This window comes from Gammaproteobacteria bacterium (assembly GCA_035546635.1).
GTDB lineage: Bacteria > Pseudomonadota > Gammaproteobacteria > JAURND01 > JAURND01 > DASZWJ01.
Genome location: DASZWJ010000044.1, coordinates 57,672 through 111,400, shown reverse-complemented (window position 1 = coordinate 111,400; position 53,729 = coordinate 57,672). Strand labels below are relative to the sequence as shown.

Here is a 53,729-nt window from a genome sequence, read left to right as displayed (position 1 = left end):
CGCCTGGGGTGATCCTACTTTAGCAACTCGAGAAAAAGGCAAAATTATTACTGAAGCTTATGTGGATTATATTCTTAAACAGATCAATGTTTTTATTGCGCAATAGAAAATTCGCGGAGATTATTCATTTCTTTCTGCCTTGAGAGAGAAGGTTTTGATTAATAATTTACACATATTTTTAGCGGTAATTTATGACTATAGATAAGAAAGTAACTACAGAAAATCATTTCGTCTTGACTTTATAAGCTCATCTACTAAACCTTTCTTACGTCAACTATCATTGCAGGTCAAAGAAAAATGCACGACACAGCTACCGCACAAATTCTCGGGAACAGTCTATCGCAGGGAATTGGTGCGGCTCAGCATCCTACAATAAAGCCTTAGAATTTAGAAGAAACTAACCGGAGAACTTTATTCGATTTTAGATAACCAATATTTATCGTGGTTATAAATCAGGTTCATTTGGAGCAAATATTGGGTACGTTCCGCCTGAGATCCCGCAACTTGATCGCGGGATCAGGCAGATGACACTCAGTACTTTATTTAAACTCAACTTGAAAACACCTAAATCAACTGCCTGCTTACCGCCAATAAAAATACCAAAGTAGCCAACAATCCCAATAAGCTGCGCACCGCATGGAGCCATCCCCAGCTTCTTATGAGTTTCCTAGTGTCGGGAGTAGTGGCATCGAGCGGTATCTGCATTAATTGCTTGTTGGTTGGCATGATGGCAAAAAAAGTAAAAGGCCAATTCAGAAAAATCAGCGCGGCACCTAATAAATACCACCAATTCCAAGTCAGGACTAAAGCCACTACGCCCAACACACCGGATACCAGCGCTAAAGTGGCTTGCATAAATAATCCGCGTTTGTAGCTGGCTTTCCATTGCGTCAGTAAGGCAGCATCAGATAATTTGAAACGAGCAGGCTGCTCAACTAGATTAATATAGATAGCTGCGCCAGTAAAAATAGCGGCTACAGCAGTTGCTAGTAAACCATATAGCATATTTAGGTCCTTTTTTGGAAGATCATCGTTCCAGCACAGAGGCTGGCTCCACAGTTAAAGTGTATTTTAAATTGTAAATAGTCGCAATGTAACTAGTCGTTGGCGTGAAATTAAAAAATCCCACATCATCTCGGCGGGCTACAATTTCTTGATATAAAACCCAAAACAGTTTATATTTTACTCATTTTTACCAAAAATTCTAATATAGCACTAAAATAAGCTTAAATGAAATATGAGTGATGTAGTGAGTGAAAGTAAATTAGCATCCATTAAACAAGAAATTAATTCCCCCGAAGAATTAATTGCGCTATTTGAACAGGATACACTTCGCAATTTTTCATTTGATTCAGGAAGAATGCAGTTACATATCATTTTTGAAATAGAAATCAGTCCTCGTAGTAAACGTGGCGCGCTGCAGATATGGACAGGGAATTGGTATGGTTTTTCGTCACAAGAAGATGGATATTTTCTCAGAAAACAACTTTTTAAAAGTTTTTTACGTAAAGCACTTTCTCATCCTGAAGTTAATCATGTACATCTATCTTTAGATATAGCTGATGTATATGATGCTGTTATCACATTGAAACATATTTGGAATTTAGAACTGAGTCAGCGTTTAAGAATTAATTACACTTTAGATTTTTGCAGTCCAAAATATCTTGTCTCAAAGAACATGTTTCCCCAAAGTTCCTCATTCACTGAAATTAATTCGATTGTTGCGCCTCACTTTATCAGAAACCTCTTTAGCGGCGGCCTTAATCTGCGGGATAGTTATTCGATTTACACTAATACACCTAGCACTCAACTCGAGTTGTTAAGAGCAATAGCACAAAAACCTTGTTATAAGCATAAAAAATCAATTACCACAGCAGCAGCTGCAAAACTCATATTTATATTAGCTGATTATTTGTTTTTTACTAGCTCTGATTACTTATCAAATTACGTTTTTTATCAGAACCTATTTCTAGCGAGCCATCGTGTTTTCTTGTGGACTGGCGATCCTCGAAAACTCGTGCACATTAAGAAACAAGAAGAGGTTTTCAGGCGACTGGAGTTGGTTGCACAACCTGAGAATAGTATAAATATAGAAGCCATCAGAACCAGTCTCAGCCATCTCATGCCTATGCATGATAAAAAAATAGTGGTCATGACCGCAGAAAAACGTATCGCTGCAATAAACTCTATATTGGATGCCATCCACAAAAAAGCTGACCATCCCCAAACACCTGCTACTCACAAAGAACGCTTAGCGTATTATGAACGTCCACAGGCTATTTTAACCATTAGCGAAAACGCTTGGCGTGGAAATCAATATATTTACGAAAATAATCTTAAAGATACCAGCTTTACCACATTAGAAATTGATTTCCCAGCGAGTGTTGCAAGAATGGAATGCTTATTTAAAGCTATCGGCAAGAATAACCTGATAAATCGTGTGCATTTTAAAAATAAGCCACTGGATTTTGAATTTTTCAATATCATATTGAAAAATTGTTTATCATTGCAGATGCTGCGGCTAGACCAGGCAGAAAACCAAATATATATGGGTCAATTATCGGATGAGGTCGCAGCAAAAGTAACTGAAATTTTGTTTAATGGCTATACAGGTAGTTATACCCTTAATCTCAGACCCAACCTATCGCTATTTAATCGTTTTAAGAATTTACGTGAATTAACTTTAGAAAGATGCACTCTTCCTTTTGAAGAATTTCCATTTTTACCCAATCTATTGAATTTGAATTTTATTAACTGTAGTTTTTATTCCGAAACTTTCGACAGCGGATTTGAAGCTTTTAAGAAAATCATGGAAAAACTTCATCCAAAATTACTTATAACAATCACAAATTTTACAGACAAACTAACCCAAACAGCTTCGCAATTATCTACAAGTGATTTTAGGAACAATTATCTTCCTGATTTTATCCCTTCAGAGACAACTGATGAAACTCCACCTTATAACCCATCAAGTTTATATCTACCCAAAACAACTGAGATCAATACCAATTCTATAGAACGAAAATGTCGTTTTTATACGAATGATCCCTCTCTAACCTTACCTCCTGCACGCATGGATCAAGATGAAATGATGCAACTTACTATTCAACCGGGAGGAAATAAATCTTTTATCGGTTTCATGACTTCAGCAATTGAATTTATAGCAGAACCTGAACAGAAGAAATTTCATCGTTATACTTATAATCAATATACTTCTTTAGAAAAATATCAAGCTCTGGAAAAGGACTTAAAATTACCTAAAGCCGTTTGCGGAAGAATCGATTCTGTCCAATTAGATTCTAAAAGTGTCTACGTATTACCTACACCACTGTCAACACCACAACAATCCTGGGCATTAGCAACTATCGCCTTTGAACTGCCGAAATTGGCTGATATGCTGGAAATCGGTCATTGCCCATCATTACAAAATGCCTATGCCTTGCGTTTAAAAGATACCACCACCACATCTCAAATCATTAAAGCTTATATGATTTTGTATCCTGCCATACCCAGTCCTTTACCTCTAAAGATCCCGGAAGTCTCTTCTTTTGGTTTTATTATTAAACGCATGTTACTTAGATTGGCAAGTAACATACAAATAAAAAAAGATTTTCCTAATTTTGTTCAGCTAATAGCTCAGCTGGAGGCTATAGAAAAAAATAAAATTGCCTTAAAGCAAGCAAAATCCAATCCAATGGCTGCCCAAATTTTTTGGCAATATTCACAAGAACAAATTGACTTAATAGTATCTTACTGCCGTATAAAATCTGGGGTTAAAGCCGATAATAAAACTATTACCTTTACAATTGAAGAGTTACAATCGATGGAAAAATTCCAAGGAATGAAGGAATTTATAATTAATCTGCTTTTACCTCCCGTTATTTGTGAAAGAGCCGCTCAATCTGCTGCCTTTTTGGCAACTGGCTACCATCTGCCAAATTGGGTGGTCAACAGCCAAGAACACGCTTATCTCAAAATTTTATCGGCTCAAGATGCAAAATCTCCCACACTGAGCTGGCAGCCAAAAGATTTAGGTGGTGCAGCAGTAACAGTGAAAGAGATACCTTTTTTTTCTGAGTCTCTATCCCTGCGACTTAATGATGCAAAAGAATTAAAATCTTTTGCCAAAAAACCGCGGATATTAAAAGAATTTGCCCCCATACATCACTGGTCATTCAAATATCAAGGCACTATTTTTGACTTTATCAACCAAGTTTTCTCGACGGATACACCCTCACTTATTTTTTATCCCGCGAATAATCTAAAAGCCTTAGAAGGTTTTTTAGCGCTGTTATGCGACCATTATCGGGAACAGCATGCCACCAGATCCACTCATGATATCCGTAGTAGTTACTCAGGAATCATGCAACCTTTAAACAACCGACGCAGGATAGCATTTTTACAGGAGGAAGAAAAACGTACTTGCTGGATTAAAATTGTCGAACATCCCGATGATTTAACGACACTGTGGGAGATGCCAAGCATACCTCCCAAAGCAATGAAAGCGACGCCATTGCAGAATAAAGTACCAACTTTATTAATTATAAATATTGATAAATTAGTCTCGCAGCTAGAAATACAATCAAAATTATTTAAGTACCCACCCTGCTTAAGCGTCAACTCCCAACTACTAATGTTACCGACCACTTGTCGGATAATTTATTTAGGTAGCCACTTGCCCAAGGAGTTGCAGAACTCTGGATTGCAATTCATCGACTGGCCTTCTACATTGGAAAGCGAATTTTTAAAAATTCGTCAGCAATTACCTTTAGCACAACAACTGGATGCAAATACCTCACTATCTACTGAAAAAACCACATCTAAATCCCCAACTACCGATAGCGTAATCTGCGATTTAAAAAAATCCGAGCCAGAAAATTTTTTATCAGAAAAATTACTCGTCCGCAAAGGACAAATCACCCTGCAGGAAAATTCGATTGTCTCCGCACTCAAGGCACATAAACCCGTTACGCTCGCACATTGTTTCACTGAGAGCAATTGGGAAAAATTTTGTCACTTGGCCTTGTGTCAAATATCAATAGAGCAACACGCCTTAGAAGATGGGCAATATAGTCCATTACCTATCGATCCTGCGATCTCCATTGTCCGACATCCTACCTTCTTTCCTACTCGCTTAACAGAAATTGATGACACACAGTGGGCAACGAGGCGCACTGACCAAACTGTGACATCTTATATCTTAACCCAGCATAGCTACCCTAGCTTTATCGCTAATTGGCAAGCTGATGTAAAAAAAGGCTCGCTATTATCTACAGAATTACCTGGCTTACTGCATGATTGCAAAACAGCCAAAGCTTTGATTCAAGTAACTGATTCTTTCTCTGAGGCAGACTGGATTACGCTTTATCAACATATCGCCGAAGTACCTGAACATATCACCTTGGAAATCTGGTTTCATCCCCGCTATCGAAATGCGCCTGGCTTACCAGCATTACCACCAGAAGAAAAAAGACTAAAGGATATCCCCAAAGAAAAATCTAGCCAAGTAAATACACCCAAAGTATTTTTCGCACCAAATGCCGATTTATTAGGTGCATTACAGCAACTTAAAATACTTAAACTGCTGCCGGCAGATATTCACTGTGTCCCTATCAATAGTGAAAGCACGCTTGAAGAATTATTAGAATCCATACAGACACGTGTGACTGAAAGTAGCGAGGACTGCTCTTTTACGATTAAGTATCAAAAAGGTCAGGTGATGACGCGATTAGAAAAATCCGAACCGGTCTTGCTGGTAGGCGAAATATCAAGAGAACTTTATTCACAATTAGAATCTCTACTCATCAGTGATTATCTATGGAGTAATGCGCAACGCCAAATGTTTAGCGCGCCCTTATTTTTACTTTCCCCCCCTAATCCGCAGTTAGCGCAGCATCTGGAAACCTTTTTTGATACCGAAACGCTGACAGTGGATTACTTGCAATGGCTGGAGCAAGATACTTTCATGAAATTAGAAGAAAGAGATAAAAGGCATCTGCAACAAATCTATCAGCAAACTAAAGGTATTTTACGTTGGAGTTGGCCACGATTGCAGGAAATTAGCGAATTTTTACAGAAATATCCGCCTGAAAAACGCGCAGAGCAGTTTGAACTCAGTCCATTTCAAACGAAACTATTAGAAGATTACAACCCACAAAGTGCCATCTACCAGCAGTATCGTGATTTATGGATAACGCTTTTCTGCTCAACATCCGAAATTAAAAAAAGCTCTACTAAAGAACCAGAAGAATTTAAACTGACTCCACCTTTGCTTCCAGATTCTTCACCTTTGTTATCGTGTGAAACAGAGCCAAGCAGTGATGATAAAAAGCAAAGTGTCGACAGCAAGGTGAAGCAAGCGTTGATGCTGCTGGAAAACCATGATTCATTGGCATTGTTAGGCAGCGCCGGCACAGGTAAAACCTTTACTGCCCGCGTATTGGTACCACAAGCATTGCAGAGGGTTAAAAAGCCTTATCGTTTATATATAGGTGATGCCAGCATACAACCCTGGCTAAAATCCGATGACCCTAAATTTATTCATATTTTATTATTGGATGAGATCAATGCCCTGCCATCTAGTTTATTACAACCTTTGTTATGGCCAGGTTCCAAACATTGGCAGGGTGAAGTTTATGCGCATAAAGCCCCACACTGGCTGATTGGCACTGCCAATCCGCGTTTAGCTTATTTAAATCGTTTTCCAGTACCTGAGGACATGCCGACACTTTGGTTTCAGCCATTTACACATGAAGATATCCGCGATCAACAAATTCTACCGTTTTTAACTAAAGTATTGCATATTGTCGATTCTGTTACGCAACAGGATTTAGCGGATACTTATTTAAAAGGCTACGAATTTCTGCGCAATGAGCCCTGCCATGCCGTTGTTTCGCCACGTAATTTAAATCGTATTTTGATGTATGTTTATGCCAAAGCCGCGCCTCACTTAGATAAAAATCTTGCCCCCACTGCTGAATCTTTACAACAATGGATGAAAGAAGGTTGTTATCTGGAGTTTAACTCGCTATTGCCAGCAGATGGATCCAAAACTAAATTACAGAGTGAACTATTAACCGCCTTAGGATTAACGACTCAGGTAAAATTACCTACTGTTACATTGTCTCAAGAAACACTCAATCAATACCCTAGTCTTGACACTTCACCATTACAAGAACTCATGGGCTCTTTAGTAACAACATTACAAATACGTGAGCTGACTATTCAGAATAAATTAGAACCCAGCGGCTATGGCATGTTGTTCCAAGGTTTTGATACAGAACAAATGCATCTCAGTGTGCGTACAATGCTGGAACATAAAAAATTGCCGTACGTTTTTTTATCAGTTAATCCTCTGGATGAGACCAACTTTAAAGATAGCATAAGAAAAGCTTTAGACACCCACTGTATTATTATCCTAGAAAATCCACATTTAATCACCGGGACATTGGAAAAGTGGCTTAACTCACTGCTCGAGGGCATGGATGTGGAACAACCTCTAGAGACATTCCCTGCCGAATTTTTTATGATCTTCCTACACAAAGACAACAAACCTTTATCGATCGCTATCAAGAATCGCTTGCAAGTCATTACGCTAAACGAATGTTATGTAGCTGATTGGAAAAAAATTCTGCAAAATTATACACAGAATCCCGCTTTGAGCGATTTGATTATTGCTAGTTTTACGATGCTGCTTGAGCAGAGTCAGACTGTGGGTAATATAAAGCTTCGCAATCCAGCTGACCTGATCCAATTATGTAACGGGTTACAGGCGCAAAAATGGTTTGAGAAAACTTCAACCGAAATACAAGTCGATCAATTATATGAAAATATCATTCGCACCTTTTATCTTTATGCGAATGAGTCACAACAACTAAATGTTTATAATAATATGCTTGATATTATTTCAATATGGTGTGAAAAATTTCCTGCAGATAAAAAACTCACTGCTCCTAATAAAAACATCAGCTTCAAATATCAAACAGATTTGACTAGAGTATATACTGAATGTCAATTCTGTCTTGAGACTGCTGCTAAACTATTAATGCATGAACAGAATTTGGAGTCTGCTACTGCACATCTTGATTTGGCAAAAAAACTTTTATTAGACAATAAAATTATTAATTTGGAAATTTTGCAAGCTTTGCGCGATAGTTATTATCAGTTAGCGATTTATCCCTCTAAAAATAATGCCGTATTAATCAAACAAAATTCACAGAGCGCATTATTAATTGATTCGATAATAGAAACTTATGCTGGTAAATCATCTAAGGTTCAGATTAAAGAAAAACTCAAAGAGTATAAGATTACTACTGCCGATGAGGATTCAAGGTGCTTGATTATGTGAAAGACCCTGAAGTGCCGGCTAAATTGGGAAAGACCCAAGACCCTACTACTCTCGATTGATTTAATTGGTCGGGGTGACAGGATTCGAACATGCGACCTCTGCTTCCCGAAAGCAGCGCTCTACCAAGCTGAGCTACACCCCGAATGTGAGAGAGCGAGTGTAATTCAAGCTTGGGTCGTCGTCAATTCGCCTCCCTACTCAATTTACCCCTTGAAAAAAGGGGTCGCAGGCCGTGAGGCCGGCGGGGGATTTAAAGAGTTTCTGGGTGCCAATGCAGCCTAAAGTAGGGCACGAACTTCTTAAATCCCCGCACGCACTAGGTGCGTGCTACTCCCTTTTTTAAAGGGGGCAAATACACCAGAGAAGCGCATATTGAAAAAACCCCGCTTTATCGGACAATAAAACAAAAAAATACTTGAATTTTGTGAATTTTTCCCTAAATTGCATTGCAAAACCCCCAAAACACTGCTAATCTTACTATTATTAGCCAACATTGAGAGATTATATGCGCGTTTTATTGGTAGAAGATGATGAATTATTAGGCGATGGTGTTCGAGTAGGGCTAATGCAATTCGGATACGTCGTTGATTGGGTCAAAGATGGGCAAACTGCTCTACAGGCTATTTTGTCTGAAACCTTTGATACCATTGTCCTTGACCTGGAATTGCCCAAACGTTCGGGGCTAGAGGTATTAAGAGCCGCCCGCTCTAAAAATATCAATACCCCTGTATTAATCCTCACCGCCAGAGAACTCGTTGAAGACCGCGTCAAAGGTTTAGATGCCGGTGCTGATGACTACTTAGTCAAACCTTTTGATTTAGGCGAACTTTCTGCCCGCATCCGTGCACTGCAACGCCGCACCGTCTCCCGCGCTGAACCGATGATTACCTTTGGTGAGATCACTTTAGACCCTGCCTCGCGCACTGCCTTCCTAAAAGAAGAACCCATGATACTCTCACGCCGAGAATTTGCCTTACTGCATAAATTATTAGAAAATGTCGGCCGTGTACTCTCACGCGAACAATTAACCCAAACCTTATATGGTTGGGGAGATGAAATTGACAGTAACGCTCTAGAAGTCCACATTCATAACCTGCGGAAAAAATTTGGCCACAACTTGATCCGCACCATTAGAGGCGTTGGCTACGTAGTTGAAAAGGCAAAATGACCACATCCATCCGTAACTTCCTTGTCATCAATTTATTATTGTGCGTCATTCTGATTACCTCTTTAAGCCTGCTTACCAATTTATTTTTAGAAAACAGGGACTTACAAGGACACTTAGATAACAAATTGACCGAATCGGCATTTGCTATCCAGGCCTTCATGAGTCAATCTAATACGCCCGAAGAGCTGCGCTCTATTCAGCAGCATATCAACTCACTGTCCAGCGGCCAGTATCCGTTTGCTTTACACCAATTAAATAAAGAAAATAACGGCGATCATGAAGCGTTTGGGTTTGAAGTACTGGATCAAAACAATCAACCATTGCTTCGCTCTACAACGCCCCTACCCGCTGCTTTTACCCATGCACCCAATGGGTTATCACAGGGTTTTGACAATAATAATGCCTGGCGCATCTTTGTCACCACTGATCCTGAAAATAAAAGCAAAGTCGTTGTTGCCGAAAAATACAATTTTCGTAACCTCTTAGCGGGTCATGTCTCCCAAGAATCCTTCTTTGTTATGCTCATTAGCTATCCTTTTCTAGGATTGCTGATCTGGATTATCATCAGCCGTGGTTTAAGCAGCCTGCGTAAAATTTCTGAAGAAGTACAGCTGCGCGCGCCAGATCATTTAGAACCGATTGATGCTACCCAAGTCCCTGTAGAAATAAAAACCATTGTCGAAGAGTGGAATAAATTATTTTCCCGATTGCAAGAAGCTTTTGCTAGAGAAAAACGTTTCGCAGCCGATGCCGCGCATGAGCTGAAAACGCCGCTGGCCGCGCTTAAAGCCCATACCCAAGTTGCGTTAAATGCCACCAGTGATGCTGAACGCGAAGCGGCTTTACGTAAAATCCTTACCGGCGTCGATCGCAGCGCTCACGTGGTACAACAGTTGTTAACCTTAAGTCGCATGGGTCATGGCTTGGCCTTGGAACATACTGGAACGGTAAATATTGTCAAACAATCCCAGGAAGTGATTGCAGAACTTGCCCATGAAGTCCTAGCCAAAGATAGTGAGATTGAACTAATATCTCCTGAAAAAGAACCGTTGGTGCAAGGACACTCCACTGCAATTGCCATTCTGATAAGAAATTTAGTCGATAATGCGATTCGCTATACACCGGCCGGCAGTCTGGTTCAAGTGATTATTGAAGAGTCAGCGGATAAAGTCTTGCTGAAGGTAATCGATAATGGTCCAGGCATTCCTGAACATTTACACCAGCAGGTGTTTGAACGCTTTTTCAGGATGATAGGCAATAAAAGTCCTGGCAGCGGTCTAGGCTTGGGGATAGTACAGCAAATCGCTGAAGTGCATCATGCGGTGATTTCTTTAAGTACGGCGCCAAGCGGCCAGGGTTTGCAGGTGACGGTGGCGTTTCCTAAGCCTTGATACACTAACTTTCTATCTACTTCTTCTCCCCTTACACTATAACCCCCTCTCCCTAACCCTCTCCCACAAGGGGGTGGGGAATTTACGGTGCTTAGCTCAGCGTTCATGCTCACAAGGGAGAAGGGCACTTTAGGAACCCCCCTATGAATAAGCCCCCTTCCATCACCATCCTCACCGCCAACCAACGCCTATCCGCCTATCTCCGCAAACAATATGACAGCGCCCAGCAATCCCAAAACCTCACCACCTGGCTAAGCCTAGATTGTCTACCGCTTAGCCGCTGGTTAATACGCACTTTTGAAACACTGGCCGATAACCGCCTCATTCTCACCGAAGCACAAGAATTAGCGCTTTGGGAAAAAATTATCACCACAGCCTTAAACATCAACAACGATTTTGTCCTGTTGCGTCCCTTTGCCACCGCACAAACTGCCAGCGAAGCTTGGCATTTATTAAAACAATGGCAGCTACCATTAACCTTATTAAAAAACTCCGCCTCTGAAGACATCCAGTATTTTTATCAATGGGCGCAAACTTTTGAAAATATTTGCAAGAAACAACAATGGCTGACTCCTAGCGACTGCACAGACATTTTAATGCAGGCGGTTAAAAACCAATCTCTTGATTTGCCAGAACATTTAATATTCGCTGGATTCGAAGAACTTTTGCCGCAAACTACGCAACTGTGTGAGGCATTAGCCAGCTGTACTCACATCCATATTTTGCCATCAAGTACAACATTGCTAGAATTGTTACAAACCATTGACGAAAATAAAAACCTTTCCAATGCAGAAACAAAAATCATCCAACCGTTGCTATACAGTATCGGATTACTCGATACGACCCAAGAACTGCGAACGATGGCGCTGTGGGCTAAAAAAACGTTACAAAACCACCCCCAAACAACCCTGGGCTGTGTCGTACCTGACTTAAATCTACTACGCAACAAAGTTGAACGTATCTTCAACGAAGTTTTTACTTCTGAAAATAAAGAAACCCCTAGCTTGCCATTTAATTTATCCGCTGGTTTACCATTAAATAAATACCCACTCATACAAGCAGCATTTACCATTTTGCAACTAGCCAGCCCTGAATTAAATATCGAACAAATCAGTCATTTACTGCGCTCGCCATTTATTGGCGGCGCTGAAAGCGAAAGAATCGAACGTGCGATGTTGGACATTGCATTGCGGCAGTCGGGCGAGCGTTTTCTCACTTTAGAAAATGTATTCATGCTCAGCCAACGGCACAACCAATGTCCATTATGGATAAAACTGCTGACAACTTTTTCACAGGTTTTATACCAGCAGATTAATGCAAAACACCCCCCCAGTACTTGGGCACATTTTTTTATTCAGTTATTAGAGTCACTACAATGGCCAGGCGAACGCGCTTTAAATAGTGCTGAATTTCAACAATGGCAACGTTGGCAAACGTTGCTCACTGAGTTCTGCACTTTGGATTTAGTGATAAATCAAGAGATTAATTTGACTGCCGCCTGCCACCACTTGCAGCACTTAGCCCAACGTACTTTGTTCCAGCCGCAAAGCAAGGATGCACCCATTCAAATTTTAGGTTTATTGGAAGCTGCCGGTATGCAGTTCGATCAACTATGGGTGATGGGGATGAACGATGAATCCTGGCCAAAATCCGCCGCACCCAATCCTTTTATTCCCATTTTGCTACAACGCCAACACCACATGCCGCATGCCTCCGCAGAACGCGAACTCGCTTTCAGCCAAAAACTCACCACGCGTTTCACCCAAAGTGCCAAACACATCATTTTCAGTTACAGCCAGCGTTCCGGTGATCTACCCTTGCGCAAAAGCCGCTTGATTAGTGCTTTTGATGAAGTTGTCTTAAGCGATCTCATCGAACCACCACAGCCACGCATCTATGATCCTGATTGCCTTGAATTGATTCAAGATGAATACGCACCTCCCGTTCTCGCCTCGGAAATGATCCGTGGCGGCGCCAGCGTATTAAAAAATCAAGCCGCTTGCCCGTTTTCTGCATTTGCCAAAATTCGTTTGGGCGCCACCCAACTACCGGAAATCACCTCAGGTCTTTCAGCTATGGAGCGCGGCACTTTGCTGCATGAAATATTAGAGAGCCTTTGGGAAACTTTAGATAACAAGGACACGCTACAAAGCTATAACGATGCACAACTCACTACACTGGTTCATTCTTTGGTGACACAAACTCTGCTTCAAAAAGCTAAAAAACGTCCTCTTTCATTAAAAAGTCGCTTTATCAAGGTTGAAACGCAACGTTTAACCCAATTGATTACTGAATGGCTACAACTCGAAAAACAACGGCCGTTCTTTCGTGTCATTGCGCGTGAATCACTGCATAAAATCCATTTTGCCGGTTTGGAATTGTCTTTGCGCATTGATCGTGAGGATGAATTGGCCGATGGTTCGCGACTGATAGTGGATTACAAAACCGGGCTACCGCGCATTGAAGATTGGTTTGGCGAGCGACCTGACGATCCGCAATTACCGCTTTATTGCCTGACAAGTGCACATCCCATTCAAGGCTTATTATTCGCACAAATTCGCATCAGCCAATCGCAATTTAAAGGTATTAGCGCAAAAGACATAGGCATGGCTGGTGTTAAACCCATCATGGATTTAAAAACTGAACACCAGCCCATCGATTGGGAACAATTTCAACGGCAACAACGCGATATTTTAGGGCGACTGGCACAGGATTTTTTACAAGGTTATGCCACTGTCGATCCTAAAAAAACTGAAGAAACCTGCAGAAATTGTGAATTACAGATGTTGTGTAGAAAGTATGAAGGTAACTAGTCGGCCCTATAAAACTCGCTTTTATAAGAAACAAAAAGAACATTTCCTGCCTGCGCAGTTTTTTATAGAGTTGGAGTTACCTTGTATCATGGCTGGCTCTGGCTATACATGGGTTTTTTATCATAAACATAGATCCAACCCTTGGCGATGCGATAAATAACCCATATCGTTGTCACTATCAAAATGGGAAAGCCAATAATAATAAATGTGGTCACACCACCTATAATCAACCACAATAGTGCATACCAGAAAGTTCTTATTTGCCAAGTAAAATGCGATGCCAACCAAGTATTTTCTACATCTTTGCGCTTAACATAATTCATAATCACCGCAATTAAAAAGGTAATTCCTACAATAAAACTGGCAGCTTGCAAGGCATATATAATCACGGTGATGTTGTAGTTTTTATCATCTTTGGGAATAATGATGTCATTCATTTTTCGGGTACCTATGAGGAGGTTTAGGAAACAATTTTTCTCTTCTTGGGATAGGCGATAGGCTAGAACTTTTACCTCTCTCCTTGTGGGAGAGGTAAAAGTTCTAGCCTATGCCCACTTGTGCAAGAAAAACTATAGGTCGTCTTTACTAATGTATCAATTTTAATCATTATGCATTGGCTCAATTTAGATAGCAACTCACCACCAACCAGCTGCACAACCATCCAACGCTAAAGATGCTACACCATGACCATCGATCAATCCCAACGCCAACACGCCCTTGACCCTACGATCTCATTTATCGTACAAGCTCCCGCTGGTTCCGGCAAAACAGAGTTGCTGGTGCGGCGTTATCTCGTGCTATTGGCACAATCAGTGCGCGCCCCTGAAGAAATCACCGCCATCACCTTCACCCGCAAAGCCGCTGGCGAAATGCGTGAGCGTATTTTATCTGCCCTGCATGCGGCAACCCTAAGTGCTCCCACACACCCCCAAGCATTTGAAACCTGGCAATTAGCCCGCGCCGCCTTAGAACAGGATCAACGACAACAATGGCATCTACTCAACAATCCCCAAAGATTACGTATCCAAACCATAGACGCACTGTGCTTAAGCTTAACCCGGCAAATGCCGCTGTTATCCGGTTTTGGCGCGATGCCACAAACTTTACCCGACGCCAAAGACTGCTACCTGCAAGCCGCCCGAAGATTACTCGAAGGCCTAGAAGAACAGCACCCCAACGCAGAAGGATTAGCCCATTTATTGCTGCATTTAGATAACCGTTTAGAAGAAGTTGAAAATTTGTTAGTGCGGATGCTGGCACGTCGCGACCAATGGTTGCCGTATTTAATCGTGCGGCGCAAAAACCGTTCGCCACAAGCGTTACGCCATATGCTGGAAGAAGGCTTACGGCATGTTGTCACAGAAATTTTAGTTAATTGCCACCAACATTTACCCTCTGAATATCATGACGAAATTCTAACCCTGCTGCGCTTCGCTGCCGATAATTTAGCTATAAGCGACCCAAATCATACCCTCGCCCCCTACCGCGATTTAATGCATTTTCCAGAGCCATTACCTGCGCACCGCGATACCTGGCTGGCCATCGCCCAATTGTTACTGACCACGGAAAATAACTGGCGAAAAAGTCTCAATAAAACCATGGGATTTCCCCCTGAAAATAAACCCATGAAAAACCGCATGCAAAATTTACTGACAGAATTAGCCGCTCATGAAGCGTTTTTCCTCAGCCTTTGTGCTCTCAGGGAATCACCGTCCCCTGCATACACGGATGCTGAATGGAAAATAGTCGAAATCCTGATCGAGCTATTGCCATTATTGGTGGCACAGTTAAATGTGATTTTTCGCGAACAAGGCGTAGTCGATTTTAATGAAACAGCTATGGCTGCTTTACGCGCCCTGGGAGATGCCGAGTCACCCACCGAGTTAGCGTTAATTTTGGATTATCAGATTAAACACTTGCTGGTGGATGAATTTCAGGACACTTCCACTACGCAATTTCGTTTACTAGAAAAATTAACTGCCGGCTGGCAAACAGGTGATGGCCGTACTTTGTTTTTAGTTGGCGATCCCATGCAATCGATTTACCGATTTCGTGAAGCAGAAGTTGGTTTGTTTTTAAAAGCCAAGCGGGAAGGGTTGGGTGCAATTGCCTTGGAATCATTGCAACTAAAAGCCAATTTTCGTTCGGCGCCTGCGATCGTTAATTGGATTAATACGCAGTTCAAAAATTTATTTCCGGCGGTTGTGGATATTAGCTCTGGGGCGGTCACTTTTAATGCTTCCACCGCAGCTAAAGAAAATAGGGAAGACAGTGGCGTGTCTGTACATCCGTGTTCGACAACGAATCCCAATGCGACTTCTGAAAAAATTTTAGAAATCATTCGCTTGGAACAAAAACTGAATCCTCAGCACAGCATTGCAATTTTAGTGCGCAGTAGACCGCATTTGGCTGACATTATTCCGCTATTGAAAGCACAGCATATCGCATTTAATGCGGTAGAAATTGAACCGCTGTCAACACAAAGTATCGTGCATGATTTATTAGCACTCACACGCGCTTTATGGCATTTAGGTGATCGTTTAGCTTGGCTTTCGGTGTTGCGCGCACCTTGGTGTGGTTTAAGTTTGACAGATTTACATAGCATTGCAGGTAAGGATCATTTAACACCGATTTGGGAAGCACTTAAACATAGCTATTCACAAGCAGAATTGTCCGGCTTAAGTGCAGATGGAAAACTGCGATTGTCACATTTAATTCCCATATTGCATCACAGCCTATCTGAGCGTGGACGCCAGAGTTTAAGATCCTGGGTGGAAGCAACCTGGCGGCGCTTAAATGGTCCTGCCTGTTGCCAAAATCATAATGAAACCAATACCGCTGCCACTTTTTTTGATTTATTAGAACAACTAGAAGCTGATAATGCTGAACTCGATTTAAACTTATTGGTAGAAAAAATTCAAAATAGTTATGCCACCCCAGAACCAGCGGAAAACTGTCGCTTGCATGTGATGACGATACACAAAGCCAAAGGCTTGGAATTTGATACCGTTATCATTCCGCATTTAGAAAATAAAGGCCGAAGTGATGATGCGCAATTATTATTATGGTTAGACCGTCCGCGGCTGGATAAAGAAAATGATTTATTACTCGCGCCGATCAAATCTAAAGAATCTAGTTTAGAACCGATTTATCGTTATCTGCAGAAAATAGAAAAAACTAAAACCCGTTATGAAATGACTCGAGTTTTATATGTGGCCGCGACAAGGGCTAAAGTGAATTTACATTTAATTGCGAATATTGCTACCACGGCAGAAAAAATCTCAGAACCCGATCCTAATAGTTTTTTGGCTTTGCTGTGGGAACCTTTTAAAACTGCGATGCAAACTGAAGAGATGATTTCTGTTCCACTAATACCAGCTGTTGCCTCCACTTCTTTGCGCAAATTGCGCCGGTTAAAACATCCCTTTCTTTCCAATTGGCAGCCCTTGCAGTCGAAATTTAACACAACACCCACCGCTTCTTTTCTACAGAATATTTCTACGACACAGACAGCATTGAGCCAGCAAATCGGTATTTTGATCCATCGCTGTTTACAGGAAATTAGCCAAGAGGAATTAGCAAATTGGAATCAACAAAAAATAATCGATAGCCGTTCGGAATGGCAAAAGCGTTTACTGCAGGCGGGCATTGCACAAAATCAGTTGGAATATTGCTTATCACGCATAGAAGCAACGATTACCCGCACGTTAAATGATCCTAGGGGGCGATGGTTGCTGGATAATACCCACACGGATCAGCACAGTGAATATGCCATCACCTCGCTGATCCAGGGTCAACCGCAGCATTTAATCATCGACCGGACATTTGTTGATAGTGAACAGACACGTTGGGTCATTGATTATAAAACCGGAATCCTGATTGAAGAGGCCTCACCTGATTTTTTAAAGCACGCGCAAGCGCAACATCGTGAGCAATTGGAAACCTATGCTAGGGCAATGTCGCTACTGGATCAGCGCCCCATACGGCTGGGGCTATATTTCCCTGGCTGCGCGGGGTGGTGTGAGTGGGCTCATATACCCTCTTACAGCCATGACTTCTTTCCTTCTCCCACAAGGGGAGGAGGAAAAAGGTGTTCTTTCGCTGGCGCGAAAGATGATTTTAGGTAGGAAATTTACGGATTTTTTGATACCATGCCAACTAATTATTAGCAAAAGCAGGAAAACAGCGGCGACCGGACTTGCATCATTTATGGCTTTCAATGCAAAAATTTTAAATGCCTTGAATGTTTCATTACCCAGCTTCGGAGAACCTGAATGTATACCACTCCTCAAACGCTCATTACTTTTGCCATTTATATTTTTGGGATGCTGTTATTAGGTTGGTTGGGTTACAAAGCCACCAGTAATCTTTCAGATTACATTCTAGGTGGGCGGCGTTTGGGGAAGTTTGTTACCGCACTTTCGGCAGGTGCATCCGACATGAGCGGTTGGTTGTTGATGGGGTTGCCTGGGCTGATTTATCTCACGGGTATTTCTGGAGCCTGGATCGCGATCGGCCTGATTATCGGCGCTTGGTTGAACTGGCGTTTTGTCGCAGGCAGACTGCGGTTATTCACAGAAAAATGTGGAAATTCCTTAACCCTGCCCGATTATTTCACTAGCCGCTTTGAAGACAACACCAATATCCTGCGTATTATCTCTGCACTTTCCATCTTAATTTTCTTTACCCTGTACTGTGCCTCAGGCATAGTCGCCAGCACCAAATTATTCGTGAATATGTTCCATATGCCGCATATGACCGCTATGTGGCTGGGCGCCGGCGCCACCATTTTGTATGTGTTTATTGGAGGTTTTTTAGCCGTCAGTTGGACAGATACCATTCAAGCCTCTCTGATGATTACTGCGTTAATTATGGCGCCATTGATGCTGATTTTTGCCAACGGCGGCCTTCATCCTACCTTCATCCAAATTAAAACCACCCACCCTGAACACCTAGATTTATTCAGCAATCTCGATACCATTGGCATTATGTCTTTGCTGGCTTGGGGCTTAGGCTATTTCGGCCAACCGCATATTTTAGTGCGTTTTATGGCAGCGCAATCACCTGAAACCATTCCTGGCGCACGCCGTATCAGCATGACTTGGATGATATTATGCCTGGTTGGAGCCATCAGCGTCGGTTTATTTGGTCATGTGTTTTTTTCCAGTCATCCTAATGTGGCAGCCAACGTGGTAGCTAATCCTGAAACGGTTTTCATCGAAGCGGCAAAACAACTCTTTAATCCTTGGGTCACTGGTTTTCTGCTAGCCGCCATTCTCGCAGCCATCATGAGCACCTTGTCCTGCCAACTTTTGGTGTGTTCCAGTGCCCTGACTAAAGATATTTATAAGACTTTCCTGCGTAAAAGCGCTTCCCAGCGAGAATTGATCTGGTGCGGACGTGCAATGGTGTTGTTGATTGCTTTATTGGCCATTTGGCTGGCAAGCAATCCGAATAATCAGGTGCTAAAAATGGTGAGTTATGCTTGGGCTGGATTCGGAGCAGCCTTTGGCCCCGTCATTCTGCTGTCATTAATCTGGCCACGCATGACCAAAGCTGGGGCATTAGCCGGTATCGTTATAGGTACTGCTAGCGTTTTGATATGGAAGCATTACCAATGGCTACAAGTGTATGAAATCATACCTGGGTTCATTTTGGCTACTGGCAGCATTATTGCGGTTAGTCTGTTTAGCGCCCCTCCCGTCGCTACGGCAAATAGATTATTTGCTAAGGCATCAGAAAAGCACTATATCTCCCCTCCTTTGATGGGAGAGGGCTAGGGAGGGGTTTAGGTAATATCTTTAAGAGGTCTTCTTTTCATCTGATAACACTATCCCTCCAACGATTTTATCGCAGGTACCCTTGGGAACATAAATCCAAGCCGAGGGACTCTTATCGACTTTATCCTGCCCAGCACAGGCATTACCACCTGATCCGCAGTCATTTTTTCCGGCCTTGACTATCCCTGCGCATTTCTCCATTGGTGGGGGTTTGGCTATGGCATTGGCATTGATACCGGCGCTCATCATAGCAGCAATCGTAGTAGCTACCCATTTTTTATTGATTTTCATAAAATCTCCTTTTCAAAAACCATTTATTTTTAGACAATGAAACAGGTTAAGAATCTATCATCATAGTATAATCTAAAATTCAGCTTCATGGTTAATACCTCCATCACAGTAAGGCTAAAGTAATGGCAAAAGTCAGTAAAATTCATGTTTTATGGATCATGCTAAAAACCATCTACATCTCTCTGAAATACTCAGTTGCCAGTATGCGAGTGACTGCGCGTCCCGATATTGATCGCATTGCGCGCCAATGGTCCAAAGATTTGCTGGCCTGTGTCGATGTGCATTATACAATTCACAATCCCCATCAGGTTCAATTACAGCCCAACCGTCCTTATATCCTAATGAGCAATCATGCTAGCCATTATGATATCCCGTTAATACTCCTATCTGTACCCGGCAGTATACGCATGATTAGCAAGAAAGAAATATTTCGTATCCCTATTTGGGGATACATATTGCGACGTGCTGAGTTCCTGACCATAGAGCGCAACAATCCTCAACAAGCCATAAAAGATTTGGAATTGGTGAAAGAAAAAATGCAAAGTGGCATTATTCCCTGGATCGCGCCCGAGGGGACACGGTCTCGACATGGTAAATTAAACCCTTTTAAAAAAGGCGCTTTCATGTTGGCCTTGCAAACACAGGCTTTAATCATCCCCATTGGTATCCGCGGCAGCGGCAACATCTTGCCACCTGATACCTGGGACTTTAATATAGGCCAGGATGTGGAGATTCACATCAACCCGCCTATTGATACGACTAATTACAGCATAACGACACGCAATGAATTAATATCGGCTGTGCGGCAAAGTATACAAGAAGCGTCTGGCATGCCTGATTAGATACTCCAGCTTCAACATGTAACACCCTCTCCTCTTTTGAGGCGTTGTTGAATAAATAAATTTTTCATTACTCTCCTCTTACAGCCATGGCTTTTTCCCTTCTCCCGTCTGTGACCGAAGGGAAAAAGCCATGACTGTAAGAGGGAATACGTTCGGAGTGCCTCATGCAAAATCAACTATCAAACCCCCACCAAACGGCAGCATTCATAAAGCAGCGTGTACCTGGATTCACCCCCAAAATTGGCCTGATTCTTGGTTCAGGCGTGGGTAAATTTGCCAAAGAAATAGCAGACGTCACTAGCATCGATTACGAAGAACTGCCCGGCATGCGCGGCTGCAACGTTGAAGGTCATCGCGGATTATTACATTTAGGGCAGTTAAAAGGCGTGCCAATTGCGTGCTTCCAGGGACGCAATCATCTCTATGAAGGCTACAGTGCCGATATTATTCAAACACCTATCCGCACATTAAAATTACTTGGTGCAGAAACCGTCATTTTAATTGCTGCAGTTGGCTCTATGTCACCTGATATGCCACCTGGTAGCCTCGTCATCATTAATGACCACATAAACTTTCAATTCAGCAACCCGCTGGTTGGGCCCAACGATAATACTTTTGGACCGCGCTTTCCTTCTCTTGAAGATGCCTATGATCCAGAACTCAGAGCTAACATAAAAGCTATCGCTACCTCATTGAATATTCCAACTCGCGAAGGGGTCTATGTGGCTGTATTAGGTCCCAGTTTTGAAACACCCGCTGAAATCCGTGCTTTTAAAAAATTAGGTGCAGATGTCGTGGGAATGTCCACAGTCGCAGAAGTCATCACCGCCAGACATTGCGGCCTTAAAGTATTGGCTATTTCTATCGTGACAAATATGGCTGTAGGTATGTCGGAAGAAAAAGTAGAACATCAAGGTACTTTAGAGACTGCATCACTTGCATTAAATGATTTATCGCGGTTATTGCTGGCATTTGTCAGTGCGGAGCATAGCACTGTGTAATTAAGAAGGAAAAAGGAAATACCATGACCGACTTTAATCCTGAGAAAATAATGGCTCTGCTCGATTTAACCTCGTTAAACGGCACTGATACAGAAGCCACCATCATTCAGCTCTGCCAAAAAGCGGTTAACCCCAAAGGGTCAGTCGCGGCAGTTTGTGTTTATCCTCGATTTGTTAAACTAGCACAGCAGCAATTAATGCTGCTTGATCCCCGCATCCATATAGCAACCGTCAGCAATTTCCCAGCAGGCACTCAATCTTTATCCGACACACTAGATGAAATTAACACGGCTATTGCCGATGGAGCAGATGAAATTGATGTGGTGATGCCTTATCAAACATTTTTGCAAGGTAATAAAAAATATGTTCGTGACTTTATTGCCAGCTGCAAATCTAATTGTGACCAAAAGACTCTGAAAGTGATTCTGGAAACTGGCGTCCTGGCCACACCAGAATTAATCACGGAAGCCAGTCATCTAGCCATAGACGCAGGCGCTGATTTTATTAAAACTTCAACGGGAAAAACAACTATTGGTGCGACCTTGGAGGCAGCAGAAGCTATGCTGCGCGCTATCCGCACCAGTGAATATGAAGTTGGATTTAAAGCAGCTGGCGGGGTACGCACTGTGGAACAGGCACAAAGTTATATTGATTCTGCTATCCAGATTATGGGATCTGAATGGATCTCACCCCAGACTTTTAGAATTGGCGCCAGTCAATTAGTGGATAATTTGTTAGGCCTATAATATCCTTCACCCAAGCGAAGAACACCTTTTCCCTTCTCCCATCCCACAAGGGGATTCCCTTCGGTCACAGACGGGAGATGGGGAAAAGCTAAAGCTATAAGCGGAAGTTTCTTCTCATCAACCCCTTGGCTGAATTTTACCCTGAGTTTCATGAGCGCCTTCAGTATCCTGCGGCGGTTCTTCAGAAATTTCACCACTAGAAGCATGATCCGCATGTGGATGCAGCACTTTCTGAATCTGCGCCTTACGACCCTGCAAATAAGCATCACGCACAAAAAGATAAGGATCAAAGGCTTCATCCACCAACTTATCAGTATCCAAGTAAGAAGCGCGTCTATCCGTGACGATCACACCATAAGCCGTCCAACCAATCCAATTGGGTCTGACATAAGTCCAGGGTGACATAACATAATCTCCACCCAGGCCAATGGTATCTCGCACCGTGCTAGGCGGCAGGAAAGGTAGCATCAGATAAATAGAATCTCTGTCTCCCCATTTTGCCAATGTCAGACCAAAATCCTGTGAATGTTTTTCAATACCCATACTGGTTGCCACATCGATCAAGCCGGCTAATCCCAAGGTGCTATTAATCACAAAACGACTCAAAGTGGTAAAAGCCCAAGGAAAATTAGCCTGTAAAATATTATTACCAAATCGACCTACTTCACCGACGTTGCTCATGAAATTACTGACCCCGGTGCGGGCAAATTTAGGTAGTACTACGGAATAGACTTTGGCTACTGGTCGATATATTACTTTATCGACGCCACGGTTAAATTTAAATACTTTACGGTTATAAGATTCATAAGGGTCTTGTGGGTTTGCACGGTTGTAAGTACACCCGGCAGTCAATAAAGTTGCTGCTAATACCAGAGTAGTCATTATATTTTTAGATAGGATGCTAAATCGCATAAAATTTACCTTTAAGGCTGCATATGAAATTTATAAAAAAGAAGAATTAGCACAAAAAAATCACCCCAACAACGCCGCTAATTTTTCTGTAGCTAAAATATAGGCGTGCGTCATCCCAGGCTCGCTCGCAGAATGTCCTGATTCTGGAACAATATACAGCTCAGAACGCGGCCATGACTTATGCAAATCCCAAGAATTTTTCAAGGGGGAAATCATATCATAACGACCGTGGATCAAGAGGGCGGGAATATCCTGGATTTTTAGCATATTGCGTAGAATCTGACCCGGCTCTAAAAAATAATTGTTAATTACATAATGACATTCAAGACGCGCCAAAGCCACCGCCTTGTATGGGGTAGTCTGTTTGGCTACATAGGCAGAATCAAATACTAGTCTTGCACAGCGCGCACCCCATTCAGCCCAGGCTTCCGCCGCACGCGTGGCTTCTATTTCGTTTTCACTGGTTAATAGCTCGTGGTATTCATAAATGGCATGATGGTGCTGTGCTTTAGGAATAGGCGCCATAAAATCTTCCCAATAATCAGGAAAAATCCGCCCTACACCGCCTGCGCTATATAACCATTCTCTATCTTCTTTATCACCTAATAACGGCGCACCCACAATCATTGCCATGACATGCTGCGGCCAGGTTTGTGCATAGACCAAACCTAATGTGGCGCCCCAATCCGCACCAAATATCACCCAGCGCTTTATGCCCAGTTTTTTTCGGATGGCCTCTATATCCTCCACCAAGGCCTGCGTGTTATTGTGAAGTAATTCTGCATGCGGTGAAGAACGCCCTACGCCGCGTTGATCGAAAAGAATAATGCGGTAACGCTCTGGATCAAACCAAGAGCGGCTGTCTTCAGTAAAGCCTAAACCCGGGCCACCATGCAAAAACAGCACCGGCAAACCGACAGGATTACCACATTCTTCAATATAAAGTTCGTGAGGAGGCGTAACTGGCAGATGCCAGGTCGCATAAGGAGTAATGGGCGGGAAAATAGTTAACATAGTCATTTAACTAGACTAACAGAGGCTTGGTCTGCTAGTCTAGTGCGAAATTGTAAGATTTCCTTTAATCTATACCATAACAAATTAATAACAAAAAGCAGTGAACCACTATAACAGTCCTAAAATGCCAACCTTAACTGGCATATATTGATAAAGTCTTATGCGACGCTACTTCCTATTATTACTTTGTTTCTTGACGGTCAACATAGCTCAGGCAACGGATGATCCAGCGCTATGCACAGCCCCCGGTCTTACCGCTGCAACAACCACAGATCCTCCCAACAACAGCCCTACCCCCAAAGACACCACGGCATTCAATACAAATTGGGCTAATTTATTAGGTTGGGTGCCGCTCAGTACTAATCTATGCGGTGGCTATTTCTACGAGCCAGCCTACATTACCGCAGTTCCTTCACCGCCTCCCATCAAAAGCGCTGAAACCACCATTAAATCCACGGGTCTTACCAGCTTTTCTTTAACGGGGCCTTCCACCCTAGAAGGTGTCACCGTCACCCAACATGGACGTGAAATGACAGCGGATAAAGCCATTTTGTACCGCGATGCCAAAACCGGCAAAATCAATATCATTGATTTGATCGGCAATGTGCATTTTCGCGAAGCCGGCAAATTAGTCGTGGGTAATTTTTCCCGCATTGATGTGACCAACAATACTTTAACGATAATCAATGGTGGATATCATACTTCACGTCCTTCGCCCACGGTTCCCACAGAAGCCTGGGGGTTGGGCAGCTCGATGTTTCGTGAAGCCAACGGCAATATGCAATTGGAGAATGCCACCTATACCACTTGTTCACCCACTGACCCTAGCTGGCATATAGAATCCAAGCATTTGACTCTGAATAAAATCACCGGACGCGGTGTCGCTCGTGATGCTTGGTTTTATATTGGCAATCAGCGACTTTTATATACGCCTTATGCCAGTTTTCCTATCGATAGACGGCGTTATTCAGGCTTTTTGTTTCCTAGTGTCGGTTATAATTCTGATTCGGGTTTTATCGTTAATATTCCCTATTATTTCAATTTAGCCCCTAATTTTGATGATACCTTTACTCTCACTGGCATGACGCTACGCGGTACGCAGCTCACTAACAACTTCCGTTACCTAACACAAAATAGTGAAGGCAGCTTGTTACTCAGCTTTTTGCCCTATGACAGTGAATTTGCTCAGTTTAAAGCAGGAGCAGAGGATGAGTTTCCTCATGCCTTCCCCCGCTATCTCAGTGAACTGTCCAATGATAGCACCAGCCGCGGTGCACTAGGCTTCACGGATAAAACTACTTTTAGTGATAAATGGTCAGGCTCTCTGGATCTGAACTATGTGACCGATGACTACTACTTCCGCGATTTAGGTAATACGCCCGAAGCCATTAACAATGACCAACTCCTCAATGAAGCGCAAATCGGTTATCAGGATACGCATTGGCAATTCAGCGCTATGGCGCAGGCGTATCAGACTTTACATCTGATTGACCAAAACTTTGTTGCCGATCAATATCAGCGTTTGCCACAACTCGATCTGAATGCTAGCTACCCACTTTTGCCTCACAACCTAGATTTTGAGTATAACAGTGAATGGACTTATTTCGATCATGCGGTGGATTTTGTTTCAGGAAAACCTTTTCCAACCGGAAATCGTATTCACGTCAATCCCCAACTTAAATTACCCATAACCCGCAGCTGGGGATTTTTCACGCCGGCTTTAGGTTTAGATGCAACAGGTTATGATGTAGCCAATAATGGCGTGGTCAGCAGTAGTGGCATCCTGATCTCTGAGGATGAACAGCCGGATCTGAATAAATTACGCGTCTTGCCTATATTTGATATTGACAGTGGCCTTTACTTTGATCGCTCCTTTCATCTATTTCAACACCCTTATCAACAGACGCTGGAACCCAGGGTGCTTTATCTGTATGTGCCTTATACCAATCAGAATAGCATTCCCGATTTTGATACCAGTCTACCTACTTTCACAACTGACCAATTATTTGTCACTAATCGTTTCGTCGGCTATGATCGAGTAGGGGACGCCAATCAAGTCGCTGTTGGACTCACCACACGGATACTCGATGACTATACCGGGGTTGAAAAAGCCAACGCCACCTTGGGTGAAATCTACTATTTCAAACAGCCGCAAGTTTGTTTAACTCCCGACTGCAGTCAAGATCCTGAATTCGGTAAAAACGTCTCACCTGTCGCTGGAACCTTAACCTACAATCTGACGCCACACGTCAGTGCAACTGCTTCCGCCGCCTATGATCCAGCGGGTTCGGGTATGCAGAATGAGGGCTTGCAAGTCAACTATCGTCCTGCTCCCCAACATATTCTGGTAGCTGGGTATGATTATGTACAAAATGGCGATAGACTAAATGGGGTTCCGCCTGACAGCAGTGAAAATAATTTACAACGGCTGAATTTAGGTATCGCCTGGCCAATTACCGAAAAATGGAGTGCAGTGGGGAACTGGAATTACAATATCAGCCATCAACACCCTGAAACATATTTTTATGGCTTACAATACGACACCTGTTGTTGGGCAGTCAGAGTTGTGGCTAATCGCGCGCTAGTTCAGGAAGATGCTAACGGTTCAACGGATTACCGTACCAATATTTACGTACAATTCATGCTCAAAGGCATGGGATCTGTCGGCAATAGTGCTGGTGGGGATTTAATAAAGAGTGCCCTGCCAGGTTTCATTGATTATTTTCGAGGCTAATTATGATGCAACGTGGTTTTTTCCGTTATTTTCTTGGGTTAATCGGTTTATGTGCCGCTATTCACGCGCTAGCCGCCACAAGCGGCGCCGTACCATTAGACCGTGTAGTCGCCGTTGTCAACGACAAAGTCATCACCGAAAGCCAGTTAAATGCGATGTTGAGTGATATGAAAGGCGCGATGCAGACAAGTGGAACACCTATTCCACCCGACATCAAGAAAAAAGCTTTGGACCAGTTGATTAACCAGCAATTGCAAATGCAGGTTGCCACTCGCAATAAAATCGTGGCGGATGATGCCGAAGTCAATAAAGTCATTGGGCAGATCGCGGCACAAAATCATTTAACGACACCCCAACTAAAAGACGCACTCGCCAAACAAAATGTCAGTTTCAACAAATTCCGCTCACAAATTCACGATCAACTGGTGGTACATAAATTACAGCAAGGTTTGTTTGCCGGCCGTGTGACTGTCAGTGATGCAGAAGCACAAGCTTATATGAGAAAAGCCCCACGCCAAGCTGACGCCAATACCCAATACCATCTGGAAGATCTCTTGATACCTTTGGATGAATCGGCATCTAGCACAGATGTCGCTGCCGCACAAAAACAAGCACAAGATTTACTCGCTAAAGCGCGCCAAGGAACCAGTTTCGGCCAACTAAGCGCTACCAGTTCTGGACTTGAACAATCCGATCTTGGTTGGCGCAGGGTCAATGAATTACCCGATGTTTTCGCACCACAAGTCACTGCATTGAAACCCGGCGGCATCAGTGCTCCCATCCGTGCACCGAATGGCATTCATCTTATCAAACTGGTGGAGCTGCAAGGACAAGCTAAACCGCTAACTTTAGACGATGCAAAAAACCAGGTGTTCCAACAAAAAATTAAAACGCAAATTGATGATTGGTTAAATACATTACGTAAGTCGGCTTATATTAAAATTATGTAATTAGTCGCTGGCGCGAAATTCAAGTCTGTCATTCCCGCCTACGCGCACTAGTGTCCGGTGTGTGAGGGCTAGGGTATGCACACAAGGGGAGAGCTCAAGTTTTTGATCCGAAGTCGAGTCACACAAAGCGGTCAGATTTTTCCAAGGTCGTCCCTAAAAATTTAGAGGAGGGCACATAGTGTGTCTATGCAAGATAAAGAAATAAAAACTATAAATTCTTCGAAAGCGGTTGAGAGTAGTGAAGTAACTCCACAGCAAATAAAAACAGATATTGAAATAGATTTAAAATTGGCGACGGTTAAACAAGGTAATAACGACGCAAAAGATAAACTAGAAGCTTCACCTGATATTTCCTCTACCCTGACTCTGCCAACTACAACGATTGAATCCAATCCGTCCCCTCTGCCCACACCCATTGCTTCTTCTACACCAGACTCAAATCTATCCTCATCCGCTAGTTCCAGCCCTTCAACTATTGTTAGTACCAATTCGACCAGTTTTAGTCCTTCATCAACTGCCCTGTCAAGCTCAACCTCTCCCGATATAAAGGAGACAAAAGAACTTGAAGAAATCAGGCGTTATAAATTGGCTGCTGAGCAAGGAGATGCAGATGCTCAAAATACGCTTGGAACTATTTATAAAGAAGGCCGTTCGGGAGTTGAACCAAATCAAGAAGAAGCAATCAAGTTTTATAGAATGGCTGCAAAACAAGGGCATTACACAGCAAAAGAAAACCTATTGTTTGGCTTTAAAATTTACCAGCGTACAGAAAACGCTTCCCCACCATTAACTGATGAACCAAGCGATGCCAAAACCCAATATGAGCTTGGGGTTCGTTATGAAAAAGGCGACGGAGTGGAAAAAGACCTAAAAAAAGCATTTATGTTTTATGAATTGGCTGCCCAACAAAATAATGCCGAAGGTGAATATAGCCTTGGTGTTTGTTATGAGCAAAGCAAGGGAGTCAGAAAAGACTTATTTATAGCAAAGATGCTCTATGAAATGGCTGCCGATAAAGACCATACCGAGGCCCAATGCAAACTTGGGGATTGGTATAATGAAGGCTTGGGAATAGGGAACAAAAACCCAGAAAAAGCGGTCAGCCTCTATCGATTGGCTGCTAATAAAGGCCTCGCCGAGGCCCAATGCAAACTTGGGGCTTGTTATGAAAAAGGCGACGGAGTGGAAGAAGACCAAAAACAAGCAATCCGACTTTATCAATTAGCTGCTCAACAAGGCCATGCTGGAGCCCAATATAACCTTGGTCTTTGTTATGAAGACGGCGACGGAGTGGAAAAAGACCTAAAAGAAGCAGCCAGGCTCTATCAATTGGCTGTTGATAAAGGCTATGTCGAAGCCCGATATAATCTTGCGCTTTGTTATGTAAAAGGCCATGGCGTGAAACAAGACCCACAAAAAGCAAGTATGCTCTATCGATCGGCTGCTGATTGTTATGAAAAAGGCCATGGCGTAGAGAAAGACCTGGAAGAAGCATTCAGACTCTATGGATTGGCTGCCGCACTGGACGATGACAGCGCAGAAGACTTGGGAGACTGTTATCGCTATGGCAAGGGAGTGGAACAAGATCTAATGCAAGCGGCCAAATGGTATGAATTGGCGGCTATAGCGAATAGCAGCGCCAAATCTAAACTAATAGCTCTTGGTCAAATTATTTCCTCTACCCATACCCCAGACTCAAATCCAACCTCATCCGCTAGTTCCCCATCCAGTGCATTCCCTCCTGATATAAAAGAGCTACAAACTAAACTTGCTGAATTTGAAGCATTATTCGATATGCGAGATGAATTCAAATCAGCGCAAGCTTATCGTCACTTTTCAACGCGATGGCCTAAATTTGGATTATTTTGGGACACTGTTAAAGACTCTAACCCTATTGATGAAGAAATAGCTAATAGATTCGACAGATTAACTTTATTATGGTTTAAACAGCAATTTAATGTAATTGAACGCAACCCGACTGATTTTATGCCGCTTAACCGACTGACAACAGCTTTTGAATCCTGGATCCCTCGCAGTCGCGAAATGACTGATCACAAGGCAAATTTAGATACACAGACCATACGGCCTATACGTAGATTATTTTCTATCAAACTACGTGAGGAAAAAAAACTCCCTAAATGTTTGCGACCTTCTATGGTGACGGCTGATTATGAAGTAAATAGACTGGCTGATCTTTGGATGGAAGATGTGCGAGAAAAAACCAATCAAACAAACTCGAAAGCTTTTAAAGAGCAATTTAAATATTTTGATGACTATTTAACCTCAGAAGGCGAAATTATTCCAGGTAAAGAAGCCGACTTTAAAAAGCAGTGGGATACCGAGTTTGGACCTTTTTTAAATAAAAGACGACATGAAATTATCCACCACCAGGATCTACAACCTCAAGCCCTTTCTATAGAGATCGCTTTCTTGAAAAATGAACTACAGCGACTTCGTGGTGATACAGATAAAAAAGAAAATAGAAAAGACTTAATGAAATGCCGGGAAAGATTGGCGATTCTTCAAACTAGTGGTATGTATACAATAAGTAGTATTAATCCACGAAATAAAGATTTATTAATAAGATTTGAGACAGTGCTATCCTTGTCTGAGAGTGTATCTGCATTATATGGCATGAAGGGTCCTCACGATTCCAAAATCTGGCAAAGAGGGAAGGTTAGTCAATTTAAGAAAAGCACCCATTTAAAAATGTTTTCTTCATCACAGACTTCAACCAGTGCTTCTTCCAGTTCCAGTTCACCCCCTGCATCCTCAAGGTCTTCAGATTATCAACCTTCATGAGGCAATACATTGACTCACCATCCTAAAAAACACCTCGGACAGCATTTTTTGCATGATAGGGAAGTAATCGCGCAGCTGATTGCGGCCATTGCACCCAAGCCTTATGAGCATCTGATTGAAATTGGACCCGGCCAAGGTGCTTTAACCGAAGCGCTGCTGCCCGTGGTCAAGGCCATGGATGCGATAGAACTCGATCGTGATTTAATTTTACCGCTCACTGCGGCTTGCAAACAGTTGGGTAAGCTGACTATCCACCCTATGGATGTCTTAAAATTTGATTTTAGCCAGCTGACTACAAAAGAGCATTCTTTGCGTATTGTCGGTAACTTGCCTTATCAAATTTCCACGCCTTTATTGTTTCATTTGATCCAGCACATCTCTCTTATTAAAGACCTACACTTTATGCTACAAAAAGAAGTGGTCAATCGTTTGGCTGCACCCGCGGGCATAAAGGCTTATGGCCGTTTGAGTGTAATGGTGCAATACCATTTTACAGTTGAGGCTTTATTCGATGTCGGACCGCAGGCATTTTATCCACCCCCAGCGGTGAATTCCGCTGTCGTGCGCCTAATTCCCAAAATACCCTCACCGATTGCTAACAATTATCAGCTATTTGCCGATATTGTCAGGGAGGCTTTCAACCATCGCCGCAAGACCTTGCATAATTGTTTGCGTGGTTTTGTGACTAGCGAACAACTGCAATCTTTGGGTATAGATCCTAACATCCGGCCTGAGCGGTTGGCGGTGGCGGAGTTTGTTAGAATTAGTAATGCGATAACAACGCAAGGTGCTGTTGAATAAAGCTCACCCCCTTTGAAAAAGGGGTGAGATTTATTCAACAGCGCTTCTTGTGGGAGTAAGGAATGGATTTATTTGATATATCGTATGTAAACTATCCTGATAAATAATCTTCAGCTTACCAACCCGCGAACCCAGATCGATTTTGGTTTTCCCGTGAATATAATCAATATAATCATAATCCCGCGGCCAATTTTTCCAATAGAAATTTTTGCCTATAACCTGCGATATTTGCTGTGGGAATATTTCTGAAAGCACAAACAATTTATCATTTGGCGCTATTCCTACTAAATTACTGCTGGGTATATATTGAGGTTTAGTTTGAATAGGTGGCATATTATTGAATAACGTTGGTTCAAAGGCCTGTCTTTCAATCACTGCTAAAGATTGAATATGATATAATCTCCATATATGATAACCTAACAACTTATACTCATGTGTGATCACTAGAATTCTCGCCCCAGATGGAATCAGCTTTAAACTATTTATATAAGCTATAGCAAACTGATCTGATTTTCTTAAGTCTTGAGCATAAAAAATCATCACAAACGCTGTAAATCCGCAAAGAGCATATTTACTAACCCGTATTTTTAATTGTGAATACGCATTGAAGCGTGACATAGTAAAAAATAATATGGCTGTGATAATAGGCAACCTAAGATGCAGACCAAAAACCCCGTTAAAGTTTCTCGGCATCAGCAAAGAGAATAAAAAAAGCATTAATATTAAAAAATGATTTTTTTTTAATATTAACGTCTTATTCAGATAGGCTATTGCAAACAGAAATATAAATAGGCCCGCTATGATAAAACTACCGAAATAAAAGGGTGATAATAGCGCATACAGCTTGTCTACCAATTTACCAAGCCTCAAGGGAGCGTAGTAACCACTATCCAATAGTTTGTCTACCAGTATGAAATTTACGATAGGAATGATGCAACAAGCTAAAAAATAAACACTCAGCTGAATAATTTTTTTAATGCTTTTAATTAAAGAGAAATTATTTTTCTGCACTTCATAAGTGCCGATAATCAGCACCAGCATCAAAAAGGCTAACAAATGCGCAAAGTATAAAATCTGTGAAAGAACAAAAAATATCAGTAATTGCTTATATTTTTTATTTTCGAATTGAATCCATACAGCAACTATCGCAATAGTCATAGGAATGGTTATATAGTAATTAATAAATCCCCAATATAAGACCGCATTAAAAATAACCGTATATACTAGAAAAGTTGAAGTTTCATAGCGTCCATGTATGACTTTGCTTAAATATAATACTGAAGCAACTATACCAACCATGCTTAATACAATGAGAATTTTTCCCACAGTATAAATGTCAAAAAATCTGAGAAAAAAATCAAAAAGCACATCCATACCTAAATAAGGTACGAAGGCAAATTTTCTATAATAAAATGTTTGAGAATAGGGCAACTGATCCAGATTGTGATTAAGGTACATTCTGGCTAAGTGATTGGGGAAATCTATGAGCAATGGGATATGCAAAGAAAAAATAAAGCTGCCAATAATCATTAATATGATGGCATGTATTAAAATAATAGCCTTTTGATTATTTCTTAGTGACAGTAGATATTTGGACAACCATTAACTCCTTTAACTTTATAAAGTATCCCTGAGAATGCAGACAAGCTGCCCGTTGTGCTTCCGTGGATTGGCAAAAATAGCTTTAGAAAACATAGGGTATAAATCACTTCTTTTTAAATTCAAAAGCAGGATTTTCATCATGAGCATCTTCTGTATCCACAACAGAAAATTTTGCGTTCCTATTCGGTCGTATAAGTAATTCATTGAACAAATTAAGTCCAACTAACACCATCAATGAAAGTCGTAATTTATTGCTCACATTTAATACTTCATCGCCAACTTTTTCAGATACTGGAAGTTGGTCTAATGCTTGAAACATGCAATAAATCATTATAATGATAAGAAGCTTTTTGACACTGACATCTTCGATATTAGGAAGGGGTGAAGACGTGAGTTTTTGACTATGTATAGACTTACTGTCTGATGATTTTTTTTCTTTTTTTGGCATGTTATTCAAGCTCTTATTGTTATTTTTTATAATTTAATGATTCTCTTCCCTTCTTCAGCGGGCGTTGTTGAGTAAATCGAATAAATTGAGCATCTATGCTTAGCGCCATCCGCCTGAGATCCCGCGATCAAGTCGCGGGATCTCAGGCGGATGGCACTGAATATGAAAACTTCTCATTTATTCCAACGCTTTAAAGGGAGGGTTACAGCGCTTTCGATAACACATCCGCGTAACGCCCCGCATCAGCACCGATCACAACGTGAATCACATCCGTCGCCACCGACATCACTCCTTCGGCGCCTAAGGCGGAAATACTATTAGCGATGACCTGTGAAGCATCTTCTACTCTTACACGCAAGCGGGTAGTGGCCACCGCTTCGATACTCTTAAGATTGCCTGCGCCACCCAATGCGTTAAGCCACTTTTCAACCATGTCATTAGACAGGAACTGTGAGTCAGCTACAACAGCTGTTTGGCTGTTAACTGCGGGATAAATAGGTTTTTCAGCCACGGCTGTCTTAGGCATTCCAGCTAAAGCGGCACGGATTTGATCGGCAATGATATCGGCTTTAGGACCCAACACCACTTGCACACTCTCAGCACCCGGCCGCAACACCCCATGCGCACCCAAGGCTTTAAGCGCTGGTTCTGATACCAAGGCGCTATTACCCACTGTTAAACGCAAGCGTGTCGTACAGGCATCCACCGATTTAAGATTAACCACACCACCCAGAGCAGTAATAAATTGCTCTGCCACAGCATTTTGACTAAGCGCTACCGCAGCCCCCGTCGCAGCTACATCTTGTCCAACACCGTTAGCCAAGATTTCTGGGTTATCTTCACGCCCAGGAGTTTTCAGATTAAAGTAGCGAATAAAAAAGCGAAATAAGCCATAATACAACACAAAATAGGCAGCACCCACCGGCAGCAACATCCAGCCATGTGTCGATAAACCATAGGCCAATAAATAATCAATCGCTCCGGCCGAAAAAGTAAATCCCAGCTTCACATTGAGCAAATACATCACCACCAGCGATAATCCGGTTAACACGGCGTGCAGCAGATATAACAATGGTGACAGAAACATAAAAGCAAATTCAATCGGCTCGGTGACGCCGGTTAAAAAAGAAGTCAATGCCATAGAAAACAACATGCCACCCACCAGCGCACGTCGCTCACGCGGGACTTCCTGATACATGGCAAGGCAAGCCGCAGGCAAACCAAACATCATCACCGGAAAAAAACCTGCCATAAACATGCCCGCCGTTGGGTCGCCGGCAAAGTAACGATTCAAATCGCCTGTCACCACATGACCTGCAGTCTGGAAAGAACCAAATACAAACCACACTAAGCTGTTTATAATGTGATGCAAACCCGTCACAATCAATAAGCGGTTTAAAAAACCATAAATAAATTCACCGATGGCACCTGCATGCACTAGCCACTGACCAACATTATCAATCATGTGCTGAATAGGCGGCCAAATGTAACCAAATACCAACCCCATCAATAACGCTGCTAGCCCCGTCACAATAGGGACAAAGCGTTTACCACCAAAAAACGCCAGATACTCCGGTAAGCGAATATCTTTGTAGCGGTTATACAATGCGGCTGCAACTATGCCTGGAATAATACCCGCCAATACGCCCATATTAATCTTATCATCGATCACCTTGAGCACTGCGATCTCAACCAAATAGCCAATAGCACCGGCAAGGCCAGCCACACCATTATTTTCTTTGGCAAATCCAACCGCTACGCCAATGGCAAACAATAATGGTAGATTGGAAAAAATCGCATCTCCGGCTTGAGCGACACAAGAAATATTCAATAGATCCGGTTGACCTAAACGTAGCATCAAGCCAGCGACGGGTAATACCGCAATGGGTAGCATCAAAGCGCGACCTAGGCGCTGGATGCCGGAAAAGGAAGGTAGTTTCATGGTTTATGATTTCCTCTAAAATAACTTTTTTTCTCTAACAGCCCTAACTTCTTCCCTTCTCCCCTTGTGGGAGAAGGGAAGAAGTTAGGGCTGTTATAGGGGCCACACCCGCCGGCAATGTGCGCGTACCGCTGCCGCAGAAGCCAAACCCAATAGCGTTTTCACCTCACGGGCACATTTTTCATAATCCAGCTTACGCACCAATTGTTTGATACTGGGCACTTGCCCTGGTTCCACAGACAATTCATTCACCCCAAGACCAATCAAAACCGGCACTGCCACGGGATCAGAAGCCAAAGCACCACACACCGCAACCATCTTGCCATGTAAACGCGCCCCTGCCACAGTCTGGCTAATTAAATGCAATACTGCCGGATGCAAACCATCCAGCTGTGACGCTAAACCAGGATTTCCTCTATCCATAGCTAAGGTATATTGCGTCAGATCATTCGTGCCGATAGACAAAAAGTCTGCATACTCCGCCAGCACCGAGGAGAGTAATGCCGCCGATGGCACTTCGATCATCGCCCCCACCGATACGGCTTCTTTAATACCCAGTGTTTGCGCCAAAGTATCAATGCGCGTACGCAAGCGCACAAAATCATCCGCATCAGTCACCATGGGCAATAAAATACGACAAGCTGATAACGGCGCTATGCTCAGCAATGCTCGCAGTTGCGTTTCAACTACTGCTGGGTGCACTTGCAGAATGCGTATACCACGCAAACCCAGCGCCGGATTGGGCTCTAATGGAAAAGGTAAATAAGCCACCGGCTTATCTCCGCCAATATCAATCGCACGAATATAAACCGGACGACCTTCAAGCGTATTAATCACTGCCTGATAAGTAGCCACTTGCTCTTGTTGCGAGGGGGCGCTATCACGACCTAAAAATAGAAATTCCGTCCGCAAGAGGCCAACGCCATCGGCGCCGTGAGCCGCTGCCAATTGCGCATCGCTAATATTGGCAATGTTAGCTGCCACCTCAATAAGCCGACCATCTGTCGTCACTGCAGGCGCCGCGGCGTTTTGTAAAATATTTTGCTGATGTAAAGCAGCTTGTGATTGTCGTACAGCTACCTCAGCTATGCGTTCGGCATTGGGTACTGTTTCCAAGCATCCGGCTGAAGCATCAACCACTACTTTTGTGCCAGATGCTAATTGCGAAGCAGCATCTCCGAGCGCCACCAACGCCGGAATGCCATATGAACGCGCCATAATGGCTGCATGTGAAGTCGGACCACCACTTTTCATACAAAGAGCCGTCACGCGCTGCCGATCAATGGCTTCTAGATCCGATGGCGTGAAATCTTCTGCAATTAATACGGTATTCTGCGGTAAAACGGGTAGGGCTTTTTCACTTTTGCCCATCAATACCCGTAATACCTGCTTTTTAAGATCATGAAGATCGGAAATTCGCGCTGCCAACAGTGGATTAGGCAGCGCAGCCAATACTTGACACTGTGCCATAATGGTCTTTTGCCAAGCTTTGGCAGCACTGTCACCCTGCTGGATTAGGGTTTGTGCCTGCATGCGCATTTGTGGGTCATCCAACAAACCCATATGCGCATCAAATATCATCGCCTCAGTATCTCTACCAGCCTCTTTGGCTTTGGCGACCCGTGCCAGCAGTTTAGCGGTTACCTGCTGTAATGCACTGGTTAATCGTTCCAGCTCAAACTCAGGATGACTTGCATTTAAACTGTCTGTTTCCACTACATCGGTATCATCCCAATGCACCACCACACCCATTGCCAACCCGGGGCTGGCACAGATACCTTTTATTACACCAGCAGCCGCATGAGAAGAAACGACTGTATTTACTGTTGCCACCGCAGAAATAGCTTCCGTTTCTATATGCGTCTGCAACGTTTGCGCCATAGCGTCTAATGCCGCACTGGCATCAATGCCACGTGCGTAAACAATAACCTGTTCACCCTCACTCACTCCCAAACCTAGCAATGCAGTAATACTTAAACAATCAGCGCGTTTACCATCGTAAGCAATTTCCAATTGACTCGAAAAGCGCCGCGCCGTCTCTCGCACACGCGCCGCCGGTCGAGCATGCAAACCCCCAGCAAGCGCCACTACCACAGGGCAAGAAAGCTCACCTGTTGCTGTATTTCTCGGGATATTATTTTGAACCGTAGAACGCTCACGCAGTATGAGCAAAGGAGTGGTGGTTGTTACAGTAGAAGAGTTATCTCGCCTTATAATGTCAAAGCGATCACCGTTAGTCACTATCATAACTGTCAGCAAGCTTTTAGCATGAAGCGCAATATAATCCGCATCAAATTCAATCAGCACATCACTTGTATTAACCCTATCTCCTTCACGGACTTTAGGATAGATGCCTTGACCTTTGAGATGCACCGTTTCTATGCCTAGATGCAATAAAATTTCTGCACCTTCTTCCGTAGTAATCGTCAGCGCATGCCCAGTACGCGCTAGCTGTGTCACACGTCCGCTACAGGGCGCAGTCAAGCGGCTATTGATAGGATCGATAGCTACACCATCTCCCAATATACGCCCAGCAAAGACCGGGTCGGGGACATTTTCCAATGGGCAGACGGGACCTTCTAGGGGGGAGTAAAGTGTGAGTTGGGTTGTGGCTTGAGCTTGCATTTATGTTTTTACTCTTGTGTTCTAAAATGTGTCCCGCGAAGGCACGTACTAGTGTCGAATAAAAATGCTAAATTCCTTCTCCCGTTGTGGGAGAAGGTGGGTGTCACCTAAAAAGTGACTATTTCCTCGGACACTAATGCGTCTTATGGCACCTGTCAGTAGTGACTAATTCGTCAATGTCACCTTATTCAAATGTCGAGGCGCGTCAGGATTATAACCCCGCACCTCAGCCAACCCTGCCACCATCACATAAAACGTCTGAATAGCCAAAATAGGATCTAATACCGGATGCGATGCCACAGCCAAAGTTAGATCGCGTTCAGCAACATCCGATGGCGCGGCCAGCAATACCCTCGCACCGCGGTTGCGCATCTCATCAGCTAATTTCAACAGGCCAGCCTGCTCTGGACCTCTGGGGGCAAAAATCAGCAATGGATAAGTCTGATCGATCAAGGCCATGGGGCCATGCTGAATTTCAGCGCTGCTAAATGCCTCCGCTTGAATAGCGGAAGTTTCCTTAAGTTTAAGTGCAGCCTCCAACGCAATGGCAAAACCTAAACCTCGGCCTACCACCATCATACGTTCTGCCTGCGAAATAGTAGCAATTGCCTTACTCCAATCAATGGCCGCCGCTCGGGTCAGCTGCTCTGGTAAATCATTAATCGCTTTGCGTAATTCCTCATCCTTTTGCCAATTTGCAATCAAGCGGGCAATCACCGCTAAAGTGGCGATATAGCTTTTAGTTGCAGCCACACTTTTTTCCGGCCAAGCCATCAAGGGCACTGAGTGACGACATACCTCTGCCAAAGGTGAATTCATATCATTGACCATAGCCACAGTCAAAGCGCCATCCGTACTGAGAGAACGCATAGTCTCAACCAGATCCGGGCTGCGGCCAGATTGCGAAAAAGCAATCACTAATTGATGCCTCACCCGCATGGCGGTGTGGTGCAAGGTCTTAAGAGAAAGAGGTAATGAGACTACAGGAATCCCAGTACGACTCATCAACAGATAAGAAAAATAATTCGCAGCATGATCTGAACTGCCACGCGCGACAGTTAAAGCGACACTGGGATCATTCACTTCCAACATTTGGCTTAGCGTTTCTAAGCTGTCATTGGCTGATAAGAGTTGCGATTTAACCACTTCCGCAGCAGATAAAGCTTCATTTAACATTTGTGATGGCAATGGATTTCCCCTCTACGTAAACAGCTTGAAGTTCTAATTCACGATTGAATACGACTAAATCAGCATAAGCACCTTCTACAATCCTGCCACGGTCTGTCAATCCTAGATAATCAGCTGGATATAATGACAGGCGGTGGGAAGCATCGGCAAGCGATAGACCTATTTTTACTAGATTGCGAAAAGCTTGATCCATAGTCAGCATACTGCCTGCCAGCGTGCCATCAGCAAGTCGCACACCCCCTAAACATTTGGTCACGGTATGCGTACCTAAACGATATTCACCATCGGGCATCGCAGTAGCTGAAGTAGCATCGGTGACACAGAATAAACGCGGAATAGCGCGCAATGCCACCTTCATCGCACCTTCATGCACATGTAACAGATCGGGAATCAACTCGGCATATTCTCCATGCGCCAATGCTGCACCGACGATACCTGGTGCGCGGTGCTGTAAGCCAGTCATAACGTTGAATAAATGGGTAAAACCACTTGCACCCTGTGCCAAAGCTGCTACGCCGTCTTCATAACTGCCTAAAGTATGACCAATCTGTACCCGCACGCCGCGCGCCGTTAATTGCCGTATCAGAGCATGATGGCCATTGATTTCCGGCGCTAGCGTCACGACACGGATGGGCACGCGCTGTAAATACTGCTCTATTTCTTCTAGTTGCGCGGCACAAACAAAATCCGGCTGCGCGCCCAGTTTGCCGGCATTGATATATGGCCCTTCCAGATGCACGCCCAATATGCGTGAACCCTCGGCTAAGGGGACATCTTGCATATAGCGGTCTATCGCTGTTAGTACCGTCTCTAATGTGGCTTTAGGGGCTGTTACGGTGGTAGCGAGCAGCGCTGTAGTGCCGTGGCTGGCATGAATGCGGGCAACAGTGGTCAACGCATCACCACCTTCCATAATGTCGCGACCGCCCCCGCCGTGTACGTGTAAATCAATAAAACCCGGCAATATATAGCTGCAGTCTTGGGCATTGGCTGCAATATTTGGCTCAGCAAGCGATGTGCCGTTTATAGCCGCAATCCGGTCTTTTTCAATTTCTATCCGACCTTGAACCCAGCCTTTTGCACTTAATACTTTACCTTCCAGTGTGTGTGGTTGTTGCATGTTATGTTTTTATCCTGATTAACAATGCCTGGATGAAAGATAAATTGTAATCCATTATTCTTAATCCTACATTAAGAGTTTGGTGTGAAGCTCCTCGAGCCTCTATACTAGACAAAAAACGCCATTTACAAAAAAGCACTGTCATTCCCGCGAAGGCGGGAACCCATCCCTAACAGGCACTCAAACCCTTTAAAGACCATAAGAACTTCATTTTGATAAAATTAATGATGCTTTTATGCCTTTCAAGGATGGGTTCCCGCCTTCGCGGGAATGACAGTATTTTTTGTCTAGTACAAAGCAAAATACGCTTTTCAGCAGTTAAAAGCCGCCTCCTGCATCCTCAAAGATTGATCTCCTACAATACAGATACTTTTTACCGTAGATAGGCTTCTCATCCATTAAATGGTATAATTTTCACCACCTTATAATAAAATCTTTCATACGAGCGCTAATGTCTATACCGTCTTCTAAACTCCTGACTTCTCGACGTTTCTTACCTTTATTCCTGACACAGTTTTTTGGTGCATTTAACGATAATATTTTTAAAAATGCGCTGGTCATTCTCATCACTTATCGAATAGCCGTACAAACAGGTGATAATGCTCAGCTGTTGATAACTTTAGCTGCCGGGTTATTTATTCTGCCATTTTTATTATTTTCTGCATTAGCCGGTCAGTTAGCGGATAAATATGAAAAGTCACGATTAATTAGTTTCATTAAATTGGCAGAACTTATATTAATGGTTCTTGCCAGCTTAGGATTTTATCTGCAAAACATAACGCTATTAATGATGGTGCTGTTTTTACTCGGTGTGCAATCTACATTTTTTGGTCCACTCAAATATGCCGTGCTTCCCTTTCATTTACATAAAGATGAATTAATTGCCGGTAATGCTTTGGTAGAAAGCGGAACTTTTTTAGCGATCTTAATTGGAACTATTTTAGGCGGTATACTTATTTTAAGTCATGCCGGCGTCTTGATGGTGTGTGTGCTAACGCTTGCTGTAGCAATTAGCGGATGGCTAAGTAGTCGTTATATTCCGCGTGCGTTAGCAGCGGCACCGCAATTAAAAATTAGCTATAACATTTTTTCTCAAACCTGGGACATGCTTAATTATTCGCGCAAATCAAAAGATGTGTTTTTATCTATTTTGGGGATTTCCTGGTTCTGGTTGATAGGCGCTACATTTTTATCGCAATTTCCCACATTTGCAAAAGTGACCTTAAGCGCTGACGGCGGCGTAGTCACACTCTTTCTTACGTTATTTTCCATTGGTATCGGCTTAGGCTCGCAGTTATGCAGCAAGATTATGCGCGGTCGTATTGAGGCAACTTATGTACCGTTAGCTGCGCTTGGCATGACAATATTTATGGTTGATTTATTTTTCGCGAGCCGAAATATCTCGGCCACAACCCATTTGGCGAGTGTCGGACAATTTTTATCTCACTTAAGCAGCTGGCGCATTATGGCGGATTTGCTGTTGATTGCTATTTTGGGCGGTGTTTATATTGTTCCGCTCTATGCAATTTTGCAAAGTCGCAGCGAGGAGAGTCATCGTTCTCGAACAATTGCTGGCAATAATGTAGTGAATGCTTTGTTTATGGTCGTTGCTGCTTTAGTGACGGTCTTGTTGCTAGCAATAGGTTTCTCCGTACCTTTAGTTTTTTTAACGGCAGGAATTGCGAATGCTTTTATCGCGCTCTATATCTGTAAATTGCTGCCTGACGCCTTGGTCAAATCTCTACTGCGCTCTGTTCTGACTTTCTTTTTCCGCGTTGAAGTTCGTGGTCTTAGTCATTATCACAATAGCCATGAGCGCTTGTTAATTGTTGCTAATCATACTTCTTTACTCGATGCGGCATTGATTGCTGCTTTTTTGCCAGAAAAACTGGTCTTTGCCATTAATACGCATATTGCTCAAAAATGGTGGCTTAAACCTTTTTTATTATTAGTGGATGTTTATGCCATCGACCCTACCAATCCTATGGCGACTAAATCGCTGATAGAGCTAGTGCGCAATGGAAAAAAATGCCTGATCTTTCCCGAAGGCCGCATTACCGTGACCGGTTCATTAATGAAAATTTATGAAGGCCCCGGCATGATCGCCGATAAAGCTAACGCTAAAATCCTGCCTATTCGCATTGAAGGCGCACAATATTCGCCATTTTCTTATTTGAGAGGCAAAGTGCGCATCCGCTTTTTTCCTAAAATCACTTTGACCATACTCACACCACGTCATTTTTCTGTGCCCGATACACTGAAAGGACGTAAACGTCGATATTTTGCTGGATTAGCTTTATATGATTTGATGACGGATATGCTTTTTGAAAGTAGCAGACAGCAACAAACTTTATTTGCATCCCTGCTACAAACCAGCATAATTCACGGCAAAAAACATAGGATTGCCGAAGATATTCAGCGCCAACCTTTAAACTATCAGCAATTTATCAGCCGCAGTTTTATTTTAGGACGCGCCATTGCTAAAAATACTCAACCTCAAGAATATGTAGGAATATTACTTCCGAATATGGTATCCACCGCCATCACGTTTTTTGCTATGCAAGCTTTTGGACGCATCCCTGCCATGCTAAATTTTTCAACTGGGGTGCAAAATGTATTAGCTGCTTGCACTATGGCGAAATTGCAATCCGTATATACGGCGCGGGCTTTTATTAAAAATGCCAAACTTGAACCATTGATTGATGCCTTGGTCACTTCCGGTATGCAGATTGTCTATCTTGAAGATATGGCTAAATCCATTTCTTGGTTGGATAAACTGCGTGGCTTAGTTGCAACGCATTTTGCCTCTTGGTATTACCAATCGATTAATCGGTCCCACTCACGTCAACAGACCAACGTTGCCAGCGGTGATACGCCGGCAGTGGTCTTATATACTTCGGGTTCGGAAGGCACTCCCAAAGGCGTGGTGTTAAGTCATAACAATATTTTAGCCAATAGCAGTCAATTGAGTAGCCGCATAGATTTCGGTCCCACCGACCGGATTTTTAATGCACTGCCGTTGTTTCATTCTTTTGGGTTAACCGGCGGCACTTTATTGCCTTTGTTATCGGGGATTAAAGTATTTTTCTATCCTTCACCTTTGCATTATCGTATTGTGCCTGAATTAGTTTACGACACCAATGCCACGATTTTATTTGGTACGGATACTTTTTTAAGCGGCTATGCCAAATATGCCAGCGGTTATGATTTTTACAGCATACGTTATGTGTTTGCCGGAGCAGAAAAGTTAAAAGAAACCACGCGAAAAATTTGGTCAGAACAATTTGGTGTGAGAATTTTTGAAGGCTATGGGGCGACAGAAACTTCACCCATACTTTCCAGCAATACCCCCATGCACAGCAAGCCTGGCACTGTAGGGCGGTTTATGCCGGGCATTCAATATCATCTTGAACCCATTGTCGGCAATGAGCACGGTGGTCGTCTCATCGTGTCTGGTCCTAATGTCATGTTGGGTTATTTAACTATAACCAATCCTGGTATTTTGCTCGCACCCAACAATCAACAATATGATACTGGCGATATTGTCGATATTGATGCCGAAGGGTTTATCACCATTTTAGGTCGCGCTAAACGTTTTGCTAAAATTGGTGGCGAAATGGTGTCTTTACCTGCAATTGAGCACTGGTTAAATGATTTATGGCCAGGATATATGCATGCCGTGGTTAGCATACCCGCTGAAAAGAAGGGCGAGCAGGTGGTGTTATTGACGGATTATGCCAGCGCCAACCGTGAAGAAATTATCAATTATGCACGCTCGCATGGGATTAATGAATTGAGCATTCCACGGAAAATTCTGATTGCGCAAAAAATTCCTTTGCTGGGTTCAGGTAAGGTGGATTATCAGGCGGTCTTGGCGTGTTTTACGCAACTTTCTGCACAAGAAACGAGTGTATAACCGCCTAATTTTCGATTGAGAACGCGGGCAGCACCCAACCGCATTCCCCGGAAATGATAATGATAAAAAAATTAATAAACTGCCTGCTTATAATGCTAGTCTTGCTGACAGCTTGTAGTGTCAAAACATCTCATTACCAAATACCTACTATGCCTTCCTTGATATTATGGGTTTGGGAAGAGCCACAGCAGCTACCGATCAATCCCAAGACCACAGGAGTTGCTATTTTAAGCGCTTCTATCAGGATTACACCTGACCGCTTAATCTTTTATCCCCGCCAACAATCTGTCCATCTTCCTGCTAACACCTATCAGATCGCAACCATACATATTGATAAGCCACCCTTCAAAATACGTTTAAGCACAAGTTTAGCTCATTATCTAGCGACGCGTATCAGCTCTATTTATCGTAATGGCTCGTTTCAACAATTACAAATTGATTTTGATGCACTACCCAGTGAACAAGATTTTTATCAAAAGTTATTAATCTATCTGCGTGAACAATTAGGCCAGCAAACCATCATATCAATTACCGCGTTAGCTTCTTGGTGCACAGATAATCGTTGGTTGGAAAAAGTTAAACTACCGATTAATTATGTTGTTCCCATGTTTTTTAGTCTCGATCGTGATGCAAAACGGCGTGCTAAGTTTATCGAGAATTTCCCGCATCAGCGCCACAATTTGCCTGATTATTGCCAAGGATCGATTGGACTTGCAACTTATGAAAACTGGCATTTTCCATTTTCAACCTCCGATAGCGTCTTTGTTTATACCAAGGGTAGTTGGGACGCTAAAAAATTAGCGATTGCTCAGCAATTGCATGCTACATTTTTTCAAAATTAATCCAATGGAGGCGAAGATTTAAAATAATACTCTGTTTCTTCAGAAGCTTGCGTATTTGGATATAATTTTTTTAATATGATAAATGCCCGTTTGGAATCACCATTGGTATAACGCGTTGCTTTAATAGCTAAGGCTAAAAGTCGAGCATAAGTTTCATCACGGGGATGTTTACGTGCCAAAACGACTAACCTATTGGCGATATAGGTACTGCCTGAATCTAAATTAATCAACTTAGCATATTGTGCCTGATAGTCACTTTTTTCTTTATTCGTTAAAAAATCAGCTGGGCTATTTTTACAAGTTTTGGGCGTACATTTTTGCCATAGAAAATTATTATACTCACTATCAAATTGTTCTGGCTTCAAAACAACTGCATTGTTATTGGCCATTGATCCATCATCAAAAGCATTCCAGGTTTGATATAAATTTAAAGGAAACATCGGACTTAAACTGGGATAGGTTAATAATGCACTGAGAAAAGCCGTTTCTCGCGCATCGTTATTGGTAGCTGCTGCCATTTTTGCAATCGTGTCTTTGAGAACCGGATTAAATTGTGCGGCTTTGGACGCTGTTTTAGCTATCATCGCTGTGTCGTTTAACAGCACGGCGCGCACCCATAGGTTAGCATATAATGCTGGACGATAATTATCAGGTAATGCTCGCATATCCGCTAATTTAAGCAAGACTGACATCGGTAATTGGTTAATGACTTCCACTGCTGCAGGAACCATATAATTTAAAGACCAACCTTTGACATCGGCAGGATGCATGATGCTCGCATTGTTATCGGGAAAAAAGAAAGCGTGTTGCATCAAATCATCCAATGATGCAGCATAAGCAGCACGTTGATCTAATAAAAACCGACTGGTACTAAATTGTGTGCCGGGGGTTATTTGTTTCAAAACCGAATCTATTAATTCGCGTTGCTTTGGTGCAGATACCGGATTTGCCAGATTATTAGATTGTTCAATTAAAGCCGCACGCACTGGGATATAGGCATAATCATTTTCTGGAATGGCTAACACAGCTTGCTCTAACTCTTTTTGTTGGCTGGCCGAAGCTGCACTTAATTTATTAACGGCTAACCATAGCCAGGCGAATTCTTTAGGCTTTTGCTGCCAATGCTGGTACGCCGCAGCAAAAGAGTCGGTGTCATTATTTTTGACATAATTTAACCACTGAATGAATGCTTGATTTTTATCCAGGGCATCTTGCGGTAATACAATAAAATCGTAAAAATCTTGTGTTCTGAAATCAGCATCTAATCGTTGTATTAAAGCAGATAAAGTGTTGGGCTCTCGATTCAGCATGTGGATAATGCGTTCATAATCCACTGCTGCTGCTTTTACTTCTGGATTATCTGCACTCTTAGCTAAATTTTGCATTCCTTGTAATGCTTGTTGTTTTAAATTCTGACATCTTGCATCACAATTATTCGCTGATTGTTCACTCAAATTGGCTGCAACAAACAGTGCACGGTTTTTCAAGTATTCCGCCCAAACATGCCAAGGATAATCACTTTGATGCGCTAATTTGCTAAATAAACCCGCGGACATTTCTACTAGCTGGCTATCCTGGCTGTAGAAAGAACTAGCCGCAATGGAATAATCCTTGTCAGCGGCTACTAATGGCGGTAGGTTAGTCGGTAATTGCGCTAATAAATTTCGTGCTTGTTCTCCACCTTCAGCAGATTTTTTAAAGATCTGTTGTTGAGCTGAAATCCAAGTTTTAAGCACTGCATCTACAGGTTGGGTGAGTTGTGATTTATTCGCCTGTTCTAAAGCTTTTTTCACAGCGAGTAGACGCTCAGTCGCCAGCTTAAGATAATTAAAACCCGTGGCCGGATAAATCTGACCGATATTGTCTTCTTTATTGGCTAATTCCTGATAAAAGACATCAACGGCTGCTTGAGAATCATTATCATCAGCCCCTGGCATCGGTACCTCAGTGGGTAAGCCTAAAGCCGCCAATCGAGCGCTACGCCAGTTAAAATAATCTGCGGCTCTTGCTTGAATCGTCTTTACCCACTGTGCGAGCGCCGCAGTATGGTTTTGCTGCGCAAGATGTTTATTAAGCTGACCATCGATCGCATTAATGGGGCCGGCATAATCGAGTTCCTCCATTGAAAAAACATCATTGAAATATTTTTCCCAGGCTGCTAGGGCAGTTTGCTGTTGTGTTTTAGTGAAGGCGTTATGATTTAAATAACGATAAGCTACTAATAAATAGGAGCTGGCAAAGCTGGACGGCACTCTGCCTAATTGACCGGCAACATAACCATTTAATGGAAAATCAGGATGTTCATCCGCACCTAGCGGCTGCAATCCTGGACTTGAACTTGAGGCATATACAACAGAACTTAAGCACAAAAAACTCATCAGTAATATTTTTCTTATATACATTTTTCTTAAAACTCGTCAGTATAATCATTATCAAAAACTCTATCTCTTATCTGGATGATGAAACAGCAGCAGCCCTAGAATAGACATAAAAAATAAAAAAATCATCAAAAAAATTGCACTGTTAAAACTACCTGTCCAGGTTGATAAAAATCCGGTTATTAGCGGTGAAACAACAGAGGCTATACCAAAAGCAAAATTCATGATGCCGTTGCTAGTACTAGCCCGGTCTTCAGTTAGATCAGCATTTACCGTACCAAGCACGGCCCCTGGCATATTATTAAAACCAATACCCAAAGACATAAAAATTAAGGATAAGACCAGGGAGTGCTTCCATATAACGATGATAAAACAGAGCGCCGAAAGCAATTGGCAGGTCAAAATAACGTAAGAGCGCGCAATACGTAAACTTTGGGTTTTTTCTAATAGTTTATCCGATAATATGCCGCCCAATATTAAAAAAACACCGGCCGTCAACCAAGGTGCGATTAAAAATAAACCCACTTGCTTTAGCTGCAAGCCATATAATTGCTGCAAGTAACCGGGTAACCAGGTCAAAGCGAAAAATTGTACATAAGCAAAAACAAAAAAAGCGGCATTATTGCTTATTAACGATGGGTTAAACAATAAAAACTTCCAAGTGGTTTGTGAGGGCTGATTGGTTGTGACCTCTGTGCGCGAAACTGACGGCTTTGGATGATCTCGATACAACGCATACCACACACCCGCCCAAATAATCCCCAGCATTCCCAAAATAAAAAACGTAATACGCCAATTCAATCCTACAATTAACCGCGTCGTAAGTGGCGCACCGACCACAGAAGCAAAAGCCACGGCAGAAGAAGCAACACCAAACGCTCTGGCACGCTGTTGCGGCGGAAACCAATCCACTAAAACCCGCATATAACAAGGAAACCCGGGCGCTTCAGCAGCGCCGAGTAGCAATCGGAATATAAATAATGTCCAAAAGCCCGTTGCCGTTCCCAATAATATGCAAGCAACTGACCAGGCAACTGCGAATAAAGGCCAAATTCTACGCGCTCCATAACGATCCGTTAACACCCCACCCATAACAATCATCACAATATAACCAAAACCAAAAGCCGAAGAAATTAAACCAAAATCTGCATTGCTTAGATGAAAGGTTGTTTCTATTAGGGTGATAGCATACGACAGCGCTGATCGATCTAAGTACATAATAATTAATGCAGTAAACCCTAATCCAACCCCTATGGTGCGCATGGAATAATTCATACTTTTCCTCAATATTTGAATTTGATACTTCAAAAAAAGTTAGCCAAAATACCTTGATCGAAAATCCAATTGCAACAGCAACTTATTACGCACCGCTTGGGTAATTTTCTTTTCAACCCAAAGTTGTTCTAATACCTTCCTTTCTATTTTGATAATTTCTGCTGAAGGAATGACCAAACCCTCTACCTCTTTTAACTCATCATGCTCTTCTGAATCATCATGATTTTCAATGGCGCGCGTTATTCGTTTTCTCAGTATCTGATACTGTTTGATATAGGTATTTATCTCAGCGTAAAAATGTGCATCCTCTTTAACTTGAGTCCGATATTTCAATAACCACCGTAAAACCGCCTTTGTCATCGTCAGCCTTGCTGATAATTCGGACATGTGTTCTTGCAGTTTCTCGCGGCGTCTTTCTGTTTGTATTCCTAATACTTTCACCACCCATGGCAAGGCCAAGCCTTGCAAAATCAGGGTCAAGAAAATAACACTAAACACTAAAAAAACCAGTAAATCTTTAGGGCTGGAAATTCCAGAGGCTGGAGGCAAAAGTGGTACAGCCAAAGCCGCTGCCAATGATATGCCGCCTCGCATGCCGGACCAGGCTATGATAAATAGATACTGCCATTTTGGATATGGATCTTTTTTGCGAATAGCCGGAAAAAGAAATCTCGGCAGATAGGCCGCTGGAAAAACCCATAAGAACCGGCCGACAATCACCACAGCAACCACCAGCAAACTATACAATGCCAAACTCGCGATAGACATGGAAGTAATACGTTCCACAATAAAACGTAACTCCAGTCCAATTAACAGAAATAAAATACTCTGCAACAAAAAGACCAGCATCGACCAAACTGACGTCCCCAGTAAACGGATTTCTGGTGCAAAACGATGCATATAACGGTGACCTAAAAGAATCCCAGCTACAACTGTCGCAAGGACACCACTGCCACCTAGCATAACAGCTGGTGTATAAGCCAAAAATGGCGTCAAGAGGGAAATTAATATCTGTAATTTGGCATCTTTTAGTCTAAGTCTAATTTCCCCGATAATAAAACCTAAAGCGATACCATATACAATTTCACATAGGACAATAACCAAAAATTTATCTATTGCCGCTGTAAAAGAAAACTCCTGCGTCACTACAGCAACTAAAGCAAACCTGAATATGACTAACGCAGTCGCATCATTAAATAAACCTTCGGCAGTTAAAATAGTGATAATCCGTCGCGGCAAATATAATTTTTCTGCTAAAGCGACAATGGCAATATCATCTGGGGGAGAGATAACCGCACCCAACACAAAACATAGCGACCAACTTAATCCCGGAACCACAGCATGTAGGACACTAGCTACCAGTACGGTAATAAACAAAACATGACCTACGGAAAGCAAGGCAATAGGTCTTAGGTCTTTTTTCACCTCTCGCCAAGAGGTTTGTGCGCTGGCCTCATAGACCAGTAGGGGTAAGAAAACATTTAAAACCAGTTGGGGCTCTAATTGCACGCGAGGAAACTCTGGCACAAAACTTAATATCATGCCGACAATAACCAGCAATAGTGATAAAGGGGCAGATTTTTTATTGAACAAAATTCCAACAATAAAAATAATGCCTAAAAGAAGAATATAAGTTTCAATTTGATTCATTGGCATTTCAGCAATTTAACTGCTGCCTTTTTTAGACATGAAACAAGTTGTGGATTTTGCGCTTTCGTTTTTGATTTCGTTACTATGATGGATCGTTTCATGGATACCTCCTTGGTCACTTCAACGTTCCTGAAAAAATAATTACGCTCACATCAAGCGATGATTTCCATAGTATACTCTCCCTAGTCTAATTCCCCCAATCATTATATCTAAATGTGAAATAAAGTGACGATTATTGATAAAATTCAAAAATCTCCTGAAATAATGCAATCTGCACAAACTTTGCAATTAATACGAAGTGGAAATGAAGCGATATCTCATCACCCCTTAGATGAAAAAATAGTAGAGAAATGTAGAGTTGATTTAGAAAAATCGCTGGCAGGCTTAGGGTTAACAGACATGATGGTCTTTATCGAACCTGAAGACAATAAAAAGGGGAGAGTGCACATCATCGATACAGCAATAATAAACTGTTTATGCAGCATAGCTAAAACGCCAGAAATAAATTCCAGCGGGACGCCCACACCAATCATCAGTCTGGGAAAAAGTGGTACCGGTGATTGATTACAGCACTCAAACCTTCCGAGTAAAAAGCGGCTCAAATTTTCCTTGAGAATCCGAATAGCTAAATAACTGACCCGCTTTGACATCAAAAAACCACAAATAAATATTTAAGGTTTTCTGCATAATCTTTTCTTTAATCCAAGGAAAAGTCAGACAATTTTGCAAGGAGTGTTTAAGTGCTAACTTAGCATACTCATCTGCATCCATGCTTAAATTATTATGGTTTGTTTTTATCAATGACACCCAGTTGGAAATAAAATCATTTTTTAAATCACCACCATTTAATAACATTTGAATCCCGCCGCATTGGCTATGGCCCCATAAAATAAGATGCTTAACTTTTAGGAATTCTATGCCGAATTCTAATGCGGCACTGGTACCATGATGCGCTTCATCTTTTTCAAAAGGCGGGATGATATTGGCCACATTCCGCACCACAAACAAATCACCTGGGTCACATTGCAATATCAAAGCTGGGTCCACCCGAGAATCACAGCATGAAACCACCATAATCTCAGGCTTTTGGCCATAATTAGAAAGATATTGCATAACCGAATTATCGCCAGAGGCATATTTCTCTCTGAATAATTGATAACCTTCCAGCATTTTTCTAATAGAGTTGGGCATATAAAAATCCTTGATAGTTACATTTCAGCTTCACGTAATTGTGAGTCTAATGCAATCCGATTATCAAATACAAAACAATTTCCCTGAAAATATTCACCACCACATTGTTCAAAATAACCTAAAATACCATCGCGTAATTGCCAGACATCGGTAAAGCCCTGCTTCAATAAATAAGCAGCCGCTTTTTCACAACGTATACCGCCAGTGCAAAAAGTGACCACTGTCTGATTTTTTGCTGATGTTGGTAAAGAAGAAGTTGCCTCGGGAAAATCACTGAAGCTTTTGATATCAAGATGTATGGCATTCACAAAACTACCCATGTTGAATTCAAAATCATTGCGAGTATCCAGCAACACCATAGGCTTATTGCTGTCAAACCAGTCTTTTAATTGTGCGGGTTCAATATAAGGGGCCGTATAGCTTTCAGGTTGAATACCGTCAGTTTTCATGGTGATAATTTCCTTTTTAATCCGCACAATCATACGCTTAAATGGGATGTGACTGGATTCGCTAGTTTTATATTGTAGATTAGCAATCTCTGGCAGGGTATTGAGAAATTCCTGCAAGGATTTCATTGCGTTAAATGCTCCAGCGAGAAATAAATTGATTCCTTCTGGGCTTAATAAAATAGTGCCTTTAATTCCATACTCTAACGTTTTTTGTTTCAGCTGGCTTTGTAATAAAACTAATTTTTCTGGTTGCAGCCTGATAAATTTATACGCTGCTAAATTGATATATTGCATCATTTGCGTCTGCTTGTCTGTTAAGATTTAGAAATTTTATGGTTGTTTATTCTGCTATTATAAGACCATAACTCATGCTTAGCTAATCAAAGAGAAAGGAATATTCGTATCGTTAGTCGCTGACGCGAAACTCAAAAAATTGGATGTCATTCCCGCGAAGGCGCACTAGTGTCCGGTAAAAATGCTAAATTCCTTCTCCCCTTGTGGGAGAAGGTGCCCGCTAGGGCGGATGAGGGGTAAATCTCGTGGGCTTTAGCTTAGTTTGTGCTGACCCAAACTTACCCCTCATCCGCCTTCCGCACCTTCTCCCACAAGAAGGAGTTGAGTTTCGCGTCAGCGACTAGTTATTTTGGCCATATATCTTTGGTTCGATGCCAGACGACCGGGGCAGCACAAACCAATGACTGCGCATATAGCGTAGTTATGGCAACCTCTGTATCTGGATTCACACAGAGCAGATCATAAAAACCTGACTTTCTATTATGCTTCAATCGCCGCAATAAGACTTCATTATTGCTGGTTTGCACAATGCAATCCAATCCGCCCAAATAGCGAATATTAGCGCCTGTTCGACGAATTCCCGCCACATAATCACCTTTTTTAAACCAAGGCTCCATACCATCATCGCTCACAATCAAATCAATGGTGTTAGGATTGACACTTCTGAAGGTTAATAACTCCCGGGTAATATTAGCATCCGTGTTACTGCCTTCTTCCTCGCATTCAGAAACCTCATAGATCGCTGGCGTTTCACACAGGCCAAGGAATTGAGAATTAGTCAATTGCGGCGGGTTGCCTACTCCATGCAATAACCACTCGGCCGTGCAATAGATTCCTTCTTTATGGAGAATGGGCAATAACCGTTGTACTCCGCGTGAGGTTAAACCACCATACTTGCCGGATTCCCAAGATTGAATGGTATTGGCGCTGATACCATGCTTTTCTGCAAATTGCTTACGGGTCAGTCTAGCCATATGGCGCAAAACGATTAATCGGCTACCTCGCGCTGCAGGACTTGATTGCGGGTCGGTATCTAAAACTGAAGTGGGGGTGGGTGCTAAAGGGATCGAAGTGGAATTCATCATTTGCCAGTCTCCTTTGCGAAAATTTTAATCTTATCTTTGCTCATATAATTTTTATTATAATGCAAATTGTAATTTTTTAATAAAAATTCGCAAAATTTTTGGACTCGTAGTCGTTTTTGGATTGCTATTTTC

The 53,729-nt window shown here is 42.6% G+C and carries 33 protein-coding genes and 1 tRNA gene; 16 read left to right on the top strand and 18 right to left on the bottom strand.

Going from position 1 to position 53,729, the window contains the following annotated elements:
- Positions 1 to 564: 564 nt before the first annotated feature.
- On the bottom strand, positions 565 to 1,005 hold the full coding sequence (locus VHE99_12000) for a DUF1772 domain-containing protein (GenBank protein ID HVV69731.1): 441 nt from the start codon (positions 1,003 to 1,005) through the stop codon (positions 565 to 567).
- 244 nt (positions 1,006 to 1,249) lie between these two features.
- Here VHE99_12000 and VHE99_11995 point away from each other — a divergent pair, with 244 nt between their 5' ends.
- Positions 1,250 to 8,347 carry a hypothetical protein gene (locus VHE99_11995; GenBank protein ID HVV69730.1) on the top strand — a complete coding sequence of 2,366 codons (7,098 nt, stop codon included), beginning with the start codon at positions 1,250 to 1,252 and terminating at the stop codon, positions 8,345 to 8,347.
- 65 nt (positions 8,348 to 8,412) lie between these two features.
- On the opposite strand, the gene VHE99_11990 is transcribed toward VHE99_11995, so the two are convergent.
- Positions 8,413 to 8,489 (bottom strand) — tRNA-Pro (locus tag VHE99_11990).
- A gap of 363 nt (positions 8,490 to 8,852) precedes the next feature.
- Here VHE99_11990 and VHE99_11985 point away from each other — a divergent pair.
- The 3 genes from VHE99_11985 (at position 8,853) to VHE99_11975 (ending at position 13,719) form a co-directional block, all read left to right on the top strand.
- Complete coding sequence (locus VHE99_11985) at positions 8,853 to 9,515, top strand: response regulator (protein HVV69729.1); 663 nt, start codon at positions 8,853 to 8,855, stop codon at positions 9,513 to 9,515.
- Positions 9,512 to 10,906: an ATP-binding protein gene (locus tag VHE99_11980; GenBank protein ID HVV69728.1), complete on the top strand. Its 1,395-nt coding sequence runs from the start codon at positions 9,512 to 9,514 to the stop codon at positions 10,904 to 10,906. Before VHE99_11985 ends, VHE99_11980 begins: the two co-directional genes overlap by 4 nt.
- A gap of 143 nt (positions 10,907 to 11,049) precedes the next feature.
- Positions 11,050 to 13,719: a PD-(D/E)XK nuclease family protein gene (locus VHE99_11975; GenBank protein HVV69727.1), complete on the top strand. Its 2,670-nt coding sequence runs from the start codon at positions 11,050 to 11,052 to the stop codon at positions 13,717 to 13,719.
- Positions 13,720 to 13,805: 86 nt separating this feature from the next.
- Here VHE99_11975 and VHE99_11970 read toward each other — a convergent pair whose 3' ends face one another.
- Positions 13,806 to 14,156 (bottom strand): hypothetical protein, encoded by a 351-nt coding sequence (locus VHE99_11970; protein HVV69726.1) that lies wholly within the window; start codon positions 14,154 to 14,156, stop codon positions 13,806 to 13,808.
- Between the two features lie 246 nt (positions 14,157 to 14,402).
- Between VHE99_11970 and VHE99_11965 the strand changes: the two genes are divergently transcribed.
- Together VHE99_11965 and putP are read left to right on the top strand one after the other, a co-directional pair.
- Positions 14,403 to 17,846 (top strand): UvrD-helicase domain-containing protein, encoded by a 3,444-nt coding sequence (locus VHE99_11965; protein ID HVV69725.1) that lies wholly within the window; start codon positions 14,403 to 14,405, stop codon positions 17,844 to 17,846.
- Between the two features lie 147 nt (positions 17,847 to 17,993).
- Positions 17,994 to 19,499, top strand: a complete 1,506-nt coding sequence (putP, locus tag VHE99_11960) for a sodium/proline symporter PutP (protein ID HVV69724.1) — start codon at positions 17,994 to 17,996, stop codon at positions 19,497 to 19,499.
- Positions 19,500 to 19,520: 21 nt separating this feature from the next.
- Here the strand turns inward: putP and VHE99_11955 are convergent, their stop codons facing one another.
- A complete protein-coding gene (locus tag VHE99_11955) occupies positions 19,521 to 19,790 on the bottom strand; it encodes a DUF2282 domain-containing protein (GenBank protein ID HVV69723.1) in 270 nt (89 codons plus the stop codon).
- Positions 19,791 to 19,912: 122 nt separating this feature from the next.
- Here VHE99_11955 and VHE99_11950 point away from each other — a divergent pair, with 122 nt between their 5' ends.
- The 3 genes from VHE99_11950 (at position 19,913) to deoC (ending at position 22,379) form a co-directional block, all read left to right on the top strand.
- Positions 19,913 to 20,632 (top strand): lysophospholipid acyltransferase family protein, encoded by a 720-nt coding sequence (locus VHE99_11950; GenBank protein ID HVV69722.1) that lies wholly within the window; start codon positions 19,913 to 19,915, stop codon positions 20,630 to 20,632.
- A 164-nt stretch (positions 20,633 to 20,796) separates the two neighbouring features.
- Positions 20,797 to 21,633 carry a purine-nucleoside phosphorylase gene (locus VHE99_11945; GenBank protein HVV69721.1) on the top strand — a complete coding sequence of 279 codons (837 nt, stop codon included), beginning with the start codon at positions 20,797 to 20,799 and terminating at the stop codon, positions 21,631 to 21,633.
- Between the two features lie 23 nt (positions 21,634 to 21,656).
- On the top strand, positions 21,657 to 22,379 hold the full coding sequence (deoC, locus tag VHE99_11940) for a deoxyribose-phosphate aldolase (protein HVV69720.1): 723 nt from the start codon (positions 21,657 to 21,659) through the stop codon (positions 22,377 to 22,379).
- Between the two features lie 117 nt (positions 22,380 to 22,496).
- Here the strand turns inward: deoC and VHE99_11935 are convergent, their stop codons facing one another.
- Together VHE99_11935 and pip are read right to left on the bottom strand one after the other, a co-directional pair.
- The gene (locus VHE99_11935; GenBank protein ID HVV69719.1) at positions 22,497 to 23,291 is read right to left on the bottom strand and encodes a VacJ family lipoprotein; all 795 of its coding nucleotides are present in this window, start codon (positions 23,289 to 23,291) and stop codon (positions 22,497 to 22,499) included.
- A gap of 60 nt (positions 23,292 to 23,351) precedes the next feature.
- The gene (gene pip / locus VHE99_11930) at positions 23,352 to 24,305 is read right to left on the bottom strand and encodes a prolyl aminopeptidase (protein ID HVV69718.1); all 954 of its coding nucleotides are present in this window, start codon (positions 24,303 to 24,305) and stop codon (positions 23,352 to 23,354) included.
- Between the two features lie 160 nt (positions 24,306 to 24,465).
- On the opposite strand from pip, the gene VHE99_11925 reads away from it, so the two are divergent.
- From VHE99_11925 to rsmA, 4 genes are all read left to right on the top strand, one after another.
- Positions 24,466 to 27,039 carry an LPS-assembly protein LptD gene (locus tag VHE99_11925; GenBank protein HVV69717.1) on the top strand — a complete coding sequence of 858 codons (2,574 nt, stop codon included), beginning with the start codon at positions 24,466 to 24,468 and terminating at the stop codon, positions 27,037 to 27,039.
- A 2-nt stretch (positions 27,040 to 27,041) separates the two neighbouring features.
- Positions 27,042 to 27,989 (top strand): SurA N-terminal domain-containing protein, encoded by a 948-nt coding sequence (locus VHE99_11920; protein ID HVV69716.1) that lies wholly within the window; start codon positions 27,042 to 27,044, stop codon positions 27,987 to 27,989.
- Between the two features lie 186 nt (positions 27,990 to 28,175).
- Positions 28,176 to 30,791, top strand: a complete 2,616-nt coding sequence (locus tag VHE99_11915) for a tetratricopeptide repeat protein (GenBank protein HVV69715.1) — start codon at positions 28,176 to 28,178, stop codon at positions 30,789 to 30,791.
- A gap of 9 nt (positions 30,792 to 30,800) precedes the next feature.
- Positions 30,801 to 31,592, top strand: coding sequence for a 16S rRNA (adenine(1518)-N(6)/adenine(1519)-N(6))-dimethyltransferase RsmA (gene rsmA, locus VHE99_11910; protein ID HVV69714.1), 792 nt, complete (start codon positions 30,801 to 30,803; stop codon positions 31,590 to 31,592).
- A gap of 30 nt (positions 31,593 to 31,622) precedes the next feature.
- On the opposite strand, the gene VHE99_11905 is transcribed toward rsmA, so the two are convergent.
- The 6 genes from VHE99_11905 to nagA form a co-directional block, all read right to left on the bottom strand.
- The gene (locus tag VHE99_11905; protein ID HVV69713.1) at positions 31,623 to 33,122 is read right to left on the bottom strand and encodes a hypothetical protein; all 1,500 of its coding nucleotides are present in this window, start codon (positions 33,120 to 33,122) and stop codon (positions 31,623 to 31,625) included.
- Between the two features lie 175 nt (positions 33,123 to 33,297).
- On the bottom strand, positions 33,298 to 33,642 hold the full coding sequence (locus VHE99_11900; GenBank protein ID HVV69712.1) for a hypothetical protein: 345 nt from the start codon (positions 33,640 to 33,642) through the stop codon (positions 33,298 to 33,300).
- A gap of 202 nt (positions 33,643 to 33,844) precedes the next feature.
- Positions 33,845 to 35,584, bottom strand: a complete 1,740-nt coding sequence (gene nagE / locus VHE99_11895) for an N-acetylglucosamine-specific PTS transporter subunit IIBC (GenBank protein ID HVV69711.1) — start codon at positions 35,582 to 35,584, stop codon at positions 33,845 to 33,847.
- 93 nt (positions 35,585 to 35,677) lie between these two features.
- Positions 35,678 to 38,209 carry a phosphoenolpyruvate--protein phosphotransferase gene (gene ptsP / locus VHE99_11890; protein HVV69710.1) on the bottom strand — a complete coding sequence of 844 codons (2,532 nt, stop codon included), beginning with the start codon at positions 38,207 to 38,209 and terminating at the stop codon, positions 35,678 to 35,680.
- 165 nt (positions 38,210 to 38,374) lie between these two features.
- On the bottom strand, positions 38,375 to 39,385 hold the full coding sequence (locus VHE99_11885; protein HVV69709.1) for an SIS domain-containing protein: 1,011 nt from the start codon (positions 39,383 to 39,385) through the stop codon (positions 38,375 to 38,377).
- Positions 39,375 to 40,517: an N-acetylglucosamine-6-phosphate deacetylase gene (nagA, locus tag VHE99_11880; GenBank protein ID HVV69708.1), complete on the bottom strand. Its 1,143-nt coding sequence runs from the start codon at positions 40,515 to 40,517 to the stop codon at positions 39,375 to 39,377. Before nagA ends, VHE99_11885 begins: the two co-directional genes overlap by 11 nt.
- A 451-nt stretch (positions 40,518 to 40,968) precedes the next feature.
- Here nagA and VHE99_11875 point away from each other — a divergent pair, with 451 nt between their 5' ends.
- Positions 40,969 to 44,433: an acyl-[ACP]--phospholipid O-acyltransferase gene (locus tag VHE99_11875; GenBank protein HVV69707.1), complete on the top strand. Its 3,465-nt coding sequence runs from the start codon at positions 40,969 to 40,971 to the stop codon at positions 44,431 to 44,433.
- 59 nt (positions 44,434 to 44,492) lie between these two features.
- Positions 44,493 to 45,275: a hypothetical protein gene (locus VHE99_11870; protein HVV69706.1), complete on the top strand. Its 783-nt coding sequence runs from the start codon at positions 44,493 to 44,495 to the stop codon at positions 45,273 to 45,275.
- Here VHE99_11870 and VHE99_11865 read toward each other — a convergent pair.
- The 3 genes from VHE99_11865 to VHE99_11855 are packed head-to-tail and all read right to left on the bottom strand — an operon-like array spanning position 45,272 to position 50,578.
- Positions 45,272 to 47,677, bottom strand: coding sequence for a hypothetical protein (locus VHE99_11865; GenBank protein ID HVV69705.1), 2,406 nt, complete (start codon positions 47,675 to 47,677; stop codon positions 45,272 to 45,274). The genes VHE99_11870 and VHE99_11865 overlap by 4 nt on opposite strands.
- 39 nt (positions 47,678 to 47,716) lie before the next feature.
- On the bottom strand, positions 47,717 to 48,928 hold the full coding sequence (locus tag VHE99_11860; protein ID HVV69704.1) for an MFS transporter: 1,212 nt from the start codon (positions 48,926 to 48,928) through the stop codon (positions 47,717 to 47,719).
- A gap of 39 nt (positions 48,929 to 48,967) precedes the next feature.
- Positions 48,968 to 50,578 (bottom strand): sodium:proton antiporter, encoded by a 1,611-nt coding sequence (locus VHE99_11855; protein HVV69703.1) that lies wholly within the window; start codon positions 50,576 to 50,578, stop codon positions 48,968 to 48,970.
- Between the two features lie 225 nt (positions 50,579 to 50,803).
- On the opposite strand from VHE99_11855, the gene VHE99_11850 reads away from it, so the two are divergent.
- Positions 50,804 to 51,142, top strand: coding sequence for a hypothetical protein (locus VHE99_11850; protein HVV69702.1), 339 nt, complete (start codon positions 50,804 to 50,806; stop codon positions 51,140 to 51,142).
- A gap of 9 nt (positions 51,143 to 51,151) precedes the next feature.
- On the opposite strand, the gene VHE99_11845 is transcribed toward VHE99_11850, so the two are convergent.
- The 3 genes from VHE99_11845 to VHE99_11835 form a co-directional block, all read right to left on the bottom strand.
- Positions 51,152 to 51,769 carry a carbonic anhydrase gene (locus tag VHE99_11845; protein ID HVV69701.1) on the bottom strand — a complete coding sequence of 206 codons (618 nt, stop codon included), beginning with the start codon at positions 51,767 to 51,769 and terminating at the stop codon, positions 51,152 to 51,154.
- A gap of 17 nt (positions 51,770 to 51,786) precedes the next feature.
- Positions 51,787 to 52,515 carry a rhodanese-like domain-containing protein gene (locus tag VHE99_11840; GenBank protein ID HVV69700.1) on the bottom strand — a complete coding sequence of 243 codons (729 nt, stop codon included), beginning with the start codon at positions 52,513 to 52,515 and terminating at the stop codon, positions 51,787 to 51,789.
- Between the two features lie 341 nt (positions 52,516 to 52,856).
- Positions 52,857 to 53,597, bottom strand: coding sequence for a hypothetical protein (locus VHE99_11835; protein HVV69699.1), 741 nt, complete (start codon positions 53,595 to 53,597; stop codon positions 52,857 to 52,859).
- Positions 53,598 to 53,729: the final 132 nt, after the last annotated feature.

Coding starts and splice junctions, on each gene's coding strand:
- VHE99_11965 (HVV69725.1), top strand. CDS start 14,403: ATGACCATCGATCAATCCCAACGCCAACACGCCCTTGACCCTACGATC.
- VHE99_11835 (HVV69699.1), bottom strand. CDS start 53,597: ATGATGAATTCCACTTCGATCCCTTTAGCACCCACCCCCACTTCAGTT.
- ptsP (HVV69710.1), bottom strand. CDS start 38,209: ATGCAAGCTCAAGCCACAACCCAACTCACACTTTACTCCCCCCTAGAA.
- VHE99_11860 (HVV69704.1), bottom strand. CDS start 48,928: ATGAATTATTCCATGCGCACCATAGGGGTTGGATTAGGGTTTACTGCA.
- VHE99_11885 (HVV69709.1), bottom strand. CDS start 39,385: ATGTTAAATGAAGCTTTATCTGCTGCGGAAGTGGTTAAATCGCAACTC.
- VHE99_12000 (HVV69731.1), bottom strand. CDS start 1,005: ATGCTATATGGTTTACTAGCAACTGCTGTAGCCGCTATTTTTACTGGC.
- VHE99_11955 (HVV69723.1), bottom strand. CDS start 19,790: ATGAAAATCAATAAAAAATGGGTAGCTACTACGATTGCTGCTATGATG.
- VHE99_11945 (HVV69721.1), top strand. CDS start 20,797: ATGCAAAATCAACTATCAAACCCCCACCAAACGGCAGCATTCATAAAG.
- VHE99_11925 (HVV69717.1), top strand. CDS start 24,466: ATGCGACGCTACTTCCTATTATTACTTTGTTTCTTGACGGTCAACATA.
- VHE99_11980 (HVV69728.1), top strand. CDS start 9,512: ATGACCACATCCATCCGTAACTTCCTTGTCATCAATTTATTATTGTGC.
- VHE99_11905 (HVV69713.1), bottom strand. CDS start 33,122: ATGATTATTGGCAGCTTTATTTTTTCTTTGCATATCCCATTGCTCATA.
- VHE99_11950 (HVV69722.1), top strand. CDS start 19,913: ATGGCAAAAGTCAGTAAAATTCATGTTTTATGGATCATGCTAAAAACC.
- nagE (HVV69711.1), bottom strand. CDS start 35,584: ATGAAACTACCTTCCTTTTCCGGCATCCAGCGCCTAGGTCGCGCTTTG.
- pip (HVV69718.1), bottom strand. CDS start 24,305: ATGTTAACTATTTTCCCGCCCATTACTCCTTATGCGACCTGGCATCTG.
- VHE99_11870 (HVV69706.1), top strand. CDS start 44,493: ATGATAAAAAAATTAATAAACTGCCTGCTTATAATGCTAGTCTTGCTG.
- VHE99_11840 (HVV69700.1), bottom strand. CDS start 52,515: ATGATGCAATATATCAATTTAGCAGCGTATAAATTTATCAGGCTGCAA.
- putP (HVV69724.1), top strand. CDS start 17,994: ATGTATACCACTCCTCAAACGCTCATTACTTTTGCCATTTATATTTTT.
- VHE99_11875 (HVV69707.1), top strand. CDS start 40,969: ATGTCTATACCGTCTTCTAAACTCCTGACTTCTCGACGTTTCTTACCT.
- VHE99_11900 (HVV69712.1), bottom strand. CDS start 33,642: ATGCCAAAAAAAGAAAAAAAATCATCAGACAGTAAGTCTATACATAGT.
- VHE99_11915 (HVV69715.1), top strand. CDS start 28,176: ATGCAAGATAAAGAAATAAAAACTATAAATTCTTCGAAAGCGGTTGAG.
- VHE99_11845 (HVV69701.1), bottom strand. CDS start 51,769: ATGCCCAACTCTATTAGAAAAATGCTGGAAGGTTATCAATTATTCAGA.
- VHE99_11935 (HVV69719.1), bottom strand. CDS start 23,291: ATGCGATTTAGCATCCTATCTAAAAATATAATGACTACTCTGGTATTA.
- VHE99_11970 (HVV69726.1), bottom strand. CDS start 14,156: ATGAATGACATCATTATTCCCAAAGATGATAAAAACTACAACATCACC.
- nagA (HVV69708.1), bottom strand. CDS start 40,517: ATGCAACAACCACACACACTGGAAGGTAAAGTATTAAGTGCAAAAGGC.
- VHE99_11975 (HVV69727.1), top strand. CDS start 11,050: ATGAATAAGCCCCCTTCCATCACCATCCTCACCGCCAACCAACGCCTA.
- VHE99_11985 (HVV69729.1), top strand. CDS start 8,853: ATGCGCGTTTTATTGGTAGAAGATGATGAATTATTAGGCGATGGTGTT.
- VHE99_11920 (HVV69716.1), top strand. CDS start 27,042: ATGATGCAACGTGGTTTTTTCCGTTATTTTCTTGGGTTAATCGGTTTA.
- VHE99_11855 (HVV69703.1), bottom strand. CDS start 50,578: ATGAATCAAATTGAAACTTATATTCTTCTTTTAGGCATTATTTTTATT.
- VHE99_11865 (HVV69705.1), bottom strand. CDS start 47,677: ATGTATATAAGAAAAATATTACTGATGAGTTTTTTGTGCTTAAGTTCT.
- deoC (HVV69720.1), top strand. CDS start 21,657: ATGACCGACTTTAATCCTGAGAAAATAATGGCTCTGCTCGATTTAACC.